Genomic DNA, 57,051 nt, shown 5'->3' with positions numbered 1-57,051 from the left:
GTGCTGTGCGCGGAAACTGTGTCTGCCTCGCTTTCAGTTCCTGCAGGCAAACGATGTCGGGCTTGGCGACGGTCAGCCAGGCCAGCAGGTTTTGCAGCCGGCCGTTGATGTTGTTGACGTTGAAGGTGGCGATCTTCATCGGCCTGCTTCAGCGCACGATGCGCTCGGTCCACGCCTTGACCGCTTCAGCGAGTGTCTTCAGATGATCGGCGGTCGAAAAACCGGAGATGCTCTTGCGCGGCTTCAGATCGTGGTCGCCGTCCTCCAGCCAGGCGATTTCGATTGTGTCGGAAAGATCGTAGGTCGCGACCTCGTCCCTGGTCCCGAATTCGTCGCGTGTGCCCTGGAAGATCAATGTCGGCGTCTTGAGATCGGCGAGGTGTTTTGTGCGAAGCTGCGTCGGTTTCTCCGGCGGATGGAAGGGGTAGCCGAGGCAAAGCAGCCCTGAAATCTCGCCCTTGGAAAACATCTCGTCGGCGATCATCGAGGCGACGCGGCCGCCCATCGACTTGCCGCCGATGATGAGCGGCCCATTCACACCCTTCGCCCTGAGGTCGGCGATCGCCCTGACGTATTCCGGGTTCACCGTCTCGGCGCGCGGCGGCGGCTTGCGGTGGCCGTAGCGGCGGGCTGCCATGTAGTGGAACTCGAAGCGCGCAACGCGAAACCCGGCGGCAGCAAGTGCTTTTGCGGTGGCGGTCATCGAGGCCGAGTCCATCGGCGCGCCGGCGCCATGGGCGAGCAGGATGGTGATGGGAGCGGCGTCGGGACCGTCGAAGAGGAAGGCGGTCATGGGGTGGGCCGCAGATGAAGGCCGAGTTCCTTCGCGCCCCCCTCTGGCCTGCCGGCCATCTCCCCCTCAAGGGGGGAGATTGTGCGTTCGGCCGCTTTCGCCAATCTCCAACGTCGCAGGAGTGAGCGGACAGTCGAAGCTGCCGATCTCCCCCCTTGAGGGCAGGGCTGTCCGGGGAAAGTTATTCATAAATGAAGGCCATCTGATTGGGAGAGGCTCGGTCCCTTGGTCGGCTTGGATTGACCGGTGGCGGCTTATCGATGGTGTGCAGTTTCCGCCGCCCGAACAAGTATTGAGCGACCAGTTCTGTGAACCTCAAGATAGGAATAGTGACGCGGCGGGTGCGCGCGACAATGCGCAGCAGCGCAAAGGCGATCATTGCGGCAAAGAGTTGCAGGCGGATTGCATTGCCGTTGTTGCCGAGGAACTTGCGGATCTTGAGGTGCTGCTTGATCCATCGGAACAGAAGCTCGATGTGCCAGCGGCCTTTGTAAAGCCGTCCAATCTCGACGGCAGAGCGCTCCAGATCGTTGGTCAAAAGCGTGATGGTGTCGCCCGTTTCGCGCTGAACGCGCAGGCGACGCAGCCGCATCGGCAGCTTGCAAGCAGCCTTGCTGACCAAGCTTACCTCACTGTCTTCCACAACCAGGAAGCCGTCGCCCTGCGGCTCGGCTATAGGGCGATCACGCAGCAGCGCCAGCCTCATGTTGGATTTGGGCCGCGTCACGAAGATCGATCCGGCTTCGGCGATCGCCGTCCACCAGCCATAATGGCAGTAGCCCTTGTCGAACACGTAGGTCGCTCCAGCTTCGATCGTGATCTGGCGACCGACCTGGGCGTCGTTGACGTTGGCGTCGGTGATGTCGAGGATGCGCGGACAGTCGGTCTTCGGGTCATAGACGACATGCACCTTCATGCCGCGGATGCGCCCGTTCGACTTGGCCCAATCGCACAGTTTGCCGAGCGGAATGGGGGTCGAGTCGATCAGCCGCAGCATCGCTTCGCCCTCGCGCCGCATTTGCCTGTCGAGCAGGTTCGCCACCAGACCGAACGCCTCGGCAAAGATGGCGACCGGACGCCGTCTGTTGGCATCCGACAAGGTCGAACGCATCAACGGACCGCTGCCCAGGTGATAATGATGCTGGCTGTTGGCGTTCCAGCCGGCTTCCAGGCCACGCAAGCTGCTGCTGCCGCAGAACTGGGCATAGATCAGCGCCACCAGATGATCCCAGCTTCTGAACGATTTGTCGTACGCATCCCCGTCGTGGCGATCCACAATTGCTTGGAATTGACGCCGATCGATGGGTTCAAGAAGCTGCCCGAAGATGCTAGGTGCAAAGCGCATGCCCCGTTCCTTTTCTGAGTCTCGACAACCAGAGAAAAGACGGACAAACCCCGTTTTACGGGGCATGCACATGTGGCATTTCGATTCACTCAAAACTTTCCCCGGACAGCCCTGCCTTGAAGGGGAGATGTCCGGCAGGACAGAGGGGGGTGCTCAAGCGCAGACATTGAAGCCCTCACCCCGACATCCGCGCCAGCTGCAAATCGATGAATTGTATCCCCCTGGCCGCCATGCGCGCCCATTCGGAGCTGGCGTCGAGCTCGAGATATCGCGACCAGTTTCGCCGCGCCTCGGCGAGGTTGCCGGCGTCGAACTCCAGCCTCGCCAGGTTGAACACCGCGTCGGCATAGTTTTGGTCCAGCGCGATCGCCTTTTGCAGATGCCGTCGCGCCGAGCCGTCGCGGCCCTCGTCGCTCATCAGCCCGGCCAGATTGAACCAGGCCTCGACGAAACCCGGATCGAGCTTTATCGCGCGGGCATAGTCGTGCGCCGCCTCGGCCGCGCGTCCAGCGGCGCGCAGGCAGTTGGCGCGGTTGAAGGCGGCGATCGCATCGGTCGGATCGATGGCCAGGCAGCGCTGGTAGAGTGCCGCCGCCTGCTCGTGGTGTTCAGCCTCTTCCGCCGCTTCGGCATCAGCGAACAGTTCTTCCAGCGTGTCGTCATCGGGCGACCCCAAATCGAACAGCAACTGGCCGTCGACTTCGCACTGCCCGCCTTCGAGGTAGATCTGATCGGCGCGCCCATGCTGCGAGCCGACATTCAGCGACTTGGCGGTCAGCGAGGCGACCGGACCGCAGCGGTGCACCGAGCGCGCGATCGCCCCCCACGAGGCGCCGCCGGCGATCAGCCCGGCATATTTGCGGGCCAGGATCAGATCGCGGAACGAATAGGGTTCGCCATCATGCTCGAAGGCATCGAACAGGCTGAGAAGGTCGAGATCGGCGGCGGTCAGCCGCGACTGATCGAGAAGCGACTGCCGCGACAGGGTCGAGGCCTCCGGCGCCTTGATCAGCCCAAGCAGGCGCAAAAAACCGTTTTCGCTGATCAGCTTGCGCCCGGCCGCACGCTCGGCGGCGACGCGGCGCTCGATCTCGGCATCCCCGGCCTTGGCCAGAAGTGTGCGGCCGAACACGACATGGCTGGTGCGCCTGTTAACGCCGCGCCGCAATTGGCCCTGCTGGCGCTCTACTTCACGCGCCGCCAGCCTCAGCGGGAACGCCGCCAGCGCGCCGATGGCGCCGAAGACGGTGCCGGAAATTATAGCGGGGGGCGCTGTCACCCTTTGCTCTTGCCGACGGCCTTGAGCAGATTGGCCTTGAGCGGATTTTCCTTGGCCGCGCCGGCGCCGCTCTTGGTGGATTTCGTTGCCGGTTTCGCCGCTTCATCGGCCTTGCTCTTGCTCTTGGCCGGCGGCTTGGCCGATTGCGACAGGCTGGCCTTCAGCGCATCCATCAGATTGATCACATTGCCGCGCTCGGGAGCTGCCGCAATGATCGGCTTGTGACCCTTGAGCTTCTCGCGGATCATCGCCATCAGCGCGATCTCATAGCGGTCCTCGTAGTTCTTCGGGTCGAAGCTGGTTTCCTTCTGCTTGATCAGCGCTTCGGCGAGCTGCAGCATTTCCGGGTCGGGCTTGCCGGCCGGGATGTTGCCGAAATATTCAGCCGTGCCGCGCACTTCGTTCGGGTTCCTCAAGGTGCAGACGAACATGCCGTTCTCGCGGGCGCCGATTGTCACCACGCGCTCGCGGCTGGACAGCACCAGCCGCGCGATCGCCAGTTTGCCGGATTTGCGCATGGCTTCGCGCAGCACCGCGAAGGTCTCCTCGGCCATCGCGCCATCCGGCGCCAGATAGTAGGGCGCGTCCTGATAGATGACGTCGACCGAACGCTCGTCGACAAAAGCCTCGATGTTCATCGTGTGGTTGGATTCGATCTTCACCGCCTCGAGGTCGGCGTCGTCGATGATGATGTACTGCTTGTCCTCGTATTCGTAACCCTTGACCAGGTCCGCGCGCTCGACCAAACCGAGCTCGGGATCGACCGGCTTCATGTTGATGCGGTTGTGGGTGTCCTTGTGCAGCTGGTTGAAGCTGATGCGCTCGGCTGTGCTCGTCGCCGGATACAGCCGGACCGGACAGCTGACGAGACTGAGCTTGAGGTAACCTTTCCAACTTGCCCTGGGCGCCATAAAAATTCTCCTACGCGGCCGTGCACTGTCGAACTGTTCGCAGCGCTTCGTCCAAAGGACGAACGGTGCTGCGCAAAACCTACATCGCCCTCACAATACCGGCAAATCCCTAGCGAAATCTTCCATGTCGACCCAGGGATCGCCGGAGGTGGCCAGAAGGCCCGGCAGCGAAGAGTAATTCAAATCTTCCGGAGCGTCGATGAATTCCAGATCGGACCAGCTCACCGGCGTCGAGGCCGGCAAATTGGTGCGGGCGCGCAGCGAATAAGGTGCCGCCGAGGTATGGCCGCGCGCGTTGCGATGAAAATCGATGAAGATGCGCCGCTTGCGGTTGTCCTTGCCCATAGTGGTGGTGAAGGTGTCGGGCGCGGTGGCGGCCAATGCCGAGGAGATGGCGCTGGTCGCCTGGTGCAGCTTCTTCCAGTTCTGTTTCTGCTTCACCGGCACTGATATGTGGATGCCCTTGCCGCCCGAGGTTTTGGCAAACGGCACCAGCCCCATCGCCTCCAGTTCGGTGCGGATATGCACCGCCGCCTCGACCACCTCGCGCCAGCTGACCCCCTCGCCGGGATCAAGGTCGAAGACGATCAGGTCGGGTTTGTCGAGCCGCGTACGATGGGTGCCCCAAATGTGGAACTCGACGACGCCGAACTGCGCCAGCGCCAGAAAACCCTTGGCGTCCTCGACCGACAGGTAGGATTTGGTCTCGCCCTCGGAATTGGTCGTCTCGAAGGTCGCCACCGATTTCGGCATGCCGGTGAATGCATGGCGCTGAAAGAAGCAGTCCTGCGGCTTGCCGGTCGGGCAGCGCACCAGTGACACCGGGCGACCCAAAATGTGCGGCAGCATGAAGTCGCCGACCAGCGCGTAGTAGACGGCGATATCGAGCTTGGTCGGTCCGGTTCTGCCGAACAGCCGCCGCGTCGGGTTGGTCACCCAGATCGTGGCGAGGTCGGCCTCGGCGATCAGCCGCTTGCGCTTGGCCGATACAGGCGTCGACAGGCCGACGTCGCGCAGTCCGCGGAACACGGCATGGCGCAGCGCATTGTCGGTGGTCCGGTTGGCATAGTGGATATGGGCCGAAAGCAGCGGCCGCACCCAGTTCATCTCGCGCATGATCTCGCGCGGAACCCCGTCGGGCGCCGACGCGCCGGCGCGCAACGGCTCCAGCCGGGAAAGCAACTCGGTGGCGGTGGCGGCATCGAAGCCGGTGCCGACCTTGCCGCGATAGTGCAGCTCGCCGTCCTCGAATTCGCCGAGCCCGAGTGCGGCCAGCCCCTCGGCTGCAGCGGAGGTGGTGTAGCCGGCGATGACGAAATCGCCGGTCTTCAGCGCCTTGGTCTTGGTCCAGGTCTTGCTGCGGCCGCTCTGGTAGATCGCCGTGGCACGCTTGGAGACGATGCCTTCCAGCCCCATCTCGGAGGCCTGGTCATAGAGCGCCTGGCCATCGCCTTCGACGTGGTCCGAGAACTGGATGGCGAAGTTGGCGCCCAGGCCGGACAGCAATTGCGACAACAGCGCCTTGCGCCGGCCGAGCGGCGCTTTTCTCAGGTCCCAACCGTCGAGATACAACAGGTCAAAGGCATAGAAGTGGAGCTTGTTGCCGGCGCCTTGCGCCAATGCATCCTGCAGCAGCGCGAAGCGGCTGATGCCCTTGGCATCGAGCGCAACGACCTCGCCGTCGACGATTGCATCGCGGCACGGCAGCCTGGCAAAGGCAAGCGGCAGGTCGCCATAGCGCCTGGTCCAGTCAAGGCCGGCGCGAGTGATCAATTTGACCGCGCCGTCGGCCAGATGCGCCATGGTGCGGTAGCCGTCGAATTTTATCTCGTGCAGCCAGGTATTTTCCGCGGGGCCGCCGCCGCCCGGCTTTGGAACCTGCGTGGCCAGCTGCGGCTCGATGCGGGAAGGCAGCGGCGCCTTGACCGCGCCCGGCAGCGCACCGGGTCTCAATGCCACCGGTTTCGCAGGCCTTGCGGCAGGCCTTGCCACCAGCTCCTCGATGCGGCGGCCGGATTTGACGCTTTCCGGCCGGGCCTCCAGTATGTCGAGCGCGGTATCGGCGGCGAGATCGCGCTCCTTGAACAGCAGCCAGTTCTTTTTGCCCTCGTCCTCGCCGGGCTTCGGTTTCAGCCTGGTCAGCATCCAGCCGCCATTCAGCTTCTCGCCGGCGAGACGAAATTTGAAGGAGCCGTTGCGCAAGCTCTTTTCGACATCGTCCATCGGCGCCCAGACGCCGGTGTCCCAGACGATCATCGGCCCGCCGCCATATTCGCCCTCGGGAATGACGCCTTCGAAGTCGATATATTCAAGCGGATGGTCCTCGGTCTCGACCGCCAGCCGCTTGTCGGCAGGATTGAGCGACGGACCGCGCGGCACCGCCCAGCTCTTCAGCACATCGCCGACCTGCAGGCGAAGGTCGTAGTGATCGGCAGTGGCATGATGCTTGTGCACGACGAAGCGGTTGCCTTCTGCGGCAACCGGCCCACCGACCGGTTCCGGCGTCTTGCTGAATTCACGCTTGGCGCGATAGGCCTTGAGTTTGGCGGGAGCTGGCATGTCAAAGACCGAAGCGCGCGGCGGTCAGCAACCGGCGTCTCATTCCTTCGCGCCCCCCTCTGTCCTGCCGGACATCTCCCCCACGAGGGGGGAGATTGGCAGCTTCTGCCTTGGCGCCTCTTCTTTGACGTTGGAGATTGGCGAAAGCATTCGTGACATCCGATCTCCCCCCTTGTGGGGGAGATGTCCGGCAGGACAGAGGGGGGCGCTGTCCCGCCAGCGCCCCGGAATACTCCTGGGATGACGAAGGGATGGATGTCACACAGCTCAATCGTCGGTGGCCGGCGTCAGTTCGAGCTCGGCCGGCGACAGGCCCTGCTGGAGCTGGCTCAGCCGGAATTCGTCGACCCAGTAGGCCTCGCCGTCGATGAGGACACGCGCCTTGTAGGCGCCGGCGGAAAAGCTCTGTGCGGTGATGTAGACCTTGTGGCGGTCGAGCGCCCTGCGCACCGCGGCGCGCTTGGAATTCTGGCTGGTGGCGGAACTGGCCATGGACTGCTCATACACACGCCGCCGCAGGACATGGCGGCTGGCATAAGGATGGCCGAGACCGGGTGTTCTGTCAATTTTTCAGTGGGCGCGAACGGTGATCGGCCGGCATCGATCGGGCGAGCCGGCACCGACTCCTGCATGCATCAACTTGCCTACGCCAGCCTCGCCAGTTCGGCAGAATGGCGGATGGCAAGCAAGGCGTCCGGGTTGGTCACTGGATAGCCTGCGATGAAGCGTTCGACCGAAAAGCCTGGAAATTCGGCTCTCAAGCGGGCCGCGGCGCGCGCCGCGGCGCCGGCCTCGCCCATGGCCGCATGCGAAAGCGCCAGGAACATCAGCACGTCCGGCGACTCCGGCGAACTCCTGCGCAGCGCCGCGACAGCTTCCCGATGCCTGCCGACGGCAAACAGGACGCGGCCTTGCATGCCGAAATACCAGGGCGGGGCCAATGGATTGAGGCGCATGGCACGCTCGATGAGCGGGATCGCCTCGGCCGGATCGCCGGCGACAAGCGCCTTGCTGCCGGCCAGGAGCAGCAGTATGCCGGCGTGGTTGCAGCCGTATTCGAGAGCCCGCCGGTGCGCGCGCTCCGCCCCTTCAAGATCGCCAACGCATGCCCTGACATTGCCAAGGCATGCGTGAGCGCAGCTGTCCGTCGGGTCGAGGCGCAGGGCGTTTTCGGCCGCGATCCGCCAGTTCTCGATCGATATCAGCAAGTCGTCACCAAAGCCGTTGCAGGCCTCGACCGAATAGGCGTAAGCGAGTTCGGCCCAGCAGTTGGCGAAGGCAGGATCAAGCTCCAGCGCGCGTGAAAACAAGCGGATCGCCTCGACATTTCCGGCGCGGCTGAACGTAGTGTGCTGTTCGAGGGCAAGCAGATAAAAATCATAGGCCCGCAAGCTGGCCGGCGGCTTGCGTCGAACCGCATTGCGGCCGACCGTGGCCAGCATTCCGTAACTGCCGGCAAACACATTGATGATGCTTTCGGTCAGGCTGTCCTGGAGCGCGAAAACGTCCTCGGCCGGGCGATCGTAGCGCTCCCTCCACAGGCTGACGCCGTTAGCGGCATCGGCAAGCTCCATCGTCAAGCGAATCCTCTGGTCGTCCGCACGCAACTGGCCCGATACGAAATAGGTGACGCCGAGCGCCTTGCCATCCGCCGCGAAATCGGCCGGCTTGCTGCCCAGTGATTTCATCGTGTGGAAGGCAATGACATGCAAGCCCGCGTATCGCGCAAGGTCGATGGTGATGTCCGACGACAGGCCGTCGGCAAAACGGTGCCAACGCTCTTCCGAATTCAGGCATTCGATCGGAAATATGGCGAGCACCGGCAGGGCGCCGGACAAAGACCCATCCGGCCGAGCACCGGCACCGCCGGCAAAATACGTCGCGAGCCCGATCTTGGTACGCACGCCAAGTTTTTCGTAGATGGCCGCAAGATGGGTGCGAACAGTGGTCGGGGCAATGAAAAGTGCATTGCCGATTTCGCGATAGGTCATGCCGGTTGCGAATTTTTCCGCAACCGCGCGCTCGCGAGCCGACAAGGCATCGAGCGCCTGCGCTTTCGAAGCGTCGTTGACCGTCATGGTGGAACCCGTCCCAAGACAGAATACTACAAATGCAGGAGGACGAATACTGCATCTGCGCGATCCCGCCGCAGGCGCACAAATGGCAAGGTCGTTGGCCGCAACAAGCTGCAATCCGGGGGAGGTAACCATGCGTCCTGTTTCGATCATGCTTGCATGCACGATGTTGAGTCTTTCCGCCGCCCAGTCGCCGTCGTTCGCAAGAGGATGCAGGCAGGTGCTGGAATCGGATGTGAAAATCACGAGCATGCGCGTCTATGCCGACATCCTGGCCAATGCCGCCCGCAACGGCTGGGACTACACGCCTGAATCGATCGTCAGCGGCTCAAAGCGGCATTTCGAGGAGATGAAGCTCCAGTTGAACGACGCCGGCTATGAGATCGTCCCCGTCGGCGTGCGGCTGTATTGCAAACGGTTGGACAAGCTGGCCGCCCGCTAGCAACCAGCGTCATCGGCAAGGACAATCTCGACAAGGCGGAAAGGCTGGGCGAGACGAAATAGGCCAATTGGCAAGGCCGGCGGGACAGCACCCCCCTCTGGCCTGCCGGCCATCTCCCCCTCAAGGGGGAGATCGGCAGCTTCGCTGGCTGCGCCTTTTCTTCAACGCTGGTGATTGGCGAAAGCCGTGACGACATCCGATCTCCCCCTTGAGGGGGGAGATGTCCGGCAGGACAGAGGGGGGTGTTCAAGCGCCAAGAGATGGCGTGAAAAACTGCATCAAGGAAGCAACCTTGCCCGCAGCCGAAGCCCCTGCCCTCTCCCGCCCTCCTCGCCGTCGACGGCGTGACCAAGCGCTTTGCCGGCATGGGCGCCGCCATGAGCCGGCCCCGCCCGTTCTTGCGCAAATCTCCGGGCTTGGCTAGCATCCGCCCGCCGGCGCCGAGCGGAGGAGAACGTCGCGGTGGACCGGCTGGAGCGCCGTTGCGTCCCCAGGGCGCTCAAAGGACACTCCATTTCTGGATCGACGCAGGAATTTTCGGAAAACCGGAACCGGTTTTCGGGTTCATGCGCTCATGTGGGAGGAGACTGAATTGATGAACAGACGTGAATTCCTGCTGTCGTCCGTGGCGACGGGCACATTGGCGCTGGCCGCTCCGCAACTGGCCCTCGCCCAGGACAAGCTGACCATCCTCGGTTCGGTGCCGAGCCTCGGCTTTCCATTCTTCGTGCACATGCTGAACCAGATCAAAGCGGAGGCGCAGGCGCAGGGCGTCAACCTTGTCGAAAGCGACGGCCAGAACTCGGCGCCCAAGCAGACCGCCGACATCGAGGCAGCGCTCGTGCAGAAGGTCAACGCCATCGTCATCTCGCCACTCGACGTCAACGCGCTGGCCCCGGCCATCGAGCAGGCGATCCAGGCCGGCGTCCCCGTCGTCACCATCGACCGTCGCGTCGACGGTGTCGAAGGCATTCTCGCCCATGTCGGCGCCGACAATGTCAAGGGCGGCGAGGCCGAAGCGCAGGCCATGGTGGCGGCGTTCCCGAACGGCGCCAAGATCTTCCATCTGCAGGGCCAGCCCGGCGCCGGCCCGGCGATCGACCGCAACAAGGGCGTGCACAACGTTCTCGATCCGCTGAAGGACAAATACCAGATCGTCTTCGAGCAGACCGCCAATTTCGCCCGCGCCGAGGCGCTGTCCGTCACCGAGGCCGGCCTTGCCGCCAACGGCAAGCCCGACGCGATCATCTGCGCCAATGACGACATGGCGCTGGGCGCGGTCGAAGCCTGCGCGGCGCGCAACTTCACCGACGTCAAGATCTACGGCTTCGATGCGCTTCCCGAAGCGCTGGTCGCCGTGCGCGACGGCAAGCTGGCCGGCACCGTCGAGCAGTTCCCCGGCGAGCAGTCGCGCACCGCGGTGCAGATCGCCGTCGCCTATGCCAGGGACAAGACCGAGCCGAAGGAAAAGCTCGTCCTGCTGACGCCGATCGTCATCGGCAAGGACAATCTCGACAAGGCGGAAAGGCTTGGCGAGACGAAGTAGGGCAATTGGTGAGGCCGGCGGGACAGCGCCCCCCTCTGCCCTGCCGGGCATCTCCCCCACTTGGGCGGAGATCGGCAGCTTCGCCGATGGCGCCTTTTCTGCAACGCAGGAAGATTGGCGAAAGCCGAGGTGACATCCAATCTCCCCCCTTGAGGGGGAGATGTCCGGCAGGACAGAGGGGGGTGCTGTCCCGCCGGCAATCGCAATCCAGGAGCAATTTTTGTCCGTCGCTGAAGCCGCAACATCATCTCCCGCCCTCCTTGCCGTAGAGGGCGTGACCAAGCGCTTTGCCGGCGTGACCGCGCTCAGCGATGTCTCGCTCGAGGTTCGACCCGGCGAAATCCTCGGCCTGCTCGGCGAGAACGGCGCCGGCAAGTCGACGCTGCTCAAGATCCTGTCCGGCGTGATGCCACCGTCCAGCGGCCGCGTCGTCTTCGACGGCGTCGAATTCAATCCGCACAATCCGCAGGATGCCAAGCGCCTCGGCATCGTCACCATCTACCAGGAACTGAGCCTGATCCCGACGCTGACCGTGGCGGAGAACATTTTTATCGGCCGCGCGCCGCTCGGGCGATTCGGCCTGGTCAGCTGGCGCAAGATGGAGGTAGACTCGCGTGCCATCATCGCCCGCGTCGGCCTGGACCTCGACCCGGCGACGCCGGTGTCGGCGCTGTCGGTGGCCGAGCAGCAGCTGGTCGAGATCGCCCGCGCGCTGTCGCTAAAAAGCCGTCTCATCATCATGGACGAGCCGACCTCGGCGCTGACCGAAACCGAAGTGCAAAAACTGATGTCGATCATGGGCCGGCTGCGCAAGGACGGCGTCGCCATCATGTTCGTCACCCACCGGCTGGAAGAGGCCTCTGCCATCTGCGACCGCATGACGGTGCTGCGCGACGGCCGGTTGGCCGGCCATCTCGACCGCGATGGCGGACCGATCAAGCTGCCCAAAATCATCGAAAAAATGGTCGGCCGCGCCGCGTCCGAGCTTTATGCCAGGCCGACGCTGCGCGACGTCGCCGGCGACGTCAGGCTTTCGGTGCGCGGCCTGCGCACGGTGCGCGATCCGCAGGCGCCGCACGCCATCGTGCTCGAAGGCGTCGATCTCGACCTCAAGGCGGGCGAGATCCTCGGCGTCGCCGGCCTCGTCGGCTCCGGCCGCACCGAACTTGCCCGCGCCATCTTCGGCGCCGACCGCATCGCCGCCGGCACCATCACCCTCGACGGCAAGACGATCGCGCCTGAAACACCCGCCGACGCCATCGCGCTCGGCATCGGCCTGGTTCCGGAAGACCGCAAGCACCAGGCGATCTTCGCCGCGCTTGGCATCCTCACCAACTTTTCCGTCGCAGCACTGCGCCGCTACTCCAACGCTCTCGGCTTCATGGCCGAACGCCGCGAGCGCCAGGCACTGGCGGGCTACAGAAAAACGCTGTCGATCCGCATGGCCTCGCCCGAGCAGCCTATCGAGGGGCTGTCCGGCGGCAACCAGCAGAAGGTCATCCTCGCCCGCTGGCTGGCACGCGACCCCAAGGTGCTGATTGTAGATGAACCAACGCGCGGCGTCGATGTCGGCGCCAAAGCCGAGGTGCACCAGATCCTGGTGCAGCTCGCGGCGCGCGGCATCGCCATCATGATGATCTCGTCGGAATTGCCCGAAGTGCTTGCGGTGTCGGACAGGATCGTCACCATGCGGCGCGGCCGCATCACCGGCGAGATGCCAGGCATCGAGGCGACAGAGGAAAAACTGATGGAACTGATGGCGCTCGATCAAACGCAGGAAGCGACGCAATGACCAGCACGACCGAACAGGGCCAGCGCGGCGGCATCAATGTCGCGCGCCTGCTGATGAGTTTTGGCCCGCTGATGTTCCTGGCGCTGCTGATCGTCGTCTTCACCGTGCTGAAGCCGAGCTTCATCGACCCGATCAACATCTTCAACATCATGCGGCAGATCTCGATCACCGGGCTGATCGCGCTCGGCATGACCTTCGTCATCCTCACTGCCGGCATCGACCTGTCGGTCGGTTCGCTGCTGGCTTTCTGCGGCATGGTCGCGGCGGTGGTGGCCAAGGGCGGCACCGCCAACACGCTGTCGCTGTCGACGTCCGGCGCGCAAGGCCATGGCTGGTTCGCCGCCCTTCTGGCCGCCGTCGTCGTCGGCGCCCTGGCCGGCGGCGTCCAGGGCTTCGCCATCACCCGGCTGAAGGTGCCGCCCTTCGTCGTCACGCTTGGCGGCCTCACCGTGTTTCGCGGCCTGACGCTGACGATCTCCAATGGCGGCCCGATCTCCGGCTTCGACGCCTCGATGCGCTGGTTCGGCACCGGGCTGATCGGCCCGGTCCCGGTGCCGGCGATCATCTTCGCGATCGCCGCGATCCTCTGCCACATCGTGCTGCGCTACACGCGCTACGGCCGCGCCGTCTACGCTGTCGGCGGCAATGCCGAGGCGGCGCGGCTGTCGGGCCTGCGCGTCGACCGTATCCTGATCTCGGTCTACGTCATCGTCGGCTTCTTCGCCGGCCTTGCCGCCTTCGTGCTGTCGGCCAGGCTCAATTCCTCGGAAGCCGTCGCCGGCATCGGCTACGAGCTGACCGTGATCTCGGCGGTGGTCATCGGCGGCACCTCGCTGTTCGGCGGCATCGGCTCGGTCGGCGGCACGGTGGTGGGTGCAGCACTGATCGGCGTGCTGCAGAACGGGCTGCAGTTCAACAACGTCTCGTCCTACACGCAAAGCATCGTCATCGGCCTGATCCTGATCCTCGCCGTGGCCTTCGACCGCTGGCTGAAATCACGGGTAAGGCGGTGAGGGTTGGGGAGGTACAGACCTAGATCGGCGGAGGTCGGCGGGACAGTACCCCCCTCTGTCCTGCCGGACATCTCCCCCCTCAAGGGGGGAGATTGGCAGCTTCGCCGGTAGCGCATCTTCCGAGATTGGCGAAAGCCGAAGCGACATCCAATCTCCCCCCTTGAGGGGGAGATGTCCGGAAGGACAGAGGGGGGTCCTCGACCGTAGGGCGGAGAGATCAAGGCAGTGAACCACTATCCCGTACCTCCCCGCAACCGCGGCAATGCGCGCAAGATGCGCAAGGCCATGACGGACGCCGAGCTGAAGCTCTGGAATGAGATTAGGGCGCACCGTCTCATGGGATTGTCGTTTCGGCGACAGATGCCGATAGCCGGCTACATTGTCGATTTTGCCTGTCCGGACAAAAAGCTGATCGTCGAACTCGACGGCTCCCAGCACGCTCAGGCCGAAGCCTCGGCATCCGATGCCTACAGAAGCTCGAGGCTGGAGGGCGACTGGCTGGACCATCCTGCGTTTCTGGAACGACGACGTCATTCGCGACATCGACAATGTCTGCCAGCACATCGTGATCGTAGCCGGCCTGGCAGGCGCGGACACGTGTTGAGTGTTGGTACGGAGCTAGATCGCGCAACGCTTGCGGGACAGCACCCCCCTCTGTCCTGCCGGACATCTCCCCCTCAAGGGGGGAGATTGGTGTCACCTCGGCTTTCGCCAATCTCGAACATTCGATGAAAGGCTACCGCTCACGCCGGTGCGTTGAGACGCTGCGAACGCGCCCAATCGGCGACCGGTCCACCCGCAACCGTCGAGCTCGTCTGCGGCGCGAGAAGATCGTTGCGGCGGGCGAACGCCACGAAGGTCGCCCGCGCCGTCTCGGCGTCGATCTCTCCGTCCATCGCCGCCCGGCAGGCTTTGGCGGCGATGTCATGCGCGGCCGTCCGGCTCGCCCGCGGCCAGTCGGCAAGCAGCGCATAGGCCTCAGCCGCGCTTTCTATCCTGGTCGGCGTGCCGAGGCCGGTAAGGATGGTGACCGGCTTTTCAAAAGAAGAACGGTCCATGACACTCTCCTTTCAACTGTCTCCATTCCACCGTAACACGCGGCAATCAACTGCGCTCCTCCTTGCCGGCCCCCACGCGTTGGGCCGACAGGAACATCAGCGTATAGGCCGACTTGCGGCGATCCCAGCCGGCCTGCTCGGCCTTATCCAGCAAGCCGTCGACCAAGGGCGCCAGCGCCGCCCTGCAATCGGTTTCATAGTTGAAATCGTTCTTCGGGCGGGTCGGCGCCGCGATCTCTCCAAAACTGTCCAACATATCCATGGCAACACCTGCTCCGCATTGGTCCGGACCGGCAAGACCGTGCCCGCTTTTGGCGGACACGGTCGATCTGCCGTTTAGAAGCCTCGCTTGGAGGCTGATCTCAGAGACTGTTTCGAAATTCGCTCTGGCGAGTCATATGGTGGTGGTTTCGAGAACCGGCGCGCAGCGGACATTTGGGTCCGTGAGCACCGGAAGCGCAGAAAACGCCATCAGATGGCCGCCAGAGTAGAGTTTCCAAACGGTCTCTTTAGAAGTCCATGCCGCCGCCGCCGGGCATTGCCGGTGCGGCAGCTTCCTTCTTCGGCTTCTCGGCCACCATCGCCTCGGTGGTGACGAGCAGGCCGGCGACCGACGCAGCGTCCTGGAGTGCGGCGCGCACCACTTTGGCCGGGTCGATCACGCCTTGCGCGAAGAGATCGCCGAACTCATTGGTCTGGGCGTTCCAGCCATAGCCGAATTCGGTCTTCTCGCGCAGCTTGCCGACGATGATCGAACCTTCCGCACCGGCATTCTCGGCGATCTGGCGCACCGGCTGCTCAATGGCCCGACGCACGATCTCGACGCCGGTCTTCTGGTCGGGATTGTCGACGGCGACATTGTCGAGCGCCTTCGCCGCCCTGAGCAGCGCCACGCCGCCGCCAGGCAGTATGCCTTCCTCGACCGCAGCGCGGGTGGCGTGCATGGCGTCGTCGACGCGGTCCTTGCGCTCCTTGACCTCGACCTCGGTCGAGCCGCCGACGCGGATGACGGCGACGCCACCGGCGAGCTTGGCCAGCCGCTCCTGCAGCTTCTCGCGGTCGTAGTCGGAGGTGGTCTCCTCGATCTGCGCCTTGATCTGGGTGATGCGGCCCTGGATCTCGTCCTTGCGGCCGGCGCCGTCGACGATGGTGGTGTTCTCTTTCTCGATCACCACTTTTTTGGCGCGGCCGAGCATCTCCAGCGTGACGTTTTCGAGCTTGATGCCGAGATCCTCGCTGATTGCCGTGCCGCCGGTCAGGATGGCGATGTCTTCCAGCATCGCCTTGCGGCGATCACCAAAACCCGGCGCCTTGACGGCTGCAACCTTCAGGCCGCCGCGCAGCTTGTTGACGACCAGCGTCGCCAGCGCCTCGCCTTCGACATCCTCGGCGATGATCAGCAGCGGCTTGCCCGATTGCACTGCGGCTTCGAGCACCGGCAGCATGGCCTGCAGGTTGGAAAGCTTCTTCTCGTGGATCAGCAGATAGGGCACTTCGAGCTCGACGCGCATCTTGTCCTGGTTGGTGATGAAATAGGGACTGAGATAGCCGCGGTCGAACTGCATGCCCTCGACCACTTCCAACTCGGTCTCGGCGGTCTTGGCCTCCTCGACCGTGATGACGCCCTCATTGCCGACCTTCTCCATCGCTTCGGCGAGGAAGCGGCCGATCTCGGCATCGCCATTGGCCGAGATGGCGCCGACCTGGGCGATCTCGTCGTTCCTGGTCACCTTGCGGGCATTGGCCTTGAGTTCGCCGACGATGGCGTCGACCGCCTTGTCGATACCGCGCTTCAGGTCCATCGGGTTCATGCCGGCGGCAACCGCCTTGGCGCCTTCCTGGACGATCGACTGCGCCAGGACGGTCGCGGTCGTGGTGCCGTCGCCGGCGACGTCGCTGGTCTTCGACGCCACCTCGCGCACCATTTGCGCACCCATATTCTCGAACTTGTCCTCGAGCTCGATCTCCTTCGCCACGGTGACGCCGTCCTTGGTGATGCGCGGGGCGCCGAACGACTTGTCGAGGACGACATTGCGGCCCTTGGGGCCGAGCGTCACTTTCACCGCGTCGGCGAGGATGTTGACACCGCGCAACATCTTCTCGCGGGCTTCGGTATGGAATTTCACATCCTTGGCAGCCATTGGATAACTCCTTCAAATAGGCAGCTTTTCGTTGACTGATTGCTTGTTCAGGCCCCGCTCAGGCGGCCTTCTGCATCTTGTCGCTCAATTCGATCACGCCCAGCACGTCGCTTTCCTTCATGATGAGCAGATCCTCGCCGTTGAGCTTGATCTCGGTGCCCGACCATTTGCCGAACAGGATGCGGTCGCCGACCTTGACGTCGAGCGGCTGCAGCTGTCCGCTATCGTCGCGCGCGCCGGGGCCGGCGGCGATGACCTCGCCTTCCTGCGGCTTCTCCTTGGCTGTGTCAGGAATGATGATGCCGCCTGCGGTCTTCTCGTCGACCTCGATGCGGCGGACCAGGATACGGTCATGCAATGGACGGAACGCCATGTCGTTCTCCTCATAGGACAAACAGATTTTCTTGGACCTCCCTTCGCAGCCGACCGCTGCAACGGTCGATGCGACGGTGCGCGACCCCTGCTCAGGCATCGCGCGCCTATCGAGTTAGTCTGCCGGTTCAGGCTTTCAAGAGGATGCCGAAAAAATTTTAGCACTCGCCATGTTCGAGTGCCAAAACCCGCTGATATCAGCGCTATTCCAAGGGTTTGAAGCGGCGGATGCAGCTTGAAATCGCGGCGCAAGCTTCCGACATCGCCATCGATCCGGCACCGCCTGGCGGCGGCCGGAACCGATGAGGAAGCGGAGCCGTTGTTCCATGCGGAGGATGCGATGGAGTGCGATGACCGATCCCAGCCGGTTTGCTCGATCCCGGCATTTCGATCATGCACGCTGGCGATGCGACGCTCGACGTTGATGAGAAGCGCGCGATCCTGTCGTCATACCACCGCATCGGCGTCTGATTGTACGACAGAAAGGAGACGTGCATGGTCAGCAACGAATTCCAGCTCCAGATGCAGGGTTTTGGCCTGACGACGGCGGAGATCCATTATCGCCTTCCCGACTATCGGGACCTGCTGCAGCTCTTCATCTGGCAGAAATACGACATCGCCCCGGATTTCCCGACACTGAAGCATTTCCTCGACTTTTGGGAACGTGAGATCGAGGGCCCGCTGCATTCCGTGCGCGTCGCCCATCACCGTCTGATCCAGCCCTCCGAATGGCGGGCGGTGGACGGCGTCATTACGCTGCAGTGAGATATGAGATAAGCGAGATAGAAGAAAGGCGGCGCCTTCATGAAGGTGCCGCCTCTTGGCATTCAGGTGGATTTACGTCCCGTAACCAGCAGTCCGGCGGTGCGCGCCGCCTTGACGAACGCGGTTCGAGCCTCGCGTGCGGTGCGCCAACCGTCGAGCGCGTCGCGGCAGGCGCGATAGGCTGCGCGCCAGCTCCGGCCGCGCGCCCGGTCCGGCCACTGCTGCATGCATTCGATGGCTTCCCAGCTGCTGGTGACCTTGCGCTCTCCGACGGATTGCAGCCTGAGCGTGATCGGCTCGGAAAATGGGACGTCTTTCATCACTTCCTCCTTCTTTCTGTTTTTAGAGCAAGTAACATCGTCGAATAGCAGCAAGGCGGCCGATCAGCACCGATGGACGAGAAGGTTCGTCTGCCTACGCGCTTCAAGACCTCCCGCCTCAAACCATGCTTGCGCCACCCCTGGCCTCTGTCCCGACGCCCCCGCCTCTGATTGCAACGGCCCGGCTATATGTCGTCGTCCGGCGGTTCGAGAAGCCCGATCAGCGTCGCTACCCTGGCCGACGGCAGCGGGCGGCCCTCGTTGACCAGCGCCTCATCGGCGCCGACCCAGGCAAAGGCCTCGCGCAACTCTTCGATCGTCGCGCCGGTCGAGGCGATGTCGGCGATGACGGCGTCATCGACCGGGCCCAGCACCGAAATGATCTCGTCGCGTGTCATGGTCATGATATCCTCCGTGCCGGTGCCGGCGCGACCCTCAAATGACGGTTGAAACCGGCATTATCAGTACAATCTGGCAACAAAAATCCTGGCAGCGGGACAGAATCTGGGTCTTGATTTCGGCCTGACAATAACCAAATTTAAATTGCCGGTTGCCGGATGGGACCGGCAGAACCCAGGGAGCGCCAAGCTCTTTGGCGTCCCTCGTACTATGTTGCTCCATGGAGGATGTAGCTATGAGAACCGCATTCGACTTTTCCCCGCTCTATCGGTCGAGCATCGGTTTCGACCGCATCTTCAACCTGCTGGAAAACGCGCCGCAGGCAGTCGAGACCTGGCCGCCTTATGACATCGAGCGAAGCGACGAGAACAATTATCGGGTGACGATCGCCGTCGCCGGCTTTTCCGAGGACGATCTCGACATCAGCCACGAGCCGAACCTTCTCATCGTTTCGGGCGAGCGCAAGAAACAGGACGAGGTGGAATATCTCCATCGCGGCCTTCCGGTGCGACCGTTCACCCGGCGCTTCGAGCTTGCCGATCACATGACGGTCACCGGCGCCTCGCTCAACAACGGCCTGCTGACGATCGACCTCGTGCGCCAGGTGCCCGAGGAGATGAAGCCGCGCCGCATCACGATCGCCAAGCAAGACGGCGCGCGCAAGGCCGGACAGGTCGAGAAGCCGAAGCAGGCCGCCTGAGCCAAGGCGATCTCTGGCGTTCGCCTTTGACACAACCAGTCGAGAAAGGAGAACAGCAATGGCTATTCGTGATCTCATTCCCTGGGGCCGGGAGAACAGTCCGGTTCCCAGCTTCTATCGTGACGAGGACCGCGACCCGTTTATGGCGTTGCATCGCGAGATGAACCGCATGATCGACGACGCCTTCCGCGGTTTCGAAACGCGCATGCCGATGCTCAGCGGATTTTCGTCGCCGCGCGCCAATTGGCCGAGCGTCGAAATCTCCGACAGCGAGAAGGAGATCCGCGTGACCGCGGAAATCCCCGGCATGGATGAGAAGGACATCGAAGTGATGCTCGACGACGGCGTGCTGACGCTGCGCGGCGAGAAGCGCTCCGAGACCGAGGACAAGGAAAGGCACTTCTCCGAGCGGTTCTATGGCCGCTTCGAGCGCCGCATCCCGCTTGGCTATGAGGTCGAGGAGGACAAGGTGAACGCCGCCTTCCATAACGGCGTGCTCACCGTGACGCTGCCCAAGACGGAGCGCGCGCAGACGAAGGCCAAGCGCATCGCCATCAGTGGCGGTGCCGCGAGCCCCGGCAAGAGCAAGCACTGACGACATCGGCAGCCGGACGCGCCAGCGCCGGCTGTGCAGATCGGGCCGCGTCCCGATCGGCCCGCGCGCTCCGCCAGAGGCGCGGGCTTCATTTGTTTAGCCGATGCGCCTGACGGCCCGAAGGCCGCATATTGAGTATCTGCGGGAGCATTTAGTAGCAGAGTCGCTACCGTGGCGTTCCTGGCGGCCAGGCAACGGAGCCCGTCATCCCATGGGGGTGGCGGGCTTTCGTATCAATTGTCGGACTGCCGGCCTGTCGGAGCCGAGCGAAAAGTCCTAGCCATCCGCTTGTTGTCGCCTGTTACGATCAACGGCGGAGGCGGCCACCGGTCTCAGGTCGCTCGCGCTCGCGTTCCGGCGTGGCGACCAGCAAAGCCGCGGCCGCGTTGGCGGCGGCGAGGGCAGCCTCGACCTGATGCCCGCGGGCAAGGCCTGCCGCGAACGCGCCGACGAACTCGTCGCCGGCGCCATGGGTGCTGACCACCTTCACCGGAAGGGCCGCCATTGCAAATGCCTCACCGTCGCGGCTGCAATAGGCAACGCCCTCCCCGCCGGCCGTGACGATTGCCGCCGGATAGAAATCGGCCAGCATGCGTGCCGCCTCGGCAGCCCCCTCGAGCGTGTCGACGACCGGGACGCCGGCCAGGAATTCCGCCTCGATGGCGTTGACGATAACGACATCGGTGAGTGCGATCAGTTCGCCGGACAGTTTTCGCGCGGGCGCGGCGTTGAGCACGACGCGCCCGCCATGCGCCTTCACCGCCCGCGCTGCGGCAATATTGGCGGCTTCCGGCACCTCGTTCTGCAGCAACAGCACCGCCGTTTGCGCAACCATCTCGGTCGCGGCGGCGATGTCCTTCTCGCCCAAGGTGAGATTGCTGCCTGAGACGATCACCGCGCCATAATCGCCGCCCTCGTCGAAGATCGCCACGCTCATGCCCGAGCCGGCGCCAGGCGCGACCCGCACGAAGCGGCTGTCGACGCCGCTGCGCGCGAGATTGTCGACAAGCGCGCGGCCGAAATCGTCATCACCGACGGCGCCAATCATTGCCGAGCGCACACCGGCCCGCGCCGCTGAGACCGCCTGGTTGCCGCCCTTGCCGCCGCATTTCGGCTGCCAGGCATGGCCGGTCACGGTTTCGCCCTTGCGCGGGCGGTCAGCCGCTTCGACCATGATGTCGTAGTGCAGGCTGCCGAACACGGTCACCAGCGGAGCCGTCATGTACCCCAGTCCTTCATGAGCCCCAACCTTTCACGAGGCCTTGTCCCGGCGTTTCGACGTCACCGCCGACATGGTGCGGCCGAGATTGCGCTCCGCCGCCTGGTAGTCGCGCTGCGCCACCGCGACGAACAGCGCGTCGAGAATGTTGAGCTGGGCGATGCGCGCCGCCGCGTTCTCGCCCATCAATGGCGAGCCCTGCGCGGTCGAGCACAGCACGATGTCGGCGACGGCGGCCAGCGGCGAGTTGTCGTAATTGGTGATGGCCAGCGTCCGGGCCCCGCTCTTGCGGGCCAGATGGATGGCATCGATGACAGCGCTGGTGTTGCCGGAATGCGAGAAGCCGACGGCGATGTCGTCGGCACCGAGCAGCGAGGCCGACATCAGCATCATGTGCGAATCGTCGTAGACTGTTGCGCGGATGCCGATGCGCAGGAATTTGTGCGAGACGTCGCGCGCGATCTGCGCCGAGCCGCCGACGCCATAGAAATCACGGGTCCTGGCGCGGTAGAGAAGATCGGCGGCGCGGTCGAAATCGTCCATGTCGAGGATCGCCAGCGTTTCCTCCAGCGCCTGGATCGAGGTGCGGAACACTTTTTGGACGATCTCGGCCGAACTGTCGTCGACCGACAGCTCTTGATGCATTTCGGCGGTCGGCAGGCGGCTGTATTCGTAGACCGCGGTGCGGAAGTCGCGATAACCGGAAAAGCCCAGCTTCTTGGCGATCTTGACCACCATTGCTTCCGACACGCCGGCCTCCTCGGCGATCTGCTTGAGCGGAATGGTTTCGTCGAAGCCGCGCCGTCCGAAGACGGTTTCCACCACCTTCGCCTCGAGCGGCGTCAGATGCGGCATCATCATGCGGATGCGCGGTCCGACTGCTTTCAGGTCCAGGTTGGTCAAGGTCATCCACGTCCCCTCGTCACGCGATCGATAAGCATCGCGGCGAGGATTATAAGGCCAGTTGCCAGGAGCTGATAGAAGGACTGGACATTCATCAGCGTCAGGCCGTTGCGCATGGTGCCGAGGATGACGGCGCCCAGGATGGTGCCGACCACGCTGCCCTTGCCGCCCATCAGCGAGGCGCCGCCGATGGCCGCCGCAGCGATGGCATCGAGCTCCCAGAGGTTGCCGAGAATGGGTTCGGCGGCACCCAGCCGGCCGATCAGGATTTGCGCGGCAAGGGCCGCCAGCAGGCCCGAGATCATGTAGGCGGCGATCTTGGTGCGGGCGATCGGCACGCCGGCTATGTAGGCGGCCTCCTCATTGCCGCCGACGGCGAGCAGATATTCGCCGAAAGGCGTCTTCTTGAGGATGATCCAGGCAATCAGCGCGACCCCGGCCACGATGATGACCGCCAACGGCAATCCGAACAGCGAGCCGTTGAAGATGGCGCGGAAGCCGGTAGGCAGGCCGAGCACCGGATTGCCGCCTGTATAGATCAGCGCCAGCGCCCGGTAGGTGCTGAGCGTTCCCAGCGTGACGATGAAAGGCTGCAGCCCGACATAGGCGACCAGCACGCCGTTGAGCAGCCCGCAGACAAGGCCGATGGCGAAGCCGGCGGCGATGGCCAGCGGAAACGGCACGCCGGCCACCAGCATAGAGGCCGAGATGACGGCCGAAAGGGCTGCCGTCGGCCCGACCGACAGATCGATGCCGCCCGAGATGATCACCAGCGTCATACCCAACGCCAGGCAGGCGTTGATGCTCGACTGCTGCAGGATGTTGATCAAATTGCGCTCGGCAAAGAAGCCCGGGACCAGCGCGCCGAAGACGGAGAGGATCACCACCAGGCCGATCAGCGTGCCGGCATCGCGCAGCGAAAACCGGTGCAGGAATTCAGCCCGTGGGCGGGCTGCTGTGTGTTCGGTTACATCAGTCATCTGCTGATCCTGTCTGTTATGCACCGGCCCGATGGTCCTGCGCCTTGCCGGCCCCTGCGCCTTGCCGGCCTTGTGTCTCCGATTGGGGTATGGCGTGCGCCGCGATCGCCTGTTCGCTGAGATCAGCCCGGTCGAGTTCGGCGGCGACCGTGCCGTCGCGCATGACCACCACGCGGTCGGCGAGCCGGATCACCTCGGGAAGCTCGGACGACACGACGATGACCGAATGGCCTTCGGCGGCGAGCTCTTCGATCAAATGATAGATCTCCGCCTTGGCGCCGACATCTATGCCGCGCGTCGGCTCGTCGAACAAAAGGATGCGCGTTCCCGCCGCCAGCCAGCGGCCGATGATCGCCTTCTGCTGGTTGCCGCCGCTGAACAGCCGGATCGGCCGCTCGAGCAGGAACGGCCTGAGATTGACCCGCTTCATCTTCTCGGCCGCGACCCGTTTCAGCCTGGCGTGATCGATGACGCCGCGCGGCGCGAACACGCCCATCGAGGCCAGCGCCATATTGCTGGAGATCGACCGCAGCGGGACGATGCCTTCGCGCTTGCGCTCCTCCGGCACCAGGCCGATGCCGGCGGCGATCGCGTTGCGCGGACTGGAAAGTTTGATCGCCTTGCCCTCGATCTCGACCATCCCTGACGAGGCGCGGTCGGCGCCGGCCAGCAGCCGCAGCAGTTCGGTGCGGCCCGAGCCGACCAGGCCGGCAATGCCCAGCACCTCGCCGCGATGCAGGTCGAACGAGACGTCATGGACCTTGGTTGCCGAGGCGAGGCCACGCACGCTCAGCCTGACCTCGCTGGAGGCGTGCGAGCGGTGCTGTTCCTGGGCAAGCTCGCGGCCGACCATCATCGAAACGACGGCTTTTTCCGACATTTGCGCCAGATCAACGGATCCGACCACGACGCCGTCGCGCATGATGGTCGCGCGTTGGCAGATGCCGAACACCTCGTCCAGCTTGTGCGAGACATAGACGACCGCGACACCGTCGCGCGCCAATCCGGCAATGACTTCGGCCAGCCGCTCGAACTCGCTCGGCGTCAAGCTCGATGTCGGCTCGTCCATCGCCACGATGCGTGCCCGATCGAGCAGCGCCCGGGCGATCTCGACGATCTGCCGCTGCGCGACCTTCAGGCTGCCGAGCGGAGCTGCCGGATCGATGGTCGGATCGATGGCGGCAAGGGCTTCCGCAGCGCGACGCTCCTGTTCGCGCCGGGCGACAAAGATGCCGCCGCGCGTCAGCGGATGGCCGAGGAACATGTTCTGGGCGACGCTGAGCTGCGGCACCTGCTGCAATTCCTGATGGATCATGGCGACGCCCGCGGCGCGCGCCGCGACCGGGTTGTTCAGCGTCGCCGGTCTGCCGTCAATCAGCACGCTTCCGGCGGTCGGCCTGTAGACCCCCGACAGAATGCGCAGCAACGTCGATTTGCCGGCGCCGTTTTCACCGAGCAGGCCATGGATTTCGCCAGCGCCGACCGAAAAGGACACATCGCTCAGCGCCCGCACGGCCGGAAACTCCTTGGAAATGCCTTCGAATTGCAGCCGCGCGACAGACATTGGTTCTATTCTCCAGGCAAAGGGCGCCAGCCGAAGGGGCCGGCACCCGCGATCCTGCCCTTAATTGCCCGCCGCAGCGTCCTCGAGCAGCGCCTTGCGCACGGCGTCGCCGGCGCCGGAATAGCGGTCGGCATTGTCCTTGGTGATCAGCGCCTGCGGCGTGGCGACGACGCGCGGCAGCTTCTGCCCGGCCACCAGCCGCAGCGCCGATTCCAGCGCCACCTCGCCGGTCAGCACCGGGAAACTATCGACGGTGCCGGTCAGCTCGCCGGCGCGGATCGAGGCATAGGCATCGGAGATGCCGTCGGTGCCGAAGACGGCGACCTTGTCCTGCAGGCCGGCGGCCTTGACCGCCTCGACGATGCCCAGCGCCATGCCGTCATTGTTGGCATAGAAGCCGATCAGGTCGGGGTGCTGCTGCAGGATGTTGCTGGCCGCGTCGTAGGATGTCTGGCGATCCCAATTGCCGGGCACGCTGGCAACGACCTCGAACTTGCCGGCCTCGGTGATCGTGGTCTTGAAGCCATCGGTGCGCTGGACGGCGGCATAGACGCCGGCCTGGCCTTCGACGATGGCGACCTTGCCGCCATCCGGCCGGTTCTTGATGAACCATTTGGCGACGCGCACGCCATTGTCGCGCTGGACATTGCCGACATAGTGCTCGGCCTGCGGAATGACCGCGTCATTGACGTTGACCACCGGCACGTTGGCGGCCTTGGCCTGTTCGATGATCGGCTGCAAATTGGAGTCGGTCTGCGGCGAGACGAGCAGCACGTTGTAGCCCTGCGTGACCAGGCCTTCGGCGATGGTCAGCTGGCCTAGCTGGTCGCCCTCGCTCTGCGCCGCCTGATAGACGACCGGCACGCCGACGCGATCGCCGAACGACTTGTAGCCCTCACCCAGCGAGCGCCAGTATTCGTTGGTCAGCGTCTTGGAGACGGCGCCCGCTTTGGTGCCGTCGGGCAGCTTGGGAAACGCGCCGAACTTGGCCTCGAGCTGCGACCAGTCGATGCGGTCCTTCTCGGTGTCGGAATTGAGCGGCGCGAGGTCGGCGGAAAAGGCGGAGCCGATGGACAGCGCCATCAGGCCAGCGGTGGCGGCGGCAAGCAGAAATTTCATGGTCTTTCCTCCCTTGTTGAAACGGCGCCGGCCTCAGCTGTCCGGCCCGAGCATGGCTTCCTGGATGATGGCTTGCGAGGCGACCGCGTCCTGACGGTCGACGGCGGTGGACAGGCGGTTGTCCTTTTCCAGTCGATCGACGACGCGCAGCATGCGCTTGACGGTGGCGATGTTGACTTCGCATTCGTGGACCGGATCGAGCCCGGTCATGTCGGGGAAGGTGTCGAAGTAGATGGCGCCGGCATAACCGTCGCGGCGGATCTGGCGAAGCAGCTCGATCGTCTGCAGCGTATGCACTGCGCCGACCATCAGGCCGTCGTCGCGCTTGGCGTAGCCATCGTTGAGATGCACGCCCAAGAGCTTGCTGTGGCGCGCCACCAGTGCTGCGGCAAAGGCCGGCTGCTCGTCGGCATAGAGCACATGGGCGAAATCGAGCGTCACGCCGAGATTGGGCAGACCGACATCGCGGATCGCCAGCAATGTCGTCGCCGCGTCGGGCATCAGGCTGTAGGAGCGCGGCTCGTTGGGCTTGTATTCCAGGCTGATCTGGCAGTCGGGATCATGCGCCGCTACTTCACGAATCCCATCGATTTCGTGTTGCCACAGCGTCGCGTAGTCGGCCTGGAAGGCATAGTCGAAGCCATCCTGCCCGAGCCACAGCGTCATCAGATTGGCGCCGGCCTCACGTGTGGCGTCGATGCCAGCCTTGGTCAGGTCGATGGCTTCGCGGCGAACAGCAGGATCCGGATTGGTGAAGGCGCCGAGCTTGAAGGCCGGATTGGAGTAATAGCGCATGGCGAAACCATTGACGGAAAGCCCGAGATCGCCGAGTTGCCGCGCCATTTCCGCAGGTTTTTCATCGACATGATCGGGGAAGTTGAGATCGAGGTCGGTCAGCCCCGCAACTTTCGCCGCACGCGCCGCCATCTGCAGCACGGACGGTTTGCCGACAAGATCCGGCCATTCGGCCTGTGGCCGCGAGGCAAAGGAATTGAGGCGTGTGGCGAAACGATTGGCTGTCATGGATGACCCTTTTATGGACATAACTTCACACTTTTTAGAATATTTGTAAAGTTATATTTTGAGGGATGGGCGATGCCGCAGCAGACTCTCCACATACTCTGCTTCGAGAGCACGGCGGTCACGTGATGCCTCGTCCGGCGCCGCCGATCGTGTACAACCGCACGCCGCCCTTGCGTCTTGCGCCCCGATTGATCATCCTCGCCGAAGTTGCACCGCGGCCGGGGGGTTCGCACATGCCGACGCTCTATGCGCTGAAACCGGCCTTCCAGGCGAAGCTGCGGCCGCTTGCCGACCGGTTGGCCGGGGCCGGCGTCACCGCCAACCAGATCACGCTGCTGGCCGCCGCCCTATCGGTCCCCACCGGCGTTGTGGTCGCGGCCCTTGCCGGCCATCGCGCGATCTTCCTGCTGATGCCGGTGGTGCTGTTTGTGCGCATGGCGCTGAATGCCATCGACGGCATGCTTGCGCGGGAACATGGCCAGGCCTCAAAACTCGGCATGTATCTCAACGAGCTCTGCGACGCCGTCTCGGACCTGGCGCTGATCCTGGCCTTTGCCGTCATCTTCCCAGCCTGGGGCGTCGTCGCCTTTGCCGTCGCGGCAGTGCTTGTGGAATTCGCCGGCGTACTCGGCATCGCGGCGGGCACGGGGCGCAACTATGCCGGGCCGTTCGGTAAGAGCGATCGGGCGCTGGCGCTCGGCATCGTCGCCGTCCTCGTCGCCTGCGGCTTGTGGGTGGAAGCGATCAGGCCGTTTGTGTTTCCGGCAATGGCTACACTCTCGCTGGTGACCGCCATCAACCGGATACGCAGCGGCCTTAACGGGAGCGGCGACTGAAATTCCGGTCGCATCCGCCTGGGGAAAAACATGCTTCATGAACCGACGATTGCTGCTTCTGCAAGTGAGCAGCGGGTGGCGCAGGAGCGCACCTTCCGCACCCATGACGGCACCGAGATCTTCTACCGCTATTGGCCGGCAGTCGGGCAACCCGCCAGGGGCGCGGTCGTGCTGTTCCACCGCGGCCACGAGCATGGCGGCCGCATGGCGCATCTGGTCGACGAAATCGACATGCCCGGCCATGCCTTCTACGCCTGGGACGCGCGCGGCAATGGCCGCTCGGCCGGCGAGCGCGGCTATGCGCCGTCCTTTGCCGCACTTGTGCGCGACATCGATTGCCTGGTGCGCGAGATCGGCAGAGACGGTTTTTCCCAGCGCGACATCGCGCTGATCGCGCAATCCTTCGGCGCTGTGCTTGCCGCCGCCTGGGTGCATGACTATGCGCCTGACATCCGCGCACTGGTGCTCGCCTCGCCGGCCTTCTCGGTCAAGCTCTACGTGCCCTTCGCCAGGCAAGGCATTGCGCTGTGGCAGAAGATCAAGGGCCGCTTCTTCGTCAATTCCTACGTCAAGGCCAAGCTCCTGACGCATGACCCCGAGCGCATCGCCTCCTTCGAGGCCGATCCGCTGATCACGCGGCCGATCGCTTCCAACATCCTGGTCGAGCTCTATGACCACGCCGCCCGCATCGTCTCGGATGCCCGCGCCATCACCGTGCCGACGCAATTGCTGATCTCCGGCAGCGACTGGGTGGTGCGGCATGGACCTCAGCACGAATTCTTCGTCAATCTCGCCAGCCCGGCCAAGCAGCGGCATGTGCTGCCGGGTTTCTTCCATGACACGCTGGGCGAGCGCGACCGCCGCAAGGCATTCGACCTGATCGAGCCGTTCCTCGAAAGCCAGTTCACGACGCCACACAAGCCGCTCGACCTGACCGCGGCCGACCGCGCCGGCTACACACGCGACGAGGCCGACCGGCTGGCTTCGCCGCTCGCCTTGCTGTCACCGAAAGGCCTCTACTGGGCAATGAGCCGCGCCTCGATCCGGGCGGGCGCCTGGCTGTCGTCAGGCATGAAGACCGGGATTGCCACCGGTTTCGATTCCGGCTCGACGCTCGACTATGTCTACGAGAACCAGGCGCGCGGCGCCGGTCCGCTCGGCCGCATGATCGACCGCATTTTTCTCGACGCCATCGGCTGGCGCGGCATCCGCCAGCGCAAGCTGCATCTCGAAGAGCTGATCGGCAGCGCAACCGCGACGCTGAAGGCCGCCGGCCGTCCGGTCCATATCGTCGATATCGCCGCCGGCCACGGCCGCTACGTGCTCGACGCCGTCGCCAAATGCACCGAGCCGCCGGCCAGCGTGCGGCTGCAGGATTTTTCCGAACTCAACGTTTCGCTCGGCTGCAGGCTGATCGCCGAGCGGCAGCTGCCGACCAGCGTCTCGTTCCACCAGGCCGATGCCTTCGACGCCGAGATGCTTGCCGGGCTCGATCCGGCGCCGGACTTGGCCACCGTCTCCGGGCTTTATGAATTGTTTTCCGACAACGCCATGATCGCCCGCTCGCTCGCCGGGCTGGCCATGGCGATGCAGCCCGGCAGCCTGCTTGTCTACACCAACCAGCCCTGGCATCCGCAGCTCGAAATGATCGCCCGCAGCCTGACCTCGCATCGCGGCGGCCAGGCCTGGGTGATGCGCCGGCGCACGCAAGGCGAGATCGACCAGTTGGTGGCGGCCGCCGGCTTCGACAAACTCGACCAGCGCGTCGACCAGTGGGGCATCTTCACCGTCTCGGTCGCGCGGCGCGTCTGAGCATGGTCTCGCCGGTCCTTGGCCCTGCCGCTGCCCCTGCCCGTTCTGCGCGCGAGCCGTACGCCGGGATCGTGCTGCGCGCGGCGCTGTGGCTGGCCTTTCTGGCGCCGTTCTTCTACGCGACCTACGGCTTCGCCAACTGGCTGGCGTCGCAGCGCGACGATGTCGGCAGCATCGTCTTTGCCTGGGAGCGCGGCATCCCGTTCGTCGCCTGGACGATCGTGCCCTATTGGTCGATCAACCTGTTCTACGGCCTGTCGCTGCTGTTGAACGATTCCAGGCGCGGCGTCGACCGGCTTGCCGGCCGCTATCTCTCGGCGCAAATCGTCGCCGTCGCCTGTTTCATCCTGTTCCCGCTGACGGCGACCTTCGTGCGGCCGCAGACATCAGGCCTGCCAGGTTTCCTGTTCGCGGTGCTCGGCGGCTTCGACAGGCCGTTCAACCAGGCGCCGTCGCTGCACATCGCGCTGCTGGTCATCATCTGGGATCATTGGCGCCACCGACTCAAAGGCATGGCCGGCGTCGTCTGGCATGCCTGGTGTCTGCTGATTGGCGCCTCGGTGCTGACGACGTGGCAGCACCATGTCATCGATATCCCGACCGGCGCTTTGCTCGGCTTTCTCGCCCTGTGGCTGTTTCCGCGCGACGGCGAATTGCCGTTCGCCGGCTTCCGGCTGACCGCTGATGCCAGCGCGCGGCGGCTGGCGCTGTTCTACGCGCTGGTCGCAGCACTGGCGCTGGCCGGCGCCGCTGCCGGCGCCTTCGTCTCGGCGCTGTGGCTGATCCTGCTGTGGCCGGCGCTGGGGCTGGCCATCGTCGCCTTCGCCTATGCCGGGGCCAACGCCAAAGTGTTCCAGAAGGCCGCCGATGGCAGCGTCTCGCTGGCCAGCCGCATTTTGCTGCTGCCCCACCGGCTTGGCGCCAGGATCAATGCATGGCTATGGACACGCAAGCTGCCGTCGCATGTCGCCATTGCCGACGGTGTCTTCCTCGGCCGCTTTCCCACCGCCGCCGAGGCCGGCGCCTTCGGCACGGTGATCGACCTTGCCGGCGAGCTGGAGCGGCCGCGCGGCGTCACCTGCCGCTGGACGGCTGTCGCCATGATCGATCTTTTGCCGCCATCGCCCGAGGCGCAGGCGCAGGCGGTGGCGGCGATCGAGGACGCGCGCAGCCACGGCACGGTCCTTGTCTGCTGCGCGCTCGGCTTCCAGCGCAGCGCCGGCGCCGTCGCCGCATGGCTGGTCGCCACCGGCCGCGCCGACACGCTGGCGCAGGCGCGAACCAAGCTCGCCACCACGGGCCGGCCGGTGCATCTTCACGTGGACCAGCCGGCATGAACAGTTCGAGCAATAGACGAAGCCACCTGTCAAAGTCGGCGCTGCCCCTCACCTGCCTGCTGGCATCCTCTCCCCGTATAGTGACGGGGAGAGGGGCGCGGGCATCAGCGGTTTCGCCAATCACCAGCGTTTTGGAAATGGCGCCGACACCGCGGCCAGCCCCTTCTCCCCGTCACTATACGGGGAGAAGTGCCCGGCAGGGCGATGAGGGGCGGCGCAAGCGCTTGGAAAAGGGCGGCACCAAACCTGAAGCGATTATTCCGGCATGAGTGCCCATCGAGACAAGGCCGATGCGTTCGCCGCCGAGCTGATGACGCAGGCGGTGTGGCCGCTGTTTTTGGTGCTGGCCGCGTTGGCGGCCGCGCCGGTCATTGCCGTGACAGCGCCGCCACAGGCGACCACGCTGGCGGCAACCGCCTGGCTGGTCGCGGCAGCGAGCGGCGTGGTCACTCTCGCCGTCTCGGCCCTGCTTTTCTTCGACACGTTGCTGTTCTGGCTGATGGCGAGCCACATCAGCGAGGCCGCCGGCGGCGCCTCGGTCGACGACGTGCTGGCGCGCATGCGCGTCAAACCGGCCACTGCCGGCATCCGCTCGCTCGACCAACGCATCGCGGGCACGCAACGCCTGCTGATGAAGCAGCGCATCGCGCTCGGCCTGTTCGTCGCGGCGTCCCTCGTTGCGTTGTCTTTGTGAGCCCGACGATGAGCAAGCTCGGCACAAGGACTTTTACCCTGCTGCAGACCGTGACCTCGGTCGGCCTGTCGGCGCTGGCCTGGGCGGTGACCGGCGTGCGGCCGATCTGGAACGGCAGCCAGCCGTCGGACCGGCAGCGCATCTACTTCGCCAATCATGCCAGCCATGGCGATTTCATCCTGCTGTCGGCCTGCCTTAGCGAAAAGCAGCGCGCCCGCACCCATGCCGTCGCTGCCGCCGACTATTGGGGAAAATCGCGGCTGCGCCGGCTCATCGCGCAGGACATGCTGTCTTCGGTGCTCATCCACCGGCAATGGACCGACGAGGCGCAGAACCCGATCTCGATCATGCTGTCGGTGCTCGACGAGGGCCATTCGCTGATCATCTTCCCCGAAGGCACGCGCAACATGACCGACCAGCCGCTGCTGCCGTTCCGCTCCGGCCTCTACAATCTGTCGATGGCGCGGCCCGACGTCGAACTCATCCCGTGCTGGATCGAGAACATGTCGCGGGTGCTGCCCAAGGGCCAGTTCGTGCCGGTGCCGCTGCTCTGCCGGGTCGTCTTCGGCGCGCCGATCGCCATTGCGCCCGGCGAAGAGCGCCGCGCTTTTCTGGAGCGCGCCCGCCAAACCCTCCTGGCGCTGAACCCCCGCCCGCCAACGCATGATGCGGAAAAGCGGAATCCGGTTTTCCGAAAAACATCGTGCGACCAAAACAGCATAGAGCCCAAAGAGCCTAGAGCCCAAAAAGCTGATCGTGCCGGTTGCGGTACCCGGCACGATGCTGCAAGAGACGACTAGAACATGCCAGTGCACGAGACCCTCATTCTGGTTGTCGGCCTCGCTGCGGTGCTGACCACGGCAAGCCTGGTCGCCGGCATCCTGTCGTGGCGCGCGCCGAAGCCGCTGTCGTCGACGCTGGTCAATCTCAACCAGCGCATCAACGCCTGGTGGGTGATGGTGGTGGCCATCACCGTCGCCTTCTTTTTCGGCCGCGCCGGCATGACCATCCTGTTCGCGCTGATCTCGTTTGCCGCCTTGCGCGAATTCGTGACGCTGACGCACAGCCGCCGCAGCGACCATTGGGTGCTGCTCGGCATGTTCGGCATCGTCATCCCGTTCCAGTACTGGCTGGTGTGGACCGCCTGGTACGGTCTGTTCACCATTTTCATCCCGGTCTACTGTTTCCTGCTGATGCCGGCGATCACCGCGCTGCACGGCGACACCGAGCGCTTTCTCGAGCGCGTCTCGGCGCAGCAATGGGCGGTCATGATCTCGGTCTACTGCGTCAGCCACGTGCCGGCGCTGCTGACGCTCGACGTGCCCGGCTTCGAAGGCCGCAACTTGTTGCTGATCGCTTTCCTGATCATCACCGTGCAAGGCAGCGACGTGCTGCAATACATCTTCGGCAAGCTGTTCGGCAGGCACCTGATGTCGCCCAAGGTTTCGCCATCGAAGACCTGGGAAGGGCTGGTCGGCGGACTGGCGACATCAAGCCTGCTTGGCGCGCTGCTGTCGTTCCTGACGCCGTTTTCGCCGCTGCAGGCGGCGGCCGTCGCCTTCATCGCCTGCCTGATGGGCTTCCTCGGCGGGCTCGTCGCCTCCGCCATCAAGCGCGACCAGGGGGTAAAGGATTGGGGCCATCTGATCGAGGGCCATGGCGGCATGATGGACCGCGCCGACAGCCTGGTCTTCGCCGCCCCGATTTTCTTTCACACGGTGCGCTATTTCTGGACCTGAGGGCGAGCTACAGCCTTATTCTGCAGCCGCAAGCGGCGCTTTCTTGGCGGCCGGCGGCGAATGCGGCGCCTGCCAGCGACCTTGAGCGCAACCTGAGGATCGCTCGACCACGCTACGCCTTCGAGTCTTGCCGCAGGTCGTGAGAGATGTTTCCCGTGGCTTTGCTTGGACCAGCAGGACCGCGGATGAAATAGTTAGGACGCAGCCACGATGCCTCGGCGGATGGCAAGGGCGACATCGGCGGAGAACGGCGGCACATCAAGCTTCAGCCAGCCGTCCGAATTCGCTTTCCATTCCGCCGTTTGCCTGCCGGCCGCGGTATCCCAGGCGATGACGCGATAGGTCCCGCGAGCCAACCCGGGCAGCTCCAAGGTGGCCGGAACCGGCGCAGCGCCGGCGCGAAGCATACCGTTTCGCCCGATCGTGTCGCGGCGAACCAGCCAGACCACCGCCTGGGAATCGTCGCCGCAGGCAACAGCCGCGGCGTCGGGACCGGAAACCCGCATCTTGTTGCCGAGATGGGCACGCCGGAACGAAACCCAGTCGATCAGAGGGAGGAAATCGGCCAGCGAACGCTGCGCCCGCCGCATGCCGGGGGTGAGCACATGCGGGGTGCGGTTTGGCCACCGCATGCCGCCACCCGCGCCCCCCGCTGCCAGGTGAGCCCATTGCAAATGGCGGAAATATTCATCATCGAAAGGTTCCGGAAGCGTGATCTTCTTGTCCTTGAACGAGTGGATCGGGCCGTGCTCGGAATCGAGAAAAGGGCGGCCGTCACGGATTTCGCCGAGCGCCTCTCCGACGATCCGAGCCGCGCCGAGCGCCGGCGCCACCGTGTCACTGGGGTCATCGATCGTGCCCTCCTCGTAGAGATGGAGGGAGGCGAAGTCGAGGTCTGGGTGGCGGAAGATCGGCCCAGGCAGCGGCATGTGGGGCCGCCAGCGAAGCTCAGGTCCGAACAGCGAGACGGTCTGCGGGTGAGAGCGGCCGTAAAGTGACGTTTCCAGCCGGCGCACAAAATCGCTGAGATCATGGATGAAGGCGCCGAAGCCATCCGCGCTGCCCTGAGCCTGCTCGGGATGGATCTCGTTCCAGAGGTCCCATGCGAAGAAGGCTCCGCTGCCGCTCCATCTGCGAACCACGAATTCCAGCCTTGCCTTGATCGCGCGGCGCGTCTCGGCGCAGACCAGGAATCGCGACGGGTGGTCCAGCACGCCTCCGTTATTGCGGTTGTAGGGGTGGTGGTGCCAGTGGAGCCACTGCCAGAACGTATCAAAGGGGGTGAGCAGGATTCTTAAGCCCTGTTTTTCGCAAAGACGAAAGAGGTCGTCCCACAATTGCACCATTGCCGGCACGAAGCGGCCTTGCGGCTTCTCGAAGTAGCGGTGGCGAACCTGGGCATATTCCAGCATCAGCCTGAGGCAGGTGACGCCGCTTTCCTTCAGCCAACGGAGATGATTTTCCACGCCGGCCATATCGGCGCGCCGGAACAGGCCATTGAGTTCGGGCCAGCTTACCGCATCGTTCTGCCCGATCGGCGTCCATGCCTCGCCGTCCTCGGTGGCGAAATAGGAACCGGCTAACTTGATCCAAGGCAGGCCGGCGGCCGATCTCGGCGCAGAGACTTCCACTTCCCCGACCAGCGGTATCGCCAATCTAATATCGTTCAAAGGCATGCCCCGAATTTCGTCCCCGGAGCGGTATAACTGCCGCGGTGGCAAAATGTTTCGCCGGGCTGGCAGGCCCAATGGACTCTCATGTATTTGCGGTGCAAGGATGCCCTGCCCCAGTCGGAGCGAAGGAACATCTCCTTCTCCTAAGCGACAGGCTCGAAGGCCTGACGCACCTCCGGTGGGGTCACCCGGTCCCAAACGCATCTATGCAGGAACTGGACCGCTTTCTTCCACTCAGGCCCCTTCTTGAGCAGTCATGAGTTGGTTAAAGGCTCCCTCGGCGTGGTTGATCCCCAGGTCGATCGATCCTGACGAAGAACGGAGGGGTGCATCAGGTTGGCCAATGACATCAACGCCGACTTTGTGGCGTGGGCATGCGTCGCCAGGGAAACTGGCGCGACACTGACTGGACTGATGAGGAGACCGCCCGGTGCAGTCTGGTCCACCCAACTACGCGGTATCGTTCCCCGGGTTGGTCAAGCCAGGACGCGATCATGGTCCGTAATTTGCTGCGCCCTTGCGTCCATCGCGACACAACGCCATCACCTGCGTGAAACCGTCTGCGCGAAGCTTTGCCCGATGCCGTTTCGACGAGATGCTGCTCGGCGTCGAGCGTAGGCACTTTCGGAACAAATCGGCCATCCGCTGCTTAGAGAAGTCTAGAGCCATTGGCATGGACTGGCGAAGACCAAACGTGGCGAACTATCTGACACTGCCTACGACTACATCGAAGGGGGTGGTCGTGGAAACACCGCGTGGCGCCGAAGCAAAGTTGACTTACAAGCCCAAAAAGAAGCTTTTCGAATATACGCGGCCGCTTCCAGCGGGCCTGGCCTACCCGTACGACTGGGGCTTTCTGCCTTCTACACTGGGCGACGATGACGATACCCTCGACGGTCTAGTCATCCATGAGGCCACCAGCGCTCCCGGTGTTGTCATCAAGTGCGATCTGCTGGCGGCTCTTTGTGTCATGCAAGCGGAGAACGGCGAGACCGTGAAGCCGTGAAGCTTGAGCCATCCGACCTCATCATCGTTACGTTATGGACTATCGCAGGAACGCGGATGAAATAGTGATGGCGCAGCCACGATGCCTCGTGCTGGTCGTCCCTGTTAGCCGACTCGTGAAAGGACTTGCTGATCCAGGTCGCACCTAGCCAGTCCGAAACGCCAGCGATGATTCGTTGCCTCACGTCTGCTCTGGTAAAACAAGGTCAGTTTCCCGCCCTCGATCATCACCGTCGAATGGCCGTTCTCCCCAGGCTCACCAGGATCAAGCACGGGGCCGACCGACACGTAGGGACCCTGGACGTCGTCGGCGATGGCGAAGAATACGCGCTGACGACTTCCGCGCGGACCTTCGGGAAGGAAGCAGGTGGCGTTGAGAAGCACGCGACCGTCGGGTAATTCGACCAGTTGGGCGCCCTCGATGCCCCATTCGTAGTCAGGATGCTCGCGCACGTTGTGATGGGGAACGTCGAGATGGTCCAATATCTTGCCGAGACGTTTCCACGGCCCGAACCAGGAATCGGATTGGCTGCGCGCCAGATAGACGTCAGGCTGCGGCACCCTGGTGAATTTAGGCATGCCTGAATAGACGATGTAGCGCTTGCCGCCGATGATCGCCGGATGGGGATCATAGATCCCGTCCTCATCGGTGTCCGGCAGGGACAATATCGCCGGATTCAGCACCACCCAATGAAAGCCATCGTTGGACACCGCATGCTCGCAACGTCCGCCGGACTTCATGAATTCGGTCTGGATGAACATGTGGAAAACGCCGCATTCATGGATAACGCCGGGCGCCGCTATGCCCGATCCGGTTACCGCCAAGTCGAGCGCCTCATGCTCAGTCCACGGCCCATAAAGGTCCGGAGCCGTGGCATGTAGTATTTTCCAGCTCTCGGTCGCGACAGTGCCGCTGGAACCGAAGACGTGCCAAAGCGTGCCGTTGAACACCGGACAAGGATCCTTCAGATCATCCACGGACTGCGGGTGAAACAACGTAAGCGCGTAGGCGTCCCCACGTAGCGTGCAGGCGGTTGATCGCTCATTTTCAGCATGAATCATGCGGAGAATCCTATGAGCGACAGTATGAGCCATCATCGAACATTCGAGATTTTGACGGCGGAGCCTGTGCCGTCCCGACGCAAGCCGCGCCATCGGTCGGACGAAGAGAAGGCACGGCTTGTCGCCGAAGCGTTCTCGCCAGGGGGCAATGTCTCGGCGGTTGCGCGTTCCGAGGGGCTGGACCCCTCGCAGCTCTATGCGTGGCGCCGCAAGGCGCTTTCGTCGGGCATGGTTGCGCCACTGACGGAGGGAGCGAGCAAGCCGGCGAAGTTCACGCGCTTTGAAGCGGTGGGCAGCGACACGGTGGAAATCGTCATTGGCGACGCAGTGGTGCGCGCCGGCGGCGATGTCGATCCCGATCGCCTGGCGAGGATCATCCGCGCGGTTCGTAAGGCATGATCGCTTCCGGTGTGGTGGTTTACGTGTCGTGCCAGCCGGTCGACTTCCGCAAGGGCGCGGCATCTTTGATGGCGCTGGTCAGGGATGGCGGCCTGGACCCATTCTCGGGGGCACTTCACGTATTCCGTTCGAAGCGTGCGGACCGGGTTCGCATCGTGTGGTGGGACGGCAGCGGGGTTTGTCTTTATTCGAAGACTCTGGAAGATCACAGCTTCTGCTGGCCGGGGATATCGGCCGCGCGCATGCGTCTCGACCACGCCCAGTTGATGGCGCTTCTGGCCGGACTGGACTGGAAAAAGATTCGTCCGGCCAGGGTCAGGCGGCCGTTATCGACGGGCTGAAACCGGCCTGCGGCAAGATGAATCATGCGGCTGGAACGGTTGGGAAAGCGGCTGTTTTTGTGCTCTGTTGCTTGCCATGGTTCTACCGGGTCTTGCCCTTCCCGACGACGTTGATGCGCTGAAGGCGATGATCCTTTCCATGGCTCGCGAGCAGGCTGCAAGCGAGGCCCGGATCGCAGTCGCCGACGCTCGGATCGCAGCATCTGAGGCGGAGGTCGCCCGGCTGAAAGCTGTCGAGAAAAGCGCCAGCGAGCGGATCGCCAATCTCACGTCAATCCTGAAAGTTTTACAGCGCACGCAACATGGCACGCGTTCCGAGCGGCTACGCCTGGCCATCGACGACGAGCAGGCCTCCTTTGCCTTCGAAGAGGTCGAGACCGGCCTTTCGGAAATCCGGAGCGAACTCGACCGCGCGGTCGGGAACAAGCCGAAGCGCGCCCCGCGTCCGCGCAAGGGCTTTGCTGCCCACCTCGAACGCATCGAGGAGGTCGTCGAGCCGGAAATCCCGGCCGACTGCGAGGGGCTTGAAAAGGTTCTGATCGGCGAGGATCGATCCGAGCGGCTGGACGTCGTGCCGCCGAAGTTCCAGGTCATCGTCACGCGCCGTCCCAAATACGCCTTCCGGGGCCGTGACGGCGTGGTCCAGGCTCTGGCGCCGGCGCACATCATCGAAAGCGGGCTGCCGACGGAGCGGCTGCTCGCCTATATCGCCGTCTCCAAATACGCCGACGGCCTCCCGCTTTATCGGCAGGAGGCGATCTATCTGCGCGACGGCGTCGAGATCAGCCGGTCGTTGATGGCGCAGTGGATGGGGCATCTGGGCTTCGAGCTGCAGATGCTTGCTGATTACATACTGGAGCGCATCAAGGAGGGCGAAAGGGTCTTCGCCGACGAGACGACCTTGCCCACCCTTGCCCCTGGTTCCGGGAAAACCACGAAAGCCTGGTTGTGGGCCTACGCACGGGATGACCGACCCTATGGCGGAACCAGTCCGCCAATGGTTGCCTATCGTTTTGAAGACAGCAGAGGTGCGGATTGCGTGGCGCGCCACCTCGCCGGATTCAGCGGTATCCTGCAAGTGGATGGCTACTCGGCCTATACCAACCTGGTCAAGGCACGGGCCAAAGCCGGCAGCAATGAAACAATCCGGCTCGCCGGGTGCTGGGCTCACCTGCGGCGCAAATTCTACGACCTGCACATCAGCGGGGTCTCGCAGGCCGCGACGGATTCGATCATCGCCATGACCGAATTGTGGAAGGTCGAGGACGAGGTCCGCGGCAAGGATGCCGGAAGCCGCGCCGCGCTACGTCAGGAAAAGTCCGTGGCCATTGTCGCGAGCCTCTTCGATCTATGGGAAGCGGAACTGGGCAAGGTCTCCGGAAAATCCAAGACCGCCGAGGCGATCCGCTACGCGCTCACCCGGCGGGAGGCGCTGGAACGCTTTCTGATGGACGGTCGCATCGAAATCGACTCCAATATCGTCGAGCGTGCAATCAGGCCCCAGACGATCACGCGAAAGAATAGTCTATTCGCCGGCAGCCACGGCGGTGGACGAACCTGGGCGACGGTAGCCACCTTGCTGCAAACCTGCAAAATGAACAGCGTCGATCCGCTCGACTGGCTCTCGCAGACCTTGACCCGCATCGCTCAAGGCTGGCCGGCATCCGAAATCGAAATGCTCATGCCTTGGAACTTTAGGCCTGACGTTATCGGCTGACCGCTTACGAAACAACGGAAAGACGTTGGTTTCAAAGTTGAACTTCATTCCTTGCGGCTCTCTCACGGTGGCTGCCTGCATCGGCCCATGCGTCGGGCCATCTGTGGCGACCAAAACGAATCATGCGCAGCTCATTAACTCTTATACCCGCGCTCATGAATGGTTGTTGAACGATTGAGCGGATTTCAGCCGTTCCGTGGCAATGCGCCACATTTGGCGATCTGAAGCTGCAAGGGCCTCCGCCTTGGCCGAGGCGAAATGTCCGTCGGGTGTTGGTAGCAGCGCCGCTTCTCTTCGAACAATCGCGGCTCGGGGGCTCCAATTAAAATCCGTGGAACAACTTACTCGAATGAAAGTTAAACGTACGGAGAAAGCTTCAGCAGGAGCGTGCTTCGATTAACATATGTTAATCCAGAGACTTACAAACTATAACTAAAGGGTTTCTTACATGAAAATCACGGGCGGCAAAAAAAATAAATCAAATACCCCCCTAAAATCCTCTATCTTACTTTGCTTTTCTCACCTCAGGTGGGATTTCGTACACCAACGCCCGCAGCATATTTTGACGCACGCCTCAAAGCAGCAGCAGATAATTTACTTTGAGGAGCCGGTCTACGAGGAAATACGCTATCCTTCGATGCGGGTGAACGATCGGTCTGCAATGATCACAATCGTCACCCCGGTTCTTCCGGCCGGCATTTCCGCAACAAAGGCAGACGCCATCCAGCGCAGATTCGTCGACCAGATCGTCTACTCAACTCCGCATGACCGGCTGACTATATGGTACTACACGCCCATGGCGCTGCGTTTCAGTGACCATATAGCCTGCGATGTATGCGTCTACGACTGCATGGATGAACTCTCCGCCTTCAAGAACGCGCCGGCAGAGTTGACGCAGATGGAAAGGGCGCTGTTCCAGCGCGCTGATGTCGTGTTCACGGGCGGACAGAGCCTGTACGAAGCCAAACGATGCCTCCCAAATCGATCTTTCCCTTCCCCAGCAGCATCGACGTTGCGCATTTTCACAAGGCAAGAGAGCCCGGCGATGACCCTGTAGACCAGGCAGACATACCTTACCCGAGAGTGGGCTTTTTCGGTGTGATCGACGAACGGCTCGACATTGAGATGATCGCGCAAGCGGCTGCGGCAATGTCCGATGTGCATTTCGTCATGCTCGGCCCGGTGGTCAAGATCGACCCGCTAAGCCTGCCGCGCGCAAGTAACTTACATTGGCTGGGTGCCAAGTCCTACGCCGACCTGCCTCGCTATCTCAGGCACTGGAGCGCCGGCTGGATGCCCTTCGCGCTCAATGAGGCGACACGCTATATCAGCCCGACCAAAACTCCTGAGTTCCTGGCCGCCGGACTGCCGGTGGTCTCCACGGCGATTGTGGACGTCGTGCGCACCTATGGTGCCGAAGGCCTGGTCGACATTGTTGACGGCGAAGACATCGAAACCAAGCTTCGGTCCCTTCTGTCACGTCCCCGGAATTTCCTGTTGAAGGAAGTCGATGCTTACCTCGCTAACATGTCCTGGGAACGAACATGGGACGCAATGGCTGCCCATATTCAGCGCGCCGATGCAATGAAAAGCATTGTGCCTTTGCGCCGGGGAGCCTGACCATGTTCGATTGGTTGATTGTCGGCGCCGGCTTCGCTGGCAGCGTGCTCGCTGAACGCATCGCATCGCAACGGCAGGAAAGCGTCCTGCTCATTGACCGGCGAAACCACGTCGGCGGCAACGCTTATGACTGCTATGACGAAGCGGGGATTCTGGTCCACCGCTATGGGCCGCATATATTCCACACCAACGCCCGATCGATCATCGACTACCTCTCGCAATTCACCGAATGGAGGCTTTACGAACATCGCGTACTGTCGTCGGTCGACGGAAAACTGCTGCCGATACCGATCAACCTCGACACGATCAATCGCCTGTACTGTCTTGAATTGACGCCCGAGCAGTTGGAGGAGTTCTTCGCATCCCGGCGAGAAACGGTCGAGGAAGTCCGGACCGCCGAAGACGTGGTTGTGAGCACCGTTGGCAGGGAACTCTACGAAAAATTCTTTCGCGGCTATACAAGGAAGCAGTGGGGCGTCGATCCGGCCCAACTAAGCAAGTCCGTGACTGCGCGGGTCCCTACCCGGACCAACCGCGATGATCGCTACTTTGGCGACACTTTCCAGAATATGCCGGCTGGCGGGTATACACGCATGTTCCAGCGCATGCTGGACAACCCAAGGATCAAGATCATGCTGCAGACCGATTATCGCGAAATTCGCGACAAGATCCCCTTTCAGCGGATGATCTACACCGGGCCGATTGATGAATATTTCGACTGGAGCCTTGGTCGTCTGCCTTATAGGTCACTGCGGTTCGAGCACGTGACGCTTGATTGCGAGCAGTTTCAGCCGGTCGCCGTTGTCAACTATCCGCAGACGGAAAACTATACCCGCATTACCGAGTACAAGCATCTGACCGGTCAGCAGAGCCCGAAGACCAGCCTGACTTACGAATATCCAACCGATATCGGCGATCCCTATTACCCGGTGCCGCGGGCGGAAAACGAGGGGCTGTACAAACGCTATGAAGCACTGGCAGCGGCGTGCCCCGACGTGTGGTTCGTCGGGCGCCTGGCCACGTACCGCTACTACAATATGGATCAGGTCGTCGGTCAGGCTTTGGCGACGTTCGCGCGCATTCAACAGAGCCTGCCGGCAAACGGCACCGTGCAGATGCTTACGCAGCGGACGATGCTTGGCCAACATTCGGAGCAGTTCCCCACCTACTGACGTGGCCCGCTCCTTCTTCGACCGCTACGAAACACCCGCCGCGAACAATCTGCGCTGGCGATCCAATTCATCGGCAACCGGCTGGCGAAGACTGCGCGAACCGTCGGCGTGAACCGTAGAGAACAAGCCGACTTCCGCGTGGCGCGAATTGTCCCAGCCGGGATACGCGGTCACCGGGTACAGACATATACCCTGAACCGGGGCACCACGGCTCATTGCGTCACGGACCTCATCGCAAACGTAATGGAGCCATGCCGGCCGGCCTGATCCTTCAGCGCCTGTCTCGGCGATGAACATGGGCTTTCTGTAGCGCTCTGCGACTTCGACCAACATGTCGGAAAGCGCCCGATATTCGTGGTGGCCCATCGGTATCGTTGGCCCCCGAAAGTACCATTGGTTGTGCGGATAAAAGTTAAGTCCGATGACGTCGACACAGTCCTCGCTGCCGCCCAATTCGGGCTCGGCACGGCCCGTCAGCATGTCATAGGCTTCAAACTGGCCCTGACGAACGTTTTCCGCGCGCCGCTGCTCGGCACGACTACGGTCACGGGGCGCAACATGGATTAGCGGTTCAGCCCATATGAACCGGCAATCAGGTTCGGCATCGCGCATCGCCTTGACGCCCGCAACCGCTGCCCTCACAAGCTGTCGCTTGAACCATCCCCGCTTCTTCGGCCCCACGCGTGGGAAATAGCCGGCCTCTATCGCCCATGCGAAAAATGAGATCTCATTGATCGGGCACACCAGGGGAGCTACTCCCGTGACGGAGCGGTGGACGCGGACAGCTTCAGCGGCGAAGCGGACATAGGCTTCTGTAAAGTCTGGGGCGCCTTGGTCTACGTGATCTGGTGAGCCATAGTGGAAGATATCCCAGACGACCTTCACCCCCGCCGTGTGGGCTGCTTCGATCATTGAGATCCAAACCGACCAGTCGAAGACTCCTGGCGCTGTTTCAATTAGGTGCCAGCGCAAGCCGTCGCGGATCGTGCGAAGCCCAAGGGCAGCACAGCTGCGATAGTCGCCGAGAGCGTGTTTGTCGTGTGCGGTTGCGCGAATCAAATCGAGGCGCACTCCGTCGCCGCGCCGATGCGAGGAACATTCGAAGCCAGCCATGAAGAAGCTGGCAAACTCGGACGAATATTCGCCTGGCGGACGCGCCGGCTCGTTGCTCATACGTGCGACCCGTCGGCCAAGGCTCGCGCCAACGCTCCCGCTAGGCGATCGAACATTGCCAGTTTCGACCCCCACCACAATTTCATTCGGGCCGCCATCACGTCGCCTCTGAGTGGTACGGGTGCAAGCGTCGAATGTTGACCAAGCGAGCGCGAGCGGAGCCGGGTCCAGGTGTTGTCGGTGAGCAGAGGTCGACCTCAGGATCACAGACTGGCGCTCTCAAGCCGAGCCTCGTTGATCGTCGTCGCGCTGCATTGTCCCTCCTAATGGAATCCGAGGAAGGAGAAAGATCGCAAGCACGACAACGATAAAGCCGATGAGATGAACGACACTTGTTCATGGCGCAAGCTCCCCCACATTGCGTACCGAACTTGCCTGCGACCGTGAGGTTCCCCTTCGGTTGAAATATTTCTGGTTGGGCGGGCGACCCGCCAACTTGGCATTTCTGCTCTGTGCCTGCGGCAAGTTTGCGCCTCACCAACCAAGAAGTTGTGTGCGTCAAGTTCTGCAAAAATGGCGTGGCATTCAGCGGTGACGTTGGCGTGTCCGCCGCGCAGCCCCCGTGTTTAGCGGAGCGGCGGACATGGCGGCCGCGTCAGGCGGCCAGTGCCCTCAGGTTCTCCTTCTTGTGCTCGCGCAGATGATCCATGTTGAGGTAGCGGGTCGCCTCGAGCCAGTTCTCGTGGATCTCCACCGCCAATGCCCGAACCAGCCGCAAACAGCTCTGCGGGTTGGGGAAGATGCGAACGACCAGGGTGCGCCGCTTGATCTCCTGGTTCAGCCGCTCCAGCATGTTCGTCGACTTCATGTGCTTGTGATGCGGCAGCGGCAGCCGATAGAAGCTCAGCGTCTCCTCGATGTTGTTCTCCACCCAATCCACCAGCTTCGGGTATTTGGCCTGCCATTTGGCGATCCACTGCGCCAGGTCGCGCTTGACCTCGGCGAGGTCGCGCCGGTCATAGAACCATCTGAGCTCCATCAGGCAGTCGTCATCGACCTTGCGCGGCACATAATCGAGCGCGTTTCTGAGGAAGTGCACGTAACAGCGCTGCCAGACTGCCTCGGGCAGGACTTCGCGGATCGCTGCCCTGAGCCCCGGATGGTCGTCGGAGACGACAAACTCGACGCCGGCGAGCCCGCGCTGCTTGAGCCCTGCCACGAACGCGCGCCAGCTCGAATGGCTTTCACGGTTGGCCAGCTCGACACCGAGCACCTGGCGCCGGCCTTCCCAGTCGACGCCGATCGCCACCAAGACGGCCTGGCTGGCGATCACGCCGGCCTCGCGCGCCCGCTCGTAGCGCGCGTCCAGAATGAGGTACGGGTAAGGTTCGGCAAGCCGCTGCTCAAAGAACGCCTTCAGCGCCTCATCCAGCCGCGCCGTCGCCTGGCTTACCGTCGAGGCCGAGAAGGAATGGCCGCACAGATCCTCGGTGATCGCCTTCACCTTGCGCGTCGACACGCCTTGCACGTACATCTCGACCAGCGCCGATACCAGTGCCTTCTCCGAGCGCTGGTAACGCTCAAACAACTCCGTCGAGAACCGGCCGGCCCGATCTTGCGGAACCCGAAGTTCCAGCACGCCAACCCGCGTCACAAGCTTGCGTTCGTAATAGCCGGACCGGTAACCAACCCGCTCCGTCGTCCGCTCGCCTTTCTCGGCCCCGATCGCCTCCGTCATCTCGGCTTCCAAAGCCTCCTGCACCACAGTCTGCAAAACTCTGCGGAAGCCGTCCTCATCCGACAACAGCAACGCTTTCAACTCGCCTCTGCTCAGTCTAACCTCTCGCTTGGTCATGGCACTTACCCTTCCACGGGAATCGGTGATCGCAACGTCACCAGCGTGCCATGGCCGCCCCTCGCCTCAGAGTAAGGGCTGTTCTCTCTCCAGAGCTTTTTGCAGAACCTTCAGAACACTATCAACCAAGAGCGCCATGGCCCCTTCCTTTGGCAGTCAGTGGCTGGCTCTAGCCCAGTTCGGCGGTGATACTGACTTTCGGCCCAGTCGGCGCCGCTGTCTCGCTACGCGGACGCCAGGTCGGCGGACAGACGTCAGGAATGCGCCAGAGATGATTATGAGGCCCGCGCTCTCGCCGCCCTGTTCCGCGCTCACTTTGCAGCGGCAAGCGGCGTGGCTGGATACGGTAACTATGCAGGTTTCACGGCCTATGCGGCCGAGCCGCTATACAGTGCCTCCCAGGGACGATCGCGGCTGCACGTTACAAGGCGTCGCGGTAACAGATTGGAATCGATCGAGCCCCGTCGTGCTGCAAGGTGCGGCGGGTCTTTTGCATTGGGCGCTGATCTTCACTGGGGCGAAAGCCGATCACACAGATGAGTGGATGAGTATCTGAAGTGGAAGGTGTCACTGGACATGACGAGATTGCTATCGGTCGGGCGATAGCAACACTTGTTCAGACTGCTACCTTCGGCGTGGCGGCCAACAGTTACGCTGCCCATTGCAACCGCAATTTCGACGAAGTGGCGGTTACTGCGGCGAACGACAAAAGCGGCGGGCTCTATATCTTTGAGTATCGGCAGCAGCCGGCTGGTTCCTCCATCCAAGATGCCAAGCTTCCACGCCGCTCGGAGGAAGCAGTTCGATGTGCGATCGACGTCGTGGCCGACCCCGGCACTGACGATCAATCCGGCTGGCTTGTGCGCGTGCGGGGCGAAAACTGCGAATTGCTCTGCGCCATTGATGCCCACGAAGCGGAGGCGACTCGGCAGCAAGGCTATGACGGCACCTTTATCGGGTGGCCGCGACATAAAAGTTCCGCCCTCTGGCAATTGTCAGCTTGCTGCCGCCGATCGCGTGAAGACGATGGTGACCTTCGTCCCTTCGCCGGGGCTCGAGGCGACGTTGAACTGTGCCTTGGCGTTCTCGGTCAGCGAGCGCGCGATCAGCGCGCCGAGCTTGCCGGGCTTGGGCCATGTCTCCCCTTCCGGCAGGCCGATCCCGTCGTCCGCAACTATGACCAGGCAGCCGTCGCCATCGGCGATGCTGTGCAGCTTTATCGTCCCGCCTTCACGCCCTTGGAAGGCATGCTTGAGTGCATTTGTGAGCAATTCGTTCACGACCAGTCCCGTTGGCATGGCGACGTTGATCGACACCGGATAGGTATCCACCTTCATGTCGAGGCGGATCCCCTCAACTGCATGCGACCCCATCACCGCGGACGCGATCTGACTAAGATAAACGCCGAGATCGACATCATCCTTCTGCTCGTCTGCCGATAGCGTCTGGTAGAGGATCGCCAGAGCGTCGACGCGCCCGGCGAGCCTCTCAAACCTTTTCTGGTCGGGCTCGGTCGCGTTACGGGTTTCCAGACGGATCAATGCGGTGATCATCTGTAAGTTGTTCTTCACCCGGTGCTGCAGTTCGCGCAGCAGGGTGTCCTTCTCGCGGACGCGCTCCTCCACCAAGCGCGCTTCTTCAGTTTCGCCATGAGATGAGACGTCGACCAGAGCCACCAGTCGGAAGCAGTTCGTGCCGTTGTCGTCCACAATGATGTTTGAATAAACGTCGACAAGAGCCGGGTTGTCCCCGACGCGCTCCAGCCGGAAGGTGCCGACGAAATCGGTTTCCTCTACCAAGGCCTCGGGCAGAGGCCGGCCCTTCTGCTGGTGGATGCCAATGCCGGAAAGTGCTCCCCAGTTTTGCCGGGTAAGCTCGGCTGCCTTCAGGCCTGACACTTTTTCGAATTCTGGATTAGCATAGACGACGCGCTCCTTCGCGCCCAAATCCGACACGGCGATAGCGATCGGCACCTGGTCAAGGAATTTTTTGAACTGCTCGCTTTCCAGCGCGGTGGCAAGGTCAGGCGTATCGAGCAATTGCTCAACTGCCTCGGCCTTGTCTGATTCTGATGTCATCTTGGTCGCCTGTGCTTTGCGTGGGAGCCTCAGTCTCAGTCATGCACTTCGCTCGACACCGCCAACGCTGGAAGCGGCTGCGCGATATCAGGAGTAGGACGAGCCCGCGTCACGGAGCGGCAGAGCCATCGGGAACACAGGCCGTCTTGCTGAGAGTTCAGTTCAACCTTGCGTCACTTTGCACGGCCGCGACCTTTTTTCCAACAGCGTTGTGCCAAAATCCCGTCCCTGCCAATCGAAATTGACGATCTGCACGTCGCCGTAACTGCCGACAGACCGGCGCACGTCGAGGCGACCTTGAGCACAAAGCGCTGAATCACGACGAGTTTGGGTATCGCGAAATCGGCAACTAATGCCACCTCTGATCCTTCAAGCAGGATGTGCGGTTTGTCGCGAGTCTCGGAGTGGCAGAATTCGCCTTCGAGCCATTTTTCGTGAAGAAGCTGCCCTGCCAGGAGTATCCGGCGCGATCGCGGACGCTCTGATCGCCGTTGGAATGCGCCGAGAGATGATTATGAGGCCCGCGCGCTCGCCGCCCTGTTCCGCGCTCATTTTGCAGCGGCAAGCGGCGCTTTCTTGGCAGGGCGCGGCCGGCGGCGCATGCGGCGCTTGGCAGCGACCTTCAGCGCAACCGGCGGGTCGCTCGACAATGCGCCCAGAACGGCTTCGACCATGCCAAACGCCACAAAATCGGCGTTGATGTCATTGGCCAACTCGACTTCTGTCTCTTTGTCGTCGCCGTCCTCCGACCAGAACACGATGCCTACCCGCAGCGCCGCCTTGGCACGTTTCAGCCGACGAACCAGGAAACGGGCGTGCTTGACCGAGTCGAGGTTCAGGAATCCGACCACAACGGTATCGACGGCGTCGAGCTCGAGCCGGCGAATGCCAGTCGGATCCATATCGGCAAAGCTAGCCTTCGAGACCGTCGCCCCCTGGACTTCGAGCACCTGCGCCAGCATGGCGGCGGCGGCATCGTCGAGTTCGCCGCGGCCGCCGGCACACAGCACCGACATGTCAGTGCCATCCGGCAGCTCAGTGTCGTCCTCGCCCTCCGCCTGAGCCTGCTTGTCCTTGTCCTTGTCCTTGTCCTTGTCCTTGTCCTTGTCCTTGTCCTTGTCCTTGTCCTTGTCCTTGTCCGCCGTGGCAGGCTCGACTGTGGCCGGATCATCGTCCTCCTCTGCTTCCTCCCGTGCGCTGTCGTCGAGGTTCGCCACCAGCATCTGCGCGCTGGCCGCCACCCGCCGTCTTTGCTCATCGCCCATGACGCCCCGCACGCGATCCTGCTCGCCGAGCAGCAGTGCGGGAATGGCGACCTTGTCATAGAATTCGAACAGATATTTTTCCTCCAGCATCTCCTCGGCGTGATCCGTGGCTTCCTCTGGATCGCCGGCCAGCAGCCGTTGGTAGAGCCGGGCGTGGGGCTCAAGCACCGGTTCGTTGCCGAACAGAACGTCGAGGAATTCGAACTGCGGCACGTGCCTGCCGAGCACGACGAGGCAGACCGTGAGCGGCGTCGACAGGACCAGGCCCAGCGGGCCCCAGAGCCATGTCCAGAAGATAGCCGCAACGATGATGGCCAATGGCGAAAGCCCGGTGCGCGAGCCGTAGAGCCACGGTTCGACGACGTTGCCGGTAATCATTTCCATGGCCACGAACAGCCCGGCGGTCCACAGCACGAGCGACCAGCCGGGCGCAACGGCAAGCGCCAGGAACAGCGGCAGCAGCGCACCAATGATCGGGCCGATATAGGGAACAAAGCGCAGTGCCAGCGCCAGCAATCCCCACAGCAGTGCATTGGGTATGCCGAGAACCCAAAGCCCTGCTGTAACCGGTATGGCATAGACGATATTCACGACCAATTGCATGAGCAGATATCGGCCGACCCGCTTGCCCGCTTCCTGAAGCGCCTCGGTGGTCCGATGAAGGTCGCCGTAGCCGACGAGGCGTATGAAACGATCGCGCAGATCCTCGCGCTCGAGCAGCATGAATATGACGACGACGACGATCAGGCCGGCCGATGCCAGCGGGCTGATCAGCGGGCCGATCAGGTTCTGCAGGACCTGGAGCGGCCTTTCGCGTGCGATGATCTCGACAGGCACCGGCTCGCGCCGTGGCTGATCCGCGGCCGGCGGTGAAGTTTCCTGGCTGTCGAGTTCCTGGCCAACGCGTTCGATCGCCTCGCTCAGCCTGGCGATGACGCCGCCGCCGACGCCGGTCTCCTTCAGGGATCGCACTTTGGTCAGGATATTCGACTGGTAAAGCGGGATGTTCTGCGCCAGTTCGCTGACCTGCGTGGCGACAATGAAGGAGAAAAGCGCAAGGACGGTGAATGCGCCCAGCACACTGGCGATGACCGCAGGAAGACGGGGAATGCCGAGCCGTTTGAGTGCCGAAACCAAGGGTGCAAGCGCAAAGGTCAACAGAAGAGCGATTGCGATCGGCAGGAAAACCTCGCGCCCGAAATACAGGGCCGCAACCGCCGCCACGACGGTCGCGACGGTGGGCAGCGACATGCGCGGCAGCGCCATGGCAGCGGAAACAACGCCCACCAGCCCTGGCTCCGACGGATGCATGCCGTTTCGCCGATTGGCCGCCACTTGATGCCTCCACCCCGCCATGACCATGATCAGGCATATTGAGCCGGCATGCAACGTCCCCACCTTCGTGCCAGCGAGCCCGACGCGAGCGACGAGCGACAAGGGTCGTCGTCTCTCCTCAGCCGGGAGTCAGGCAGCCCTGGGTCAGGCGGAATGGCTCAGCCAATGACGGTCGAACACCTCGACGATGGCGCGAAAGTCGGCCGGCGGGATCTGGCAGGCGCCGCCGTTGCTGTCTCCGACGAGGAATTGCGCCAGCTGTCGGTCAACCGCTTCCGTCTGCTCGACGGACAGGCCAAGCGATGCCAGATCGGCGGCGATCGACCCGTCGGGCGGCAGATATCCGCCCCAACTCGGGGGCGCCGGATTGCGCAAGCGGACCATCAGGATCCGGGTCAGCGACGGCTGCGGCTCCGGGCCGATGATGGTGGTGCCGCACAAATAGCCGCCAAGCACGCTGCCCGGCCGCGAGTGCGGAAACAGGCATAAGAAGAATTGCGCTTCGCCGCTGGCTTCCTTCAGATGCGCATAAAGCCCGCGTTTTGCCGACGTCATCTGCCCACCGAGCAGCAGCTGCCCGGTCGGCAAGGCCTCGCGATAGGCGGCGGTCAGGCCGTGCGCCCCCGGCCCGGCCTCAATCGACAGGCTGCCCTTGATCAGCTGGCCGCGATAATAGGGCGACAAGGCGCTCGAATAACAAGCGTAGGTTCCGGCAAGGGCCAATCCAAGGCTCCGTTCCTCATGCCCGGCAGCGATCTCGAAATGCGCACCGGCGCGGCGCTCCAGTTCGGCCCTGTCGATGCCGTGGCGAGCACAGATCGCCGCGGTAAAACCTGGCAGGTCGCTCTCGGCGATCCAGGCGCCGGGTTGTTCCAGTTTGAGCAGCTTCGTCCAGTCGTCGTAGACGCTGAGCTCGCGTGGCTGGGCGCGTCCCTGCAGCCATTTGTCGGCGCGGCCGAGATCGAACGCCGTCTTCGGGTTGACGCCCCGGAACGCCGCCGCAAGGTCCTTGCGGGTGACGGTCCCCAGCAGGGCCGCAGTCAGCCGCAATTTCTGCGCGATATGCTGTGCCATCCCTACCCCGCCCCTTTATGCCACCGCGAAGATAGCACGCGCCGGCACCTGCTCCCACTGTACTTTTCCACAAGCTAATATTACAGGAATTCCGGAGAATTCCACGTCCTTCCACACAGCGGCCGTGTTCGGGCCGGCGGCCGGGGTTAACCTTACGTTAACCTTGGAGGGACCTCGTCATGAGACTTGCCTTGTCTGCACTTCTCGCGGTGCTCGCGCTATCGCAAACCGTTGAGGCCAAGACGGTTGAGGCCAAGACGAAAGTCGTCGCCACCGATGCGAAAGCGGCGACAGCCGAGAAAAACCGGCCGCCGCTCGACAACAAGTCCACGAGCGGGATTACTGCTTCGACTGGTGCGAAGGCAGCGCCGGCCGACAAGAATGCGTCCAGCCCGTATCCTCCGGCGATCTATTTCGATTTCTAGAGTCTCATCCCTCCCTAATGGATGGGGCTCTATCTTTTTCATCCGACCGTACCACGTTTGCGGTGCCCCGGATTCGACGACCTTGGGATCGGCAGGACCGGAATCACGGGCTCGACGGGGCGCCGGCCCGCGATAGGTTCCCTTCGCCTCCAGTCTCAGCCGATCCTGACGAAAAAATGCTTCGTGCGTGATCACGCCCGGCTCCCAGTGCGTAACCGGCCGCCCCGTAGCCACTCCTTGAAAGCCGCCGAAAGCGCGATATATCAATGACTAAGCGTGCGTTGCACGCGACGTGGTGCTTTGGTCAAGCTTCATCTGTGGAGGTTGTCATGGCAAACGATCTGATGGAAGGAAAGAAGGCCCAGGATTGGATCAACCTGATCCTTGCGGCATGCCTGTTCATCTCACCCTGGGTTATCGGCTTCGCTGCTGAAACCGCTGCTGCCTGGAACGCCTGGATCGCCGCGGTCGTGCTCGGCGCCCTGGCTCTCGCGGCGCTTTCAGTATTCGCCGAATGGGAAGAGTGGGTGAACCTTGTCGTCGGGCTCTGGCTGATCGCCTCGCCCTGGCTGCTCGGCTTCGTGGCAAACGCCAACGCGATGGCGACCCACGTTGTCCTCGGCGTGCTGGTGGTTGCGGCATCGGCCTGGGCCGTCTGGGACTCCCGTCACCATCCGCCAGCACATGCGTGATCGGTGACGACTAGTGCATGTCGCCCAAAAGCATGCCCTCGGGCCTGACCCGAGGGTGCGCTTTAAGGGGGAGCCCGGCGCGCGAGCGGCGGGCTCCTCCTAAAACCTGAGATTGGGCCCGTTAGAGTATTTTTGCAGCCAAGTGGAATCACTTGGCGTTGCAGAAATGCGGCTAAAACGAACAGATAGAGCGGGCGCCAGTCAAATTCGCACGCCTCCCGCCCGCCGTGCCCCCGGCTAAATTGTCTCTTTGTGCTCCAATCCCGCGCCGCCGCAGCGGATGCGGATGGCAGCGCTGGCGCGGCGCTTGCTGAGGTCACGCCGACAAGCACACCCGCGCTGCGCCCCGCAAACTTCCACTTATGTTGCACTGCGTTAGATTTGTTGCATTGCAATATCAATGCATTGCGTCGAGTCTTCGCACGGGTGGCTTTTCAATGACTTCGCGAGGTTTTGCCGTGTCAGCATCGTTTCGGCCCGATATCGAAGGGCTGCGTGCGTTGGCGGTGTCCGGCGTCGTCGCGTTCCATTTTGGTCTGTCGGACCTGCCCGGCGGCTTCACTGGCGTCGACATCTTCTTCGTCATCTCCGGCTACCTGATCACCGGCCAGCTGCTGCGGGAAATCGCCGAGGACGGCAGGCTGGACCTGTGGCGGTTCTATGCCAGGCGCGCCCGGCGCCTGCTGCCGGCCTCGCTGTTCGTCATCTTCGCCACGCTGGTCGCCGGCTACTTCATCCTGTCGCCGGACGAACAGTCGCTCTATTCGAAAGGCGCCATGTATGCCTCGGCCTATGCGATCAATTTCTGGCTGATCCGCTGGTCGTTCGACTATTTCGCCCCCGATGCGGCGAACAACCCCTTCATCCACTTCTGGTCGCTCTCGGTCGAGGAGCAGTTCTATTTCGTATGGCCGGGGCTGCTTCTGCTGGCGGCATGGCTGCGCCCGGGCAAGCGCACTGCGATCCTGGTGATCGGCATCACCGGCGCGGTGTCGTTCGCCGTCTGCGCCTGGCTCACCACTGTGGCGCAGCCCTGGGCCTTCTATTTCTCGCCGCTCAGGGCCTGGGAATTCGCCGCCGGCGGCCTGGCGACGATGGCGCCGGCAAAATTCTGGCGAGAGCGCCCGCAACTGGGCGCAGCACTGGCATGGCTTGGCCTGGCGCTGATCGCCGGTGCCTATCTGACCTTCAGCGAGCAGGACACCCCCTTCCCCGGCTTCGCGGCGGTGGTGCCGGTGGCCGGCACCGGGCTCTTGCTGCTCAGCGGCTCCGGCAATGTCCAAAGAGGGCCGAGCGCCATGCTGGCGCTGCCGCCCCTGCAATGGCTGGGGAAACTTTCCTACTCGCTCTATCTCTGGCACTGGCCGGTCATCGTCTATGCGACGATGATGGTGCCCGACCTGTCCTGGCCCGGGCGGCTTGCCTGCGCGGCATTGACGCTGGCGCTGTCGCTCTTCACCTATAATTTCATCGAAAACCCGATCCGTCGCAATGGCTGGCTGATGGCGAACGCGGCGCGCGCGCTGATCCCCGCCGCAATGCTGACCGGTGCCGGCGTCATGGCGACTTACGCCAATGCGCGCCTTGCCGTGGACGGCCTCGATCCCTCACAACGAATCATTGCCGAAACTGCCGCGCAGCCCTCCACCGCGCGCGCCAGGGAGGGCTGTGTTCTCGACTACGAGACCGTCACGCCGAAGCCCTGCGAGTTCGGCGCCAAGAACGCCGAGCGCTCGATCGCGCTGTTCGGCGATTCGCATGCCGATCACTGGTCGACGCCGCTGATCGAAGCGGCGAAGAAGAACGACTACAAGGTCGTCACCTGGCTCAAATCCGCCTGCCGGGCCTCGCGGCTGACGGTCTGGAGCTCGAAGCTGAAGCGCGACTATACCGAGTGCGATCAATGGCGCGAGCAATCGATCAAGCAGATCATCGCCCTGCGCCCGAGCCTGGTGGTGATCTCGGAGATTTCGCTGACCACCTCGCGCAAACTGTCGCCCGACGCGCAGCAATCCGGCAGCCTGGATCAGGACTGGCAGGCCGGCCTTCGCGCAACGCTGGAGGCGTTCAGCCAGGCCGGGCTGAAGGTCGCCTTCATCCGCGATGTGCCGTTCAACAGCATGTTCGCCGACACCTGCGTGGCCCGCGCGCTGTGGCGCGGACAGACGCCGTCGGTATGTGACGCGCCGCGAGCCGACGCCGCCAACGACGCCGTCGCCGCGGTAGAGCGCGACATCGTGCGCGCCGTGCCCAACGCGACCTACATCGACATGACCGACCGGTTCTGCGACGCTAGGACCTGCCGTGTCTTCATCGACGGCAAGCTGGCCTACCGCGACCGCCACCACATGGCGACGCCCTTTGCGCAAACTCTGGAGCCGCCGGTCGAGCGCGCGTTGTTTTCGAAGTCGCAACCGTGAAGTGAGGGCGACCACCGCCGACGCCAGGTCTTGCTCCGGCGCCCACGCAGTTCGATCAGCGTCGCTCATTCTCCAACGCTTCGTCGGCGGTCACGCGTTGATGACCCCACGCAGACTGGTGTAGTGGCTTTGCAGCCGATATTCGCGCTCGTCCGAGTGATTGCGAATTCGCCAACATTGTCTTCGCCCGGGGGATTCGCGTGAAAACAGCCGTTCTGACGTACCTGCTCCTGGCCATCTTGCTGACATCGCCGGCGCAGGCGGGCTGGAAGCCGGTCGAGAAGGTCGAGACCTATGCCGTTTCAGGGCAGACCGGTCCCCAGCTCCATGCGTCGATGGGCGAGCGCGGGCCGACGATCGGCAAAAGCAGGGTCCGCGCCATGGCCTATACCAATTTCAAGCTGACCTGGGTCAGGGACTATCAGCGGCAAGGCAACGCCTGCGTGCTGGTGTCGGCGCGGCCAAAACTCATCATAACCTACACCTTGCCCAAAACGTCCGGGCCGGTGCCGGCCGCAGTGCAGAAGAGCTGGGACGTTTTTGCCGCTGGCCTCGCCGCCCACGAAAAGGTGCATGGCGACATCATCGTCGACATGGTCCGCAAGATCGAGACGGCGACCATCGGCCTGTCCGTCCCCGACGATCCCGGCTGCAAAAAGATCAGGACCGAAATGACCAGGCGGCTTGCCGAACTCTCCCAGGCACAGCGGCAGGCAAGCCGAGATTTCGACCGGGTAGAATTCGCCCCGCGCGGCAATCTGCAGCAGCTGATCGTTAATTTGCTGATGGGGCGGTAATATTGTGAGGCCTGAGCGAGGCGCCCCCCTCTGTCCTGCCGGACATCTCCCCCACTTGGGGGGAGATTACGCCTTCGCGTCGCTCCGGCCCTCAATCGCCGACGTTGAAGGACGAGGTGCCGCGTTGCGGTCAGCCAATCTCCCCCCTTGAGGGGGAGATGTCCGGCAGGACAGAGGGGGGCGCCGTGGAGCACAGGCCTCGCCTCATTCCGCCACCGGCGTCCACATCACATCCTCCACCCTGCCCGCCCCCGTCGCCAGCATCACCAGCCGGTCGAAACCGAGCGCGGCGCCGCTCGCCTGCGGCATGATGGTCAGGGCGGCGAGGAAATCCTCATCGATCGGATAGCGTTCGCCGTAGATGCGCTGCTTCTCGTCCATCTCGAGGATGAAGCGCCGGCGCTGCTCGGCGGCGTCGGTCAGCTCGCCGAACGCGTTGGCCAGCTCGACGCCGCAGCAATAGAGTTCGAAACGCTCGGCGGTCCTCGGGTCATCGGCGCTCGGCCGGGCAAGGGCGGCCTCCGAAATCGGATAGCCGTAGAGAATCGTGGCGCGCCCCTGCCCCAGCGCCGGCTCGATCTTTTCCACCATCACCCGGCTGAACAGATCGGCCCAGATGTCGTCGGGCGCGGTGCGCAAACCCGCCTGGACCAGAGCCGCGTGCAGCGCCTCGCGATCGGTGCTGCCGTCGGCGGCGATTGTGGCCAACAGATCGATGCCGGCATAGCGCGCAAAAGCCTCGGCGACGCTCAACCGTTCCGGCTCGGCGAACGGATCGGCCTCGCGGCCGCGAAAGGCGAAGCGTTTCGTGCCGGCGCGCTCGGCGGCCAGCGCGACAAGCCCGGCGCAGTCGCGCATCAGGCTGTCGTAGGTCTCATCGGCCCGGTACCATTCGAGCATGGTGAAGGATGGATGGTGCAATGGGCCGCGCTCGCGGTTGCGATAGACCGCGCTCAGGCTGAAGATGCGTTTCTCGCCGGCGGCGAGCAGCTTCTTGCAGGCGAATTCCGGCGAGGTGTGCAAATAGAGCGGCAGGTGCCGCCCGTCCGGGCCGATCACCTCGGTAGCAAAGGCCGACAGATGGGCCTCGTTGCCGGGCGAGACCTGCAGTGCCGCCGTCTCGACCTCGACGAAGTCGCGGCGGCCAAACCAGTCGCGCAGGGCCGCTGTGATGGTATTGCGCAGGATCAGCCGCGGCCGCCGGTCGGCGTGAACATCGGGCGTCCACCAGGGCGAGGCGGCGATCATGACGACAGGATTTGCATGGAGGACTGGCGATTGCCGCAAAGATGCGCTAGGCCGCAGCGGACGGCTCCCGCAGCCGATTTGCGCCAGCAGGCGCCACCAGGCCAGTCAACGCTGTTAGGAATAAAGCCCGTGAAGGTCATCGCCAGTTCCCTACGCAAAGGCAATGTCGTCGAAAAGGACGGCAAGCTCTATGTGATCCTCTTTGCCGAAAACATCCATCCGGGCAAGGGCACGCCGGTGACCCAGCTCGACATGCGCCGCATCTCCGACGGGGTGAAGGTCTCGGAACGCTACCGCACCACCGAGCAGGTCGAGCGCGCCTATGTCGAGGAGCGCGAGCATACCTTCCTCTACCACGACGCCGAAGGCTATCATTTCATGAACCCGGAAAGCTACGACCAGGTCGCGGTGCCGGAAAGCGTGGTCGGC

At 63.3% G+C, this 57,051-nt stretch carries 53 protein-coding genes and 2 pseudogenes (2 of these 55 only partly in view); 26 read left to right on the top strand and 29 right to left on the bottom strand.

Translation table 11 applies throughout. The annotated features are described in order from the left end of the window. The 8 genes from JG739_RS13260 to JG739_RS13225 all read right to left on the bottom strand — a co-directional run. Positions 1–139 carry the 5' end (the start) of an exodeoxyribonuclease III gene (locus tag JG739_RS13260; protein WP_202366835.1) on the bottom strand. It extends 632 nt beyond the left edge of the window, so 139 of the gene's 771 nt are visible here — the first part of the coding sequence; its start codon is at positions 137–139; the stop codon falls past the left edge of the window. Positions 140–148: 9 nt separating this feature from the next. After that, the gene (locus tag JG739_RS13255) at positions 149–793 is read right to left on the bottom strand and encodes an alpha/beta hydrolase family protein (RefSeq protein ID WP_202366834.1); all 645 of its coding nucleotides are present in this window, start codon (positions 791–793) and stop codon (positions 149–151) included. A gap of 181 nt (positions 794–974) precedes the next feature. Continuing rightward, a complete protein-coding gene (locus JG739_RS13250; RefSeq protein ID WP_202362951.1) occupies positions 975–2,138 on the bottom strand; it encodes an IS4 family transposase in 1,164 nt (387 codons plus the stop codon). Positions 2,139–2,313: 175 nt separating this feature from the next. Continuing rightward, on the bottom strand, positions 2,314–3,417 hold the full coding sequence (locus tag JG739_RS13245) for a tetratricopeptide repeat protein (RefSeq protein ID WP_202366833.1): 1,104 nt from the start codon (positions 3,415–3,417) through the stop codon (positions 2,314–2,316). Beyond that, entirely contained in the window at positions 3,414–4,328 is a 915-nt protein-coding gene (gene ku / locus JG739_RS13240) for a non-homologous end joining protein Ku (RefSeq protein ID WP_202366832.1), read from the bottom strand. The genes JG739_RS13245 and ku overlap by 4 nt, the downstream gene beginning before the upstream one ends. A gap of 90 nt (positions 4,329–4,418) precedes the next feature. Then, positions 4,419–6,887, bottom strand: a complete 2,469-nt coding sequence (ligD, locus tag JG739_RS13235; RefSeq protein WP_202366831.1) for a DNA ligase D — start codon at positions 6,885–6,887, stop codon at positions 4,419–4,421. A gap of 267 nt (positions 6,888–7,154) precedes the next feature. Then, positions 7,155–7,379 carry a hypothetical protein gene (locus tag JG739_RS13230; protein WP_202366830.1) on the bottom strand — a complete coding sequence of 75 codons (225 nt, stop codon included), beginning with the start codon at positions 7,377–7,379 and terminating at the stop codon, positions 7,155–7,157. A gap of 152 nt (positions 7,380–7,531) precedes the next feature. Further along, positions 7,532–8,965: a LuxR C-terminal-related transcriptional regulator gene (locus tag JG739_RS13225; protein ID WP_202366829.1), complete on the bottom strand. Its 1,434-nt coding sequence runs from the start codon at positions 8,963–8,965 to the stop codon at positions 7,532–7,534. Between the two features lie 232 nt (positions 8,966–9,197). Here JG739_RS13225 and JG739_RS13220 point away from each other — a divergent pair, with 232 nt between their 5' ends. The 5 genes and pseudogenes from JG739_RS13220 to JG739_RS13200 all read left to right on the top strand — a co-directional run bounded on the left by JG739_RS13220 (position 9,198) and on the right by JG739_RS13200 (position 14,359). After that, the gene (locus tag JG739_RS13220; RefSeq protein WP_202366828.1) at positions 9,198–9,404 is read left to right on the top strand and encodes a hypothetical protein; all 207 of its coding nucleotides are present in this window, start codon (positions 9,198–9,200) and stop codon (positions 9,402–9,404) included. A 595-nt stretch (positions 9,405–9,999) separates the two neighbouring features. Continuing rightward, positions 10,000–10,950, top strand: coding sequence for a substrate-binding domain-containing protein (locus JG739_RS13215; protein WP_202366827.1), 951 nt, complete (start codon positions 10,000–10,002; stop codon positions 10,948–10,950). Positions 10,951–11,110: 160 nt separating this feature from the next. Next, positions 11,111–12,742, top strand: coding sequence for a sugar ABC transporter ATP-binding protein (locus JG739_RS13210; RefSeq protein ID WP_244749883.1), 1,632 nt, complete (start codon positions 11,111–11,113; stop codon positions 12,740–12,742). Beyond that, positions 12,739–13,755 (top strand): ABC transporter permease, encoded by a 1,017-nt coding sequence (locus JG739_RS13205; RefSeq protein WP_202366825.1) that lies wholly within the window; start codon positions 12,739–12,741, stop codon positions 13,753–13,755. The genes JG739_RS13210 and JG739_RS13205 overlap by 4 nt, the downstream gene beginning before the upstream one ends. Before the next feature lie 225 nt (positions 13,756–13,980). Next, positions 13,981–14,359: pseudogene (locus JG739_RS13200) on the top strand (endonuclease domain-containing protein). Between the two features lie 139 nt (positions 14,360–14,498). Here the strand turns inward: JG739_RS13200 and JG739_RS13195 are convergent. From JG739_RS13195 to JG739_RS13180, 4 genes are all read right to left on the bottom strand, one after another. Continuing rightward, entirely contained in the window at positions 14,499–14,813 is a 315-nt protein-coding gene (locus JG739_RS13195; RefSeq protein WP_202366824.1) for a DUF982 domain-containing protein, read from the bottom strand. A 46-nt stretch (positions 14,814–14,859) separates the two neighbouring features. Beyond that, positions 14,860–15,075, bottom strand: coding sequence for a hypothetical protein (locus tag JG739_RS13190; RefSeq protein ID WP_202366823.1), 216 nt, complete (start codon positions 15,073–15,075; stop codon positions 14,860–14,862). Between the two features lie 247 nt (positions 15,076–15,322). Further along, positions 15,323–16,954: a chaperonin GroEL gene (gene groL / locus JG739_RS13185; RefSeq protein ID WP_202366822.1), complete on the bottom strand. Its 1,632-nt coding sequence runs from the start codon at positions 16,952–16,954 to the stop codon at positions 15,323–15,325. A gap of 58 nt (positions 16,955–17,012) precedes the next feature. Beyond that, positions 17,013–17,327, bottom strand: a complete 315-nt coding sequence (locus tag JG739_RS13180; protein ID WP_202366821.1) for a co-chaperone GroES — start codon at positions 17,325–17,327, stop codon at positions 17,013–17,015. 494 nt (positions 17,328–17,821) lie between these two features. Here JG739_RS13180 and JG739_RS13175 point away from each other — a divergent pair, with 494 nt between their 5' ends. Next, positions 17,822–18,091 carry an usg protein gene (locus JG739_RS13175; protein ID WP_202366820.1) on the top strand — a complete coding sequence of 90 codons (270 nt, stop codon included), beginning with the start codon at positions 17,822–17,824 and terminating at the stop codon, positions 18,089–18,091. 62 nt (positions 18,092–18,153) lie between these two features. Here the strand turns inward: JG739_RS13175 and JG739_RS13170 are convergent, their stop codons facing one another. Beyond that, entirely contained in the window at positions 18,154–18,411 is a 258-nt protein-coding gene (locus JG739_RS13170; protein WP_202366819.1) for a DUF982 domain-containing protein, read from the bottom strand. Between the two features lie 185 nt (positions 18,412–18,596). Further along, the gene (locus JG739_RS13165) at positions 18,597–18,815 is read right to left on the bottom strand and encodes a hypothetical protein (protein WP_370463520.1); all 219 of its coding nucleotides are present in this window, start codon (positions 18,813–18,815) and stop codon (positions 18,597–18,599) included. A 230-nt stretch (positions 18,816–19,045) separates the two neighbouring features. On the opposite strand from JG739_RS13165, the gene JG739_RS13160 reads away from it, so the two are divergent. Beyond that, positions 19,046–19,510, top strand: a complete 465-nt coding sequence (locus tag JG739_RS13160; RefSeq protein WP_202366818.1) for an Hsp20 family protein — start codon at positions 19,046–19,048, stop codon at positions 19,508–19,510. 58 nt (positions 19,511–19,568) lie between these two features. Further along, positions 19,569–20,105, top strand: a complete 537-nt coding sequence (locus JG739_RS13155; protein WP_202366817.1) for an Hsp20/alpha crystallin family protein — start codon at positions 19,569–19,571, stop codon at positions 20,103–20,105. Between the two features lie 307 nt (positions 20,106–20,412). On the opposite strand, the gene JG739_RS13150 is transcribed toward JG739_RS13155, so the two are convergent. From JG739_RS13150 to JG739_RS13125, 6 genes are read right to left on the bottom strand one after another with little or no spacing between them, the layout of a single operon-like run. Continuing rightward, a complete protein-coding gene (locus tag JG739_RS13150; protein WP_202366816.1) occupies positions 20,413–21,327 on the bottom strand; it encodes a ribokinase in 915 nt (304 codons plus the stop codon). A 30-nt stretch (positions 21,328–21,357) separates the two neighbouring features. Then, entirely contained in the window at positions 21,358–22,233 is an 876-nt protein-coding gene (locus JG739_RS13145; protein WP_202366815.1) for a MurR/RpiR family transcriptional regulator, read from the bottom strand. After that, complete coding sequence (locus JG739_RS13140; protein WP_202366814.1) at positions 22,230–23,207, bottom strand: ABC transporter permease; 978 nt, start codon at positions 23,205–23,207, stop codon at positions 22,230–22,232. Before JG739_RS13140 ends, JG739_RS13145 begins: the two co-directional genes overlap by 4 nt. 16 nt (positions 23,208–23,223) lie before the next feature. Continuing rightward, positions 23,224–24,771 carry a sugar ABC transporter ATP-binding protein gene (locus tag JG739_RS13135; protein WP_202366813.1) on the bottom strand — a complete coding sequence of 516 codons (1,548 nt, stop codon included), beginning with the start codon at positions 24,769–24,771 and terminating at the stop codon, positions 23,224–23,226. A gap of 60 nt (positions 24,772–24,831) precedes the next feature. Continuing rightward, the gene (locus JG739_RS13130; protein WP_202366812.1) at positions 24,832–25,890 is read right to left on the bottom strand and encodes a sugar ABC transporter substrate-binding protein; all 1,059 of its coding nucleotides are present in this window, start codon (positions 25,888–25,890) and stop codon (positions 24,832–24,834) included. Positions 25,891–25,923: 33 nt separating this feature from the next. Beyond that, complete coding sequence (locus JG739_RS13125) at positions 25,924–26,913, bottom strand: sugar phosphate isomerase/epimerase family protein (protein WP_202366811.1); 990 nt, start codon at positions 26,911–26,913, stop codon at positions 25,924–25,926. A 233-nt stretch (positions 26,914–27,146) separates the two neighbouring features. On the opposite strand from JG739_RS13125, the gene JG739_RS13120 reads away from it, so the two are divergent. The 6 genes and pseudogenes from JG739_RS13120 to JG739_RS13095 all read left to right on the top strand — a co-directional run bounded on the left by JG739_RS13120 (position 27,147) and on the right by JG739_RS13095 (position 33,331). Beyond that, positions 27,147–27,749, top strand: coding sequence for a CDP-alcohol phosphatidyltransferase family protein (locus tag JG739_RS13120; RefSeq protein WP_202367451.1), 603 nt, complete (start codon positions 27,147–27,149; stop codon positions 27,747–27,749). 30 nt (positions 27,750–27,779) lie between these two features. Next, a complete protein-coding gene (locus JG739_RS13115; RefSeq protein ID WP_202366810.1) occupies positions 27,780–29,561 on the top strand; it encodes a bifunctional alpha/beta hydrolase/class I SAM-dependent methyltransferase in 1,782 nt (593 codons plus the stop codon). 2 nt (positions 29,562–29,563) lie between these two features. After that, on the top strand, positions 29,564–30,898 hold the full coding sequence (locus JG739_RS13110) for a phosphatase PAP2/dual specificity phosphatase family protein (RefSeq protein ID WP_202366809.1): 1,335 nt from the start codon (positions 29,564–29,566) through the stop codon (positions 30,896–30,898). Between the two features lie 265 nt (positions 30,899–31,163). Beyond that, positions 31,164–31,592: a hypothetical protein gene (locus JG739_RS13105; RefSeq protein ID WP_202366808.1), complete on the top strand. Its 429-nt coding sequence runs from the start codon at positions 31,164–31,166 to the stop codon at positions 31,590–31,592. Between the two features lie 8 nt (positions 31,593–31,600). Continuing rightward, positions 31,601–32,260: pseudogene (locus tag JG739_RS13100) on the top strand (lysophospholipid acyltransferase family protein); the annotation flags it as partial. A gap of 135 nt (positions 32,261–32,395) precedes the next feature. After that, positions 32,396–33,331 (top strand): phosphatidate cytidylyltransferase, encoded by a 936-nt coding sequence (locus JG739_RS13095; RefSeq protein WP_202366806.1) that lies wholly within the window; start codon positions 32,396–32,398, stop codon positions 33,329–33,331. Positions 33,332–33,525: 194 nt separating this feature from the next. On the opposite strand, the gene JG739_RS13090 is transcribed toward JG739_RS13095, so the two are convergent. Next, positions 33,526–34,986 (bottom strand): hypothetical protein, encoded by a 1,461-nt coding sequence (locus tag JG739_RS13090; protein WP_202366805.1) that lies wholly within the window; start codon positions 34,984–34,986, stop codon positions 33,526–33,528. A 712-nt stretch (positions 34,987–35,698) separates the two neighbouring features. On the opposite strand from JG739_RS13090, the gene JG739_RS13085 reads away from it, so the two are divergent. Further along, positions 35,699–36,010, top strand: a complete 312-nt coding sequence (locus JG739_RS13085) for an inorganic diphosphatase (protein ID WP_244749881.1) — start codon at positions 35,699–35,701, stop codon at positions 36,008–36,010. A gap of 104 nt (positions 36,011–36,114) precedes the next feature. Here JG739_RS13085 and JG739_RS13080 read toward each other — a convergent pair whose 3' ends face one another. Then, complete coding sequence (locus JG739_RS13080; protein ID WP_244749879.1) at positions 36,115–37,071, bottom strand: hypothetical protein; 957 nt, start codon at positions 37,069–37,071, stop codon at positions 36,115–36,117. Positions 37,072–37,083: 12 nt separating this feature from the next. On the opposite strand from JG739_RS13080, the gene JG739_RS13075 reads away from it, so the two are divergent. The 6 genes from JG739_RS13075 to glf all read left to right on the top strand — a co-directional run bounded on the left by JG739_RS13075 (position 37,084) and on the right by glf (position 42,320). Beyond that, positions 37,084–37,470, top strand: a complete 387-nt coding sequence (locus JG739_RS13075) for a transposase (RefSeq protein ID WP_183445375.1) — start codon at positions 37,084–37,086, stop codon at positions 37,468–37,470. Continuing rightward, positions 37,467–37,811: an IS66 family insertion sequence element accessory protein TnpB gene (tnpB, locus tag JG739_RS13070; RefSeq protein WP_183445374.1), complete on the top strand. Its 345-nt coding sequence runs from the start codon at positions 37,467–37,469 to the stop codon at positions 37,809–37,811. The genes JG739_RS13075 and tnpB overlap by 4 nt, the downstream gene beginning before the upstream one ends. Before the next feature lie 76 nt (positions 37,812–37,887). Next, on the top strand, positions 37,888–39,528 hold the full coding sequence (gene tnpC, locus JG739_RS13065; RefSeq protein ID WP_183445373.1) for an IS66 family transposase: 1,641 nt from the start codon (positions 37,888–37,890) through the stop codon (positions 39,526–39,528). Positions 39,529–39,976: 448 nt separating this feature from the next. Beyond that, the gene (locus JG739_RS35330; protein ID WP_244749878.1) at positions 39,977–40,585 is read left to right on the top strand and encodes a hypothetical protein; all 609 of its coding nucleotides are present in this window, start codon (positions 39,977–39,979) and stop codon (positions 40,583–40,585) included. 41 nt (positions 40,586–40,626) lie between these two features. Further along, positions 40,627–41,148, top strand: a complete 522-nt coding sequence (locus JG739_RS35325) for a glycosyltransferase (protein WP_244749876.1) — start codon at positions 40,627–40,629, stop codon at positions 41,146–41,148. A gap of 2 nt (positions 41,149–41,150) precedes the next feature. Then, positions 41,151–42,320: a UDP-galactopyranose mutase gene (gene glf / locus JG739_RS13055; protein WP_202366803.1), complete on the top strand. Its 1,170-nt coding sequence runs from the start codon at positions 41,151–41,153 to the stop codon at positions 42,318–42,320. 24 nt (positions 42,321–42,344) lie between these two features. On the opposite strand, the gene JG739_RS13050 is transcribed toward glf, so the two are convergent. From JG739_RS13050 to JG739_RS13025, 6 genes are all read right to left on the bottom strand, one after another. After that, positions 42,345–43,493, bottom strand: a complete 1,149-nt coding sequence (locus JG739_RS13050) for a beta-glucosidase (RefSeq protein ID WP_202366802.1) — start codon at positions 43,491–43,493, stop codon at positions 42,345–42,347. A gap of 595 nt (positions 43,494–44,088) precedes the next feature. Continuing rightward, positions 44,089–45,288, bottom strand: a complete 1,200-nt coding sequence (locus tag JG739_RS13045) for an IS256 family transposase (RefSeq protein ID WP_202362577.1) — start codon at positions 45,286–45,288, stop codon at positions 44,089–44,091. Positions 45,289–45,797: 509 nt separating this feature from the next. Further along, positions 45,798–46,259: a hypothetical protein gene (locus JG739_RS13040; RefSeq protein ID WP_202366801.1), complete on the bottom strand. Its 462-nt coding sequence runs from the start codon at positions 46,257–46,259 to the stop codon at positions 45,798–45,800. Positions 46,260–46,283: 24 nt separating this feature from the next. Further along, entirely contained in the window at positions 46,284–47,366 is a 1,083-nt protein-coding gene (locus tag JG739_RS13035) for a sensor histidine kinase (RefSeq protein WP_202366800.1), read from the bottom strand. A 548-nt stretch (positions 47,367–47,914) separates the two neighbouring features. Next, positions 47,915–49,966: an AI-2E family transporter gene (locus tag JG739_RS13030; protein WP_202366799.1), complete on the bottom strand. Its 2,052-nt coding sequence runs from the start codon at positions 49,964–49,966 to the stop codon at positions 47,915–47,917. Positions 49,967–50,110: 144 nt separating this feature from the next. Further along, positions 50,111–51,040 carry a hypothetical protein gene (locus tag JG739_RS13025; protein WP_202366798.1) on the bottom strand — a complete coding sequence of 310 codons (930 nt, stop codon included), beginning with the start codon at positions 51,038–51,040 and terminating at the stop codon, positions 50,111–50,113. Positions 51,041–51,231: 191 nt separating this feature from the next. On the opposite strand from JG739_RS13025, the gene JG739_RS13020 reads away from it, so the two are divergent. The 4 genes from JG739_RS13020 (at position 51,232) to JG739_RS13005 (ending at position 55,374) form a co-directional block, all read left to right on the top strand. Beyond that, the gene (locus JG739_RS13020) at positions 51,232–51,465 is read left to right on the top strand and encodes a hypothetical protein (protein ID WP_244749874.1); all 234 of its coding nucleotides are present in this window, start codon (positions 51,232–51,234) and stop codon (positions 51,463–51,465) included. Positions 51,466–51,794: 329 nt separating this feature from the next. Continuing rightward, complete coding sequence (locus JG739_RS13015; RefSeq protein WP_023799062.1) at positions 51,795–52,157, top strand: SPW repeat protein; 363 nt, start codon at positions 51,795–51,797, stop codon at positions 52,155–52,157. 458 nt (positions 52,158–52,615) lie between these two features. Next, positions 52,616–54,577, top strand: a complete 1,962-nt coding sequence (locus tag JG739_RS13010; protein WP_202366796.1) for an acyltransferase family protein — start codon at positions 52,616–52,618, stop codon at positions 54,575–54,577. Positions 54,578–54,777: 200 nt separating this feature from the next. Next, a complete protein-coding gene (locus tag JG739_RS13005; protein WP_202366795.1) occupies positions 54,778–55,374 on the top strand; it encodes a DUF922 domain-containing Zn-dependent protease in 597 nt (198 codons plus the stop codon). A gap of 204 nt (positions 55,375–55,578) precedes the next feature. Here the strand turns inward: JG739_RS13005 and epmA are convergent, their stop codons facing one another. After that, the gene (epmA, locus tag JG739_RS13000) at positions 55,579–56,622 is read right to left on the bottom strand and encodes an EF-P lysine aminoacylase EpmA (protein WP_202366794.1); all 1,044 of its coding nucleotides are present in this window, start codon (positions 56,620–56,622) and stop codon (positions 55,579–55,581) included. A 129-nt stretch (positions 56,623–56,751) separates the two neighbouring features. On the opposite strand from epmA, the gene efp reads away from it, so the two are divergent. After that, a protein-coding gene (efp, locus tag JG739_RS12995) for an elongation factor P (protein ID WP_202366793.1) crosses the window boundary here: on the top strand, positions 56,752–57,051 show its 5' portion. 267 nt of this gene lie beyond the right edge of the window; the window shows 300 of its 567 coding nt (coding positions 1–300); the start codon lies at positions 56,752–56,754; its stop codon lies beyond the right edge, outside the window.

Source organism: Mesorhizobium sp. L-2-11 (assembly GCF_016756595.1).
In the GTDB taxonomy this organism is placed as follows: domain Bacteria; phylum Pseudomonadota; class Alphaproteobacteria; order Rhizobiales; family Rhizobiaceae; genus Mesorhizobium.
The sequence above is the reverse complement of the archived record's forward strand: the minus strand, read 5'-3'. Positions and strand labels throughout refer to the sequence as shown.

What these genes read in the sequence shown, in the direction of transcription:
- JG739_RS13160 (WP_202366818.1), top strand. Translation starts at nt 19,046, where the DNA reads ATGAGAACCGCATTCGACTTTTCCCCGCTCTATCGGTCGAGCATCGGT.
- JG739_RS13120 (WP_202367451.1), top strand. Translation starts at nt 27,147, where the DNA reads ATGCCGACGCTCTATGCGCTGAAACCGGCCTTCCAGGCGAAGCTGCGG.
- JG739_RS13180 (WP_202366821.1), bottom strand. Translation starts at nt 17,327, where the DNA reads ATGGCGTTCCGTCCATTGCATGACCGTATCCTGGTCCGCCGCATCGAG.
- JG739_RS13195 (WP_202366824.1), bottom strand. Translation starts at nt 14,813, where the DNA reads ATGGACCGTTCTTCTTTTGAAAAGCCGGTCACCATCCTTACCGGCCTC.
- JG739_RS13250 (WP_202362951.1), bottom strand. Translation starts at nt 2,138, where the DNA reads ATGCGCTTTGCACCTAGCATCTTCGGGCAGCTTCTTGAACCCATCGAT.
- groL (WP_202366822.1), bottom strand. Translation starts at nt 16,954, where the DNA reads ATGGCTGCCAAGGATGTGAAATTCCATACCGAAGCCCGCGAGAAGATG.
- JG739_RS13255 (WP_202366834.1), bottom strand. Translation starts at nt 793, where the DNA reads ATGACCGCCTTCCTCTTCGACGGTCCCGACGCCGCTCCCATCACCATC.
- JG739_RS13145 (WP_202366815.1), bottom strand. Translation starts at nt 22,233, where the DNA reads ATGACCTTGACCAACCTGGACCTGAAAGCAGTCGGACCGCGCATCCGC.
- JG739_RS13125 (WP_202366811.1), bottom strand. Translation starts at nt 26,913, where the DNA reads ATGACAGCCAATCGTTTCGCCACACGCCTCAATTCCTTTGCCTCGCGG.
- JG739_RS13095 (WP_202366806.1), top strand. Translation starts at nt 32,396, where the DNA reads ATGCCAGTGCACGAGACCCTCATTCTGGTTGTCGGCCTCGCTGCGGTG.
- ku (WP_202366832.1), bottom strand. Translation starts at nt 4,328, where the DNA reads ATGGCGCCCAGGGCAAGTTGGAAAGGTTACCTCAAGCTCAGTCTCGTC.
- JG739_RS13230 (WP_202366830.1), bottom strand. Translation starts at nt 7,379, where the DNA reads ATGGCCAGTTCCGCCACCAGCCAGAATTCCAAGCGCGCCGCGGTGCGC.
- ligD (WP_202366831.1), bottom strand. Translation starts at nt 6,887, where the DNA reads ATGCCAGCTCCCGCCAAACTCAAGGCCTATCGCGCCAAGCGTGAATTC.
- JG739_RS13165 (WP_370463520.1), bottom strand. Translation starts at nt 18,815, where the DNA reads ATGACCATGACACGCGACGAGATCATTTCGGTGCTGGGCCCGGTCGAT.
- JG739_RS13110 (WP_202366809.1), top strand. Translation starts at nt 29,564, where the DNA reads ATGGTCTCGCCGGTCCTTGGCCCTGCCGCTGCCCCTGCCCGTTCTGCG.
- JG739_RS13150 (WP_202366816.1), bottom strand. Translation starts at nt 21,327, where the DNA reads ATGACGGCTCCGCTGGTGACCGTGTTCGGCAGCCTGCACTACGACATC.
- tnpB (WP_183445374.1), top strand. Translation starts at nt 37,467, where the DNA reads ATGATCGCTTCCGGTGTGGTGGTTTACGTGTCGTGCCAGCCGGTCGAC.
- JG739_RS13035 (WP_202366800.1), bottom strand. Translation starts at nt 47,366, where the DNA reads ATGACATCAGAATCAGACAAGGCCGAGGCAGTTGAGCAATTGCTCGAT.
- JG739_RS13050 (WP_202366802.1), bottom strand. Translation starts at nt 43,493, where the DNA reads ATGAGCAACGAGCCGGCGCGTCCGCCAGGCGAATATTCGTCCGAGTTT.
- JG739_RS13215 (WP_202366827.1), top strand. Translation starts at nt 10,000, where the DNA reads ATGAACAGACGTGAATTCCTGCTGTCGTCCGTGGCGACGGGCACATTG.
- JG739_RS13155 (WP_202366817.1), top strand. Translation starts at nt 19,569, where the DNA reads ATGGCTATTCGTGATCTCATTCCCTGGGGCCGGGAGAACAGTCCGGTT.
- glf (WP_202366803.1), top strand. Translation starts at nt 41,151, where the DNA reads ATGTTCGATTGGTTGATTGTCGGCGCCGGCTTCGCTGGCAGCGTGCTC.
- JG739_RS13225 (WP_202366829.1), bottom strand. Translation starts at nt 8,965, where the DNA reads ATGACGGTCAACGACGCTTCGAAAGCGCAGGCGCTCGATGCCTTGTCG.
- JG739_RS13130 (WP_202366812.1), bottom strand. Translation starts at nt 25,890, where the DNA reads ATGAAATTTCTGCTTGCCGCCGCCACCGCTGGCCTGATGGCGCTGTCC.
- JG739_RS13140 (WP_202366814.1), bottom strand. Translation starts at nt 23,207, where the DNA reads ATGACTGATGTAACCGAACACACAGCAGCCCGCCCACGGGCTGAATTC.
- JG739_RS13015 (WP_023799062.1), top strand. Translation starts at nt 51,795, where the DNA reads ATGGCAAACGATCTGATGGAAGGAAAGAAGGCCCAGGATTGGATCAAC.
- JG739_RS13190 (WP_202366823.1), bottom strand. Translation starts at nt 15,075, where the DNA reads ATGGATATGTTGGACAGTTTTGGAGAGATCGCGGCGCCGACCCGCCCG.
- JG739_RS13115 (WP_202366810.1), top strand. Translation starts at nt 27,780, where the DNA reads ATGCTTCATGAACCGACGATTGCTGCTTCTGCAAGTGAGCAGCGGGTG.
- epmA (WP_202366794.1), bottom strand. Translation starts at nt 56,622, where the DNA reads ATGATCGCCGCCTCGCCCTGGTGGACGCCCGATGTTCACGCCGACCGG.
- JG739_RS13080 (WP_244749879.1), bottom strand. Translation starts at nt 37,071, where the DNA reads ATGATTCATGCTGAAAATGAGCGATCAACCGCCTGCACGCTACGTGGG.
- JG739_RS13170 (WP_202366819.1), bottom strand. Translation starts at nt 18,411, where the DNA reads ATGAAAGACGTCCCATTTTCCGAGCCGATCACGCTCAGGCTGCAATCC.
- JG739_RS13210 (WP_244749883.1), top strand. Translation starts at nt 11,111, where the DNA reads ATGTCCGGCAGGACAGAGGGGGGTGCTGTCCCGCCGGCAATCGCAATC.
- JG739_RS13205 (WP_202366825.1), top strand. Translation starts at nt 12,739, where the DNA reads ATGACCAGCACGACCGAACAGGGCCAGCGCGGCGGCATCAATGTCGCG.
- JG739_RS13135 (WP_202366813.1), bottom strand. Translation starts at nt 24,771, where the DNA reads ATGTCTGTCGCGCGGCTGCAATTCGAAGGCATTTCCAAGGAGTTTCCG.
- JG739_RS13105 (WP_202366808.1), top strand. Translation starts at nt 31,164, where the DNA reads ATGAGTGCCCATCGAGACAAGGCCGATGCGTTCGCCGCCGAGCTGATG.
- JG739_RS13040 (WP_202366801.1), bottom strand. Translation starts at nt 46,259, where the DNA reads ATGTCGCGGCCACCCGATAAAGGTGCCGTCATAGCCTTGCTGCCGAGT.
- JG739_RS13175 (WP_202366820.1), top strand. Translation starts at nt 17,822, where the DNA reads ATGGTCAGCAACGAATTCCAGCTCCAGATGCAGGGTTTTGGCCTGACG.
- JG739_RS13075 (WP_183445375.1), top strand. Translation starts at nt 37,084, where the DNA reads ATGAGCGACAGTATGAGCCATCATCGAACATTCGAGATTTTGACGGCG.
- JG739_RS13025 (WP_202366798.1), bottom strand. Translation starts at nt 51,040, where the DNA reads ATGGCACAGCATATCGCGCAGAAATTGCGGCTGACTGCGGCCCTGCTG.
- JG739_RS13045 (WP_202362577.1), bottom strand. Translation starts at nt 45,288, where the DNA reads ATGACCAAGCGAGAGGTTAGACTGAGCAGAGGCGAGTTGAAAGCGTTG.
- JG739_RS35330 (WP_244749878.1), top strand. Translation starts at nt 39,977, where the DNA reads ATGAAAATCACGGGCGGCAAAAAAAATAAATCAAATACCCCCCTAAAA.
- tnpC (WP_183445373.1), top strand. Translation starts at nt 37,888, where the DNA reads ATGGTTCTACCGGGTCTTGCCCTTCCCGACGACGTTGATGCGCTGAAG.